The 57,671-nt window shown below is 67.2% G+C and carries 48 protein-coding genes and 1 pseudogene (2 of these 49 running past the window's edge); 24 read left to right on the top strand and 25 right to left on the bottom strand.

Going from position 1 to position 57,671, the window contains the following annotated elements; genetic code table 11:
- From J3R73_RS02040 to J3R73_RS02000, 9 genes are all read right to left on the bottom strand, one after another.
- Positions 1-541, bottom strand: the 5' portion of a protein-coding gene (locus tag J3R73_RS02040; protein ID WP_307421917.1) for a CarD family transcriptional regulator. Its footprint begins 47 nt before the window's first position; the window shows 541 of its 588 coding nt (coding positions 1-541); its start codon is at positions 539-541; its stop codon lies beyond the left edge, outside the window.
- Positions 542-1,039: 498 nt separating this feature from the next.
- Entirely contained in the window at positions 1,040-1,378 is a 339-nt protein-coding gene (gene fdxA, locus J3R73_RS02035; RefSeq protein WP_307421915.1) for a ferredoxin FdxA, read from the bottom strand.
- A 136-nt stretch (positions 1,379-1,514) separates the two neighbouring features.
- The gene (locus J3R73_RS02030) at positions 1,515-3,515 is read right to left on the bottom strand and encodes a CocE/NonD family hydrolase (protein WP_307421913.1); all 2,001 of its coding nucleotides are present in this window, start codon (positions 3,513-3,515) and stop codon (positions 1,515-1,517) included.
- Positions 3,516-3,588: 73 nt separating this feature from the next.
- Positions 3,589-5,262, bottom strand: coding sequence for an ABC transporter ATP-binding protein (locus J3R73_RS02025; RefSeq protein WP_307421912.1), 1,674 nt, complete (start codon positions 5,260-5,262; stop codon positions 3,589-3,591).
- Positions 5,263-5,271: 9 nt separating this feature from the next.
- Entirely contained in the window at positions 5,272-6,126 is an 855-nt protein-coding gene (locus tag J3R73_RS02020; RefSeq protein WP_307421910.1) for an ABC transporter permease, read from the bottom strand.
- A gap of 10 nt (positions 6,127-6,136) precedes the next feature.
- Positions 6,137-7,090 carry an ABC transporter permease gene (locus J3R73_RS02015; protein ID WP_307421908.1) on the bottom strand — a complete coding sequence of 318 codons (954 nt, stop codon included), beginning with the start codon at positions 7,088-7,090 and terminating at the stop codon, positions 6,137-6,139.
- A 127-nt stretch (positions 7,091-7,217) separates the two neighbouring features.
- Positions 7,218-8,783 carry an ABC transporter substrate-binding protein gene (locus J3R73_RS02010; protein WP_307421906.1) on the bottom strand — a complete coding sequence of 522 codons (1,566 nt, stop codon included), beginning with the start codon at positions 8,781-8,783 and terminating at the stop codon, positions 7,218-7,220.
- Between the two features lie 371 nt (positions 8,784-9,154).
- Positions 9,155-10,489: an ammonium transporter gene (locus J3R73_RS02005; RefSeq protein ID WP_307421904.1), complete on the bottom strand. Its 1,335-nt coding sequence runs from the start codon at positions 10,487-10,489 to the stop codon at positions 9,155-9,157.
- Between the two features lie 41 nt (positions 10,490-10,530).
- Positions 10,531-10,869 carry a P-II family nitrogen regulator gene (locus tag J3R73_RS02000; protein WP_307421902.1) on the bottom strand — a complete coding sequence of 113 codons (339 nt, stop codon included), beginning with the start codon at positions 10,867-10,869 and terminating at the stop codon, positions 10,531-10,533.
- Positions 10,870-11,191: 322 nt separating this feature from the next.
- Between J3R73_RS02000 and J3R73_RS01995 the strand changes: the two genes are divergently transcribed.
- Positions 11,192-11,821 (top strand): thermonuclease family protein, encoded by a 630-nt coding sequence (locus tag J3R73_RS01995; RefSeq protein ID WP_307421900.1) that lies wholly within the window; start codon positions 11,192-11,194, stop codon positions 11,819-11,821.
- A gap of 32 nt (positions 11,822-11,853) precedes the next feature.
- Positions 11,854-13,314 carry a M48 family metalloprotease gene (locus tag J3R73_RS01990; protein WP_307421897.1) on the top strand — a complete coding sequence of 487 codons (1,461 nt, stop codon included), beginning with the start codon at positions 11,854-11,856 and terminating at the stop codon, positions 13,312-13,314.
- A gap of 414 nt (positions 13,315-13,728) precedes the next feature.
- Here J3R73_RS01990 and J3R73_RS01985 read toward each other — a convergent pair whose 3' ends face one another.
- Positions 13,729-15,222 carry an HAL/PAL/TAL family ammonia-lyase gene (locus J3R73_RS01985; RefSeq protein ID WP_307421895.1) on the bottom strand — a complete coding sequence of 498 codons (1,494 nt, stop codon included), beginning with the start codon at positions 15,220-15,222 and terminating at the stop codon, positions 13,729-13,731.
- A 98-nt stretch (positions 15,223-15,320) separates the two neighbouring features.
- Between J3R73_RS01985 and gloB the strand changes: the two genes are divergently transcribed.
- From gloB to J3R73_RS01940, 9 genes are all read left to right on the top strand, one after another.
- A complete protein-coding gene (gene gloB, locus J3R73_RS01980; RefSeq protein WP_307421893.1) occupies positions 15,321-16,088 on the top strand; it encodes a hydroxyacylglutathione hydrolase in 768 nt (255 codons plus the stop codon).
- An 84-nt stretch (positions 16,089-16,172) separates the two neighbouring features.
- On the top strand, positions 16,173-16,592 hold the full coding sequence (locus J3R73_RS01975) for a cupin domain-containing protein (protein WP_307421891.1): 420 nt from the start codon (positions 16,173-16,175) through the stop codon (positions 16,590-16,592).
- Between the two features lie 119 nt (positions 16,593-16,711).
- Entirely contained in the window at positions 16,712-16,942 is a 231-nt protein-coding gene (locus tag J3R73_RS01970) for an AbrB/MazE/SpoVT family DNA-binding domain-containing protein (RefSeq protein WP_307421889.1), read from the top strand.
- 240 nt (positions 16,943-17,182) lie between these two features.
- A complete protein-coding gene (gene kdpF / locus J3R73_RS01965) occupies positions 17,183-17,305 on the top strand; it encodes a K(+)-transporting ATPase subunit F (RefSeq protein ID WP_307421888.1) in 123 nt (40 codons plus the stop codon).
- Positions 17,306-17,612: 307 nt separating this feature from the next.
- Complete coding sequence (kdpA, locus tag J3R73_RS01960) at positions 17,613-19,322, top strand: potassium-transporting ATPase subunit KdpA (protein ID WP_307421886.1); 1,710 nt, start codon at positions 17,613-17,615, stop codon at positions 19,320-19,322.
- Positions 19,323-19,335: 13 nt separating this feature from the next.
- On the top strand, positions 19,336-21,387 hold the full coding sequence (gene kdpB, locus J3R73_RS01955) for a potassium-transporting ATPase subunit KdpB (RefSeq protein ID WP_307421884.1): 2,052 nt from the start codon (positions 19,336-19,338) through the stop codon (positions 21,385-21,387).
- A 207-nt stretch (positions 21,388-21,594) separates the two neighbouring features.
- A complete protein-coding gene (gene kdpC / locus J3R73_RS01950) occupies positions 21,595-22,200 on the top strand; it encodes a potassium-transporting ATPase subunit KdpC (RefSeq protein ID WP_307421881.1) in 606 nt (201 codons plus the stop codon).
- A gap of 144 nt (positions 22,201-22,344) precedes the next feature.
- Complete coding sequence (locus tag J3R73_RS01945) at positions 22,345-25,023, top strand: DUF4118 domain-containing protein (RefSeq protein WP_307421879.1); 2,679 nt, start codon at positions 22,345-22,347, stop codon at positions 25,021-25,023.
- A gap of 82 nt (positions 25,024-25,105) precedes the next feature.
- Positions 25,106-25,786, top strand: a complete 681-nt coding sequence (locus tag J3R73_RS01940; protein ID WP_307421876.1) for a response regulator — start codon at positions 25,106-25,108, stop codon at positions 25,784-25,786.
- A 230-nt stretch (positions 25,787-26,016) separates the two neighbouring features.
- Here the strand turns inward: J3R73_RS01940 and J3R73_RS01935 are convergent, their stop codons facing one another.
- Positions 26,017-26,616, bottom strand: a complete 600-nt coding sequence (locus J3R73_RS01935; protein WP_307421874.1) for a LysE/ArgO family amino acid transporter — start codon at positions 26,614-26,616, stop codon at positions 26,017-26,019.
- A 91-nt stretch (positions 26,617-26,707) separates the two neighbouring features.
- Here J3R73_RS01935 and J3R73_RS01930 point away from each other — a divergent pair, with 91 nt between their 5' ends.
- Positions 26,708-27,619, top strand: coding sequence for a LysR family transcriptional regulator ArgP (locus J3R73_RS01930; protein WP_307421872.1), 912 nt, complete (start codon positions 26,708-26,710; stop codon positions 27,617-27,619).
- A gap of 464 nt (positions 27,620-28,083) precedes the next feature.
- On the opposite strand, the gene J3R73_RS01925 is transcribed toward J3R73_RS01930, so the two are convergent.
- The 9 genes from J3R73_RS01925 to J3R73_RS01885 all read right to left on the bottom strand — a co-directional run bounded on the left by J3R73_RS01925 (position 28,084) and on the right by J3R73_RS01885 (position 38,036).
- On the bottom strand, positions 28,084-29,091 hold the full coding sequence (locus tag J3R73_RS01925; RefSeq protein ID WP_307421870.1) for an SIS domain-containing protein: 1,008 nt from the start codon (positions 29,089-29,091) through the stop codon (positions 28,084-28,086).
- Complete coding sequence (locus J3R73_RS01920) at positions 29,088-29,870, bottom strand: ATP-binding cassette domain-containing protein (protein WP_307421868.1); 783 nt, start codon at positions 29,868-29,870, stop codon at positions 29,088-29,090. Before J3R73_RS01920 ends, J3R73_RS01925 begins: the two co-directional genes overlap by 4 nt.
- 9 nt (positions 29,871-29,879) lie before the next feature.
- Positions 29,880-31,076 carry an alanine racemase gene (locus tag J3R73_RS01915; RefSeq protein ID WP_307421866.1) on the bottom strand — a complete coding sequence of 399 codons (1,197 nt, stop codon included), beginning with the start codon at positions 31,074-31,076 and terminating at the stop codon, positions 29,880-29,882.
- 264 nt (positions 31,077-31,340) lie between these two features.
- Positions 31,341-32,285, bottom strand: a complete 945-nt coding sequence (locus J3R73_RS01910) for an ABC transporter permease (protein WP_307421864.1) — start codon at positions 32,283-32,285, stop codon at positions 31,341-31,343.
- 82 nt (positions 32,286-32,367) lie between these two features.
- A complete protein-coding gene (locus J3R73_RS01905) occupies positions 32,368-33,435 on the bottom strand; it encodes a substrate-binding domain-containing protein (RefSeq protein WP_307421861.1) in 1,068 nt (355 codons plus the stop codon).
- Between the two features lie 279 nt (positions 33,436-33,714).
- Complete coding sequence (locus J3R73_RS01900) at positions 33,715-34,779, bottom strand: substrate-binding domain-containing protein (protein ID WP_307421859.1); 1,065 nt, start codon at positions 34,777-34,779, stop codon at positions 33,715-33,717.
- Between the two features lie 32 nt (positions 34,780-34,811).
- Complete coding sequence (locus J3R73_RS01895) at positions 34,812-36,065, bottom strand: M20 family metallopeptidase (RefSeq protein ID WP_307421857.1); 1,254 nt, start codon at positions 36,063-36,065, stop codon at positions 34,812-34,814.
- Positions 36,062-37,273, bottom strand: coding sequence for an ROK family transcriptional regulator (locus J3R73_RS01890; RefSeq protein ID WP_307421854.1), 1,212 nt, complete (start codon positions 37,271-37,273; stop codon positions 36,062-36,064). Before J3R73_RS01890 ends, J3R73_RS01895 begins: the two co-directional genes overlap by 4 nt.
- A 226-nt stretch (positions 37,274-37,499) precedes the next feature.
- Complete coding sequence (locus tag J3R73_RS01885) at positions 37,500-38,036, bottom strand: HNH endonuclease (RefSeq protein WP_307421852.1); 537 nt, start codon at positions 38,034-38,036, stop codon at positions 37,500-37,502.
- A gap of 436 nt (positions 38,037-38,472) precedes the next feature.
- Between J3R73_RS01885 and J3R73_RS01880 the strand changes: the two genes are divergently transcribed.
- The 3 genes from J3R73_RS01880 to J3R73_RS01870 all read left to right on the top strand — a co-directional run bounded on the left by J3R73_RS01880 (position 38,473) and on the right by J3R73_RS01870 (position 42,335).
- Positions 38,473-39,990: a phytoene desaturase family protein gene (locus J3R73_RS01880; protein WP_307421850.1), complete on the top strand. Its 1,518-nt coding sequence runs from the start codon at positions 38,473-38,475 to the stop codon at positions 39,988-39,990.
- Between the two features lie 226 nt (positions 39,991-40,216).
- Positions 40,217-40,540: a carboxymuconolactone decarboxylase family protein gene (locus J3R73_RS01875; RefSeq protein ID WP_307421847.1), complete on the top strand. Its 324-nt coding sequence runs from the start codon at positions 40,217-40,219 to the stop codon at positions 40,538-40,540.
- A gap of 331 nt (positions 40,541-40,871) precedes the next feature.
- Positions 40,872-42,335 (top strand): MFS transporter, encoded by a 1,464-nt coding sequence (locus tag J3R73_RS01870; protein WP_307421845.1) that lies wholly within the window; start codon positions 40,872-40,874, stop codon positions 42,333-42,335.
- 8 nt (positions 42,336-42,343) lie between these two features.
- On the opposite strand, the gene J3R73_RS01865 is transcribed toward J3R73_RS01870, so the two are convergent.
- From J3R73_RS01865 to J3R73_RS01850, 4 genes are all read right to left on the bottom strand, one after another.
- Positions 42,344-43,252: a hypothetical protein gene (locus tag J3R73_RS01865; protein WP_307421843.1), complete on the bottom strand. Its 909-nt coding sequence runs from the start codon at positions 43,250-43,252 to the stop codon at positions 42,344-42,346.
- A 65-nt stretch (positions 43,253-43,317) separates the two neighbouring features.
- Positions 43,318-43,737, bottom strand: coding sequence for a DUF983 domain-containing protein (locus J3R73_RS01860; RefSeq protein WP_307421841.1), 420 nt, complete (start codon positions 43,735-43,737; stop codon positions 43,318-43,320).
- Between the two features lie 319 nt (positions 43,738-44,056).
- Positions 44,057-45,148: a DUF4272 domain-containing protein gene (locus J3R73_RS01855; RefSeq protein ID WP_307421839.1), complete on the bottom strand. Its 1,092-nt coding sequence runs from the start codon at positions 45,146-45,148 to the stop codon at positions 44,057-44,059.
- A gap of 157 nt (positions 45,149-45,305) precedes the next feature.
- Entirely contained in the window at positions 45,306-46,097 is a 792-nt protein-coding gene (locus tag J3R73_RS01850; RefSeq protein WP_307421836.1) for an MBL fold metallo-hydrolase, read from the bottom strand.
- Between the two features lie 175 nt (positions 46,098-46,272).
- Here J3R73_RS01850 and J3R73_RS01845 point away from each other — a divergent pair, with 175 nt between their 5' ends.
- The 5 genes and pseudogenes from J3R73_RS01845 to J3R73_RS01825 all read left to right on the top strand — a co-directional run bounded on the left by J3R73_RS01845 (position 46,273) and on the right by J3R73_RS01825 (position 53,238).
- A complete protein-coding gene (locus J3R73_RS01845; protein ID WP_307421834.1) occupies positions 46,273-46,956 on the top strand; it encodes a cysteine hydrolase family protein in 684 nt (227 codons plus the stop codon).
- Between the two features lie 55 nt (positions 46,957-47,011).
- Positions 47,012-47,908 (top strand): LysR family transcriptional regulator, encoded by an 897-nt coding sequence (locus J3R73_RS01840; RefSeq protein ID WP_307421832.1) that lies wholly within the window; start codon positions 47,012-47,014, stop codon positions 47,906-47,908.
- A 70-nt stretch (positions 47,909-47,978) separates the two neighbouring features.
- Positions 47,979-48,986, top strand: a pseudogene (gene pdxA / locus J3R73_RS01835) (4-hydroxythreonine-4-phosphate dehydrogenase PdxA); the annotation flags it as partial.
- A gap of 2,303 nt (positions 48,987-51,289) precedes the next feature.
- Positions 51,290-51,925, top strand: a complete 636-nt coding sequence (locus J3R73_RS01830) for a TetR/AcrR family transcriptional regulator (protein ID WP_307421830.1) — start codon at positions 51,290-51,292, stop codon at positions 51,923-51,925.
- Positions 51,922-53,238, top strand: a complete 1,317-nt coding sequence (locus tag J3R73_RS01825) for a nucleotide disphospho-sugar-binding domain-containing protein (RefSeq protein WP_307421828.1) — start codon at positions 51,922-51,924, stop codon at positions 53,236-53,238. The genes J3R73_RS01830 and J3R73_RS01825 overlap by 4 nt, the downstream gene beginning before the upstream one ends.
- Before the next feature lie 373 nt (positions 53,239-53,611).
- Here the strand turns inward: J3R73_RS01825 and J3R73_RS01820 are convergent, their stop codons facing one another.
- Positions 53,612-55,861, bottom strand: coding sequence for a caspase family protein (locus tag J3R73_RS01820; RefSeq protein ID WP_307421825.1), 2,250 nt, complete (start codon positions 55,859-55,861; stop codon positions 53,612-53,614).
- A gap of 220 nt (positions 55,862-56,081) precedes the next feature.
- Between J3R73_RS01820 and J3R73_RS01815 the strand changes: the two genes are divergently transcribed.
- The 4 genes from J3R73_RS01815 to J3R73_RS01800 form a co-directional block, all read left to right on the top strand.
- Positions 56,082-56,354 (top strand): hypothetical protein, encoded by a 273-nt coding sequence (locus tag J3R73_RS01815; protein WP_307421824.1) that lies wholly within the window; start codon positions 56,082-56,084, stop codon positions 56,352-56,354.
- A 129-nt stretch (positions 56,355-56,483) separates the two neighbouring features.
- Entirely contained in the window at positions 56,484-56,783 is a 300-nt protein-coding gene (locus J3R73_RS01810; RefSeq protein ID WP_307421823.1) for a hypothetical protein, read from the top strand.
- The gene (locus J3R73_RS01805; RefSeq protein ID WP_307421821.1) at positions 56,780-57,211 is read left to right on the top strand and encodes a PIN domain-containing protein; all 432 of its coding nucleotides are present in this window, start codon (positions 56,780-56,782) and stop codon (positions 57,209-57,211) included. The genes J3R73_RS01810 and J3R73_RS01805 overlap by 4 nt, the downstream gene beginning before the upstream one ends.
- Positions 57,212-57,364: 153 nt before the next feature.
- Positions 57,365-57,671, top strand: the 5' portion of a protein-coding gene (locus J3R73_RS01800) for an AlbA family DNA-binding domain-containing protein (protein WP_307421819.1). It continues 155 nt past the right edge of the window; 307 of the gene's 462 nt are visible here — the first part of the coding sequence; it begins with the start codon at positions 57,365-57,367; the stop codon falls past the right edge of the window.

Here is a 57,671-nt window from a genome sequence, read left to right as displayed (position 1 = left end):
CGGCTTCCTTCGCGCCACCGCGCTTCGGACCCTTGGCGAGGTTGCCCTCGATCACCTTGACCGACTCGGCATCGCTCAGGTCGTCGACGGCGGCGAGTTCGCGCGCCATGCGGTCGAGCGCCGCTTCATAGAGCTGGCGTTCGGAATAGGACTGCTCGGGCTGCGCATCGGAGCGGTAGAGATCGCGCACGACCTCGGCAATCGCGATCAGATCGCCCGAATTGATCTTCGCTTCATATTCCTGGGCCCGGCGCGACCACATCGTCCGCTTGACGCGGGCACGCCCCTTGAGCGTCTCGAGCGCCTTGGCGACAATCGGCGCCTCCGACAATTTGCGCATGCCCACCGATACGATCTTCGTCGTCGGAACGCGCAACGTCATCTTGTCCTTCGCGAAGACGATCACGAACAGCTCGAGTTTGAAACCGGCTACTTCCTGCTCATCGATCGATACGATCTTGCCGACGCCGTGCGAAGGATACACGATGTGTTCGCCAGTCTTGAAGCCTTGCTTTGTGGACGTCTTCTTCGCTGTCGTCATGACGCTTCAACGCTCCTTATATGGTGACCTGACGCGCAATCTCAGGCCATGCCAATTGCGGTCGGACAGGACATCCGTTGCCGCGAACATCATTCGACATTGAAACCAGGCCAAAGCTCAAAAGCCACCGCGAGGATAGTCGAACTGAATGACGGTCAAAAAGTCCAAAGTGCCTGCCAGCGCTGACCACGCCGATAGACAGAGATCCCTTGTAGCTGAGCACAAAAAAATGGCCCCTGTGCGGAGCAGCGGCGGGGGTAACTTGGTCTCTCTCTAACCCATGGGAAAATTATATATATCAAAAACGGATAAAAATCAACGCTTTTGCAGACGCAAAGCCGCATTGCGGCGCGTGCGCACGATGTCGCGGATGACAGCGACAAGGTCGGGACCGGAGGTTCGCCGGCACGTCCCGGAGCCGGCGGCGATGCGTGCCTGCTTCCGGGGAAGACCTTCATGCCGGCCCGCCCGGGGCCGGCATTTCCCGGTGCCTTCAGCTCAGGCGTCGCCCTCGCCGGGCTCCGGCGACAACAGGTCGAGCTTGCCGGGCTTGCCGTCCCATTCCTTCGCATCGGCCGGGCCGTCGCGCTTGATGGTGATGTTCGGCCAGGACTTGGCGTATTGCGCGTTGACTTCGAGCCAGGCGTCCAGCCCCTTCTCGGTGTCCGCCTTGATCGCGTCGGCCGGACATTCCGGTTCGCAGACACCGCAATCGATGCATTCGTCGGGATGGATGACGAGCATGTTCTCGCCCTCGTAGAAGCAGTCCACCGGGCAGACTTCCACGCAGTCCATATATTTGCACTTGATGCAGTTTTCTGTGACCACATAGGTCATGAGCGGCAATTCCTGGCAGATTACGATTTTGCTTGATGTGCGTAGCCGAACTGGGCGGGCGGTTCAAGGCGCCCAAGCACAGTGCTGCCATTCCCCCTCGTATGGATTTCGCGAGGCCTTCTTCCGGAAGATGGGATCACAACAGGTCCCGCGCAAGGCTTTCCTCCCAGCGCCGCTCTGCCGCGAGAATGCCGTTGGCGAAGGCCTTGACTTCGCCCTCCAGGAAGAAAACGTCGGCTGAAGCGCGCATGGAGGTCGATATTTCCAGGCGGATGGCCCAATTCTCCCGTCCCATCTCGTATTCCTGCGTCAGGCGATAGCGCGCGCTGAGCGGATCGCTGCCCTTGACGGTCAATTCACGCCTCAGGCTGTGCGACAGCGTGGTGTCGATGTCGTCGAAGCGCAGCACCCCCTCGCCGAACAGCCCGCCCTCGCCATGGGTGACATAGGTCGCGGTGTCCGTGAGAAGGTCGAGCGTGTGGGTGCGCGTCATCCGGCCCAGGGCGACCTGGGTGACGGGAGCGCGTGCGGCGCTGCGAGGCGGCTCGAAGGTTACGGCGGGCTCGGCGGTGTCCATGGCCCGCACCGGCAGGTGCAGCCGGCCCGGGCAGCGCAGCGTCAGCGTCGCCACCTCCGGCGCCGGCCAGATCAGCGGCCAATAGGCGGTCGAGAACGCCAGGCGGACCTTGTGCCCGGGCGCGAAGGCATAGCCGCAATCGCTGAGCTTGAGCCCGATGTCGTAGAAGCGCCCCGGCACGAGCGCTTCGGGTTCGGCGTGGCTGTCGCGGTGGGTGAGGTTGAGCACCGCATAGGCGACGCGTCGCGACGAGCCGTCCGGGGCGACGTCGCAGAGCCGGACGCAGAGCTGGGCGAGCGGCTTGTCCGAGGAAAGCGCCACTTCGAGTTCGGCGCCGCCGAGCAGTTCGAGCCGCTCCGTGAGGGCGTCGCTGTCGAACACGCAGGAGAATGCGTCATCATGCCGCTGGTCGGCCGGCTCCTCGCCGGGAACCCCCGTCCCCATCCATTCGCCCGCCGCCGAGCCGGTCCAGGCCGGCGAGGAGAAGGCGATTTCTTCCGAGGATCCCGACTGCGCCAGCAGGGCGCCGGGCCCCAGATGGAAGGTCCGCGGACCGATCCGCGGCGAGGGCCAGACAGCCTCGCCGACGAAGCGGCCCGGCACGGGATCGCGATGGCCGGGCGGCGTCCACTCCTCGACGAAGGCGCGCAGCATCGGCTCGGCCATGATGCCGCGATCCTCGCCCTTCAGCCAATGGTCCCACCAGCGCACCGCCTCCTGCAGGAAGCCGATCGCGGGGCCGGGCACGCCGTCCTGCGGATAGATATGGGCCCAGGGTCCGATCAGGCCGAGCCGCGGCACGCCGAGCCCTTCGAGCATGCGCGGTATCGCATTGGTATAGGCGTCGCCCCAGCCGCCGACGGCGAACACCGGGCAGGCGATGGCCGAGAAATCCTCGCAGATCGAGCCATGGCGCCAATAGGCGTCCCGGCGCTGATGCGCCAGCCACAGAGCGGGAAAGAACGGCAGGTGTTCGAGGCGCCGGAGCCATTGCTCGTACCAGCCCTCTCCCACCAAGGCGGGATCGGCCGACCGCCCCTGATAGGCGAGCATGATGGCGCCCCACCACAGATTGTCGTTGAGGAGCGTGCCGCCCATGAAATGGATGTCGTCGGCGTAGCGGTCGTCGGTGGAGCAGACCGTGATGATCGCCTTCAGGGCCGGCGGGCGGAGGGCGGCGACCTGCAGGCAGTTGAAGCCGCCCCAGCTCTTGCCCATCATGCCGACCGACCCGGAGCACCAGGGCTGCGCCGCCAGCCAGGCGATCACCTCGCAGGCGTCGTCCAGCTCCCGCGGCAGATATTCGTCGTCCATCAGCCCGTCGGATTCGCCGCTGCCGCGCATGTCGACGCGGATGGCGGCATAGCCGTTCTCGGCGAACCAGCCATGCATCGGCTCGTCGCGGCCGCGGGTGCCGTCGCGCTTGCGGTAGGGGATATATTCCAGGATCGCCGGCACCGGACGGGCCTCGGCGTCGGCGGGAAGCCAGAGCCGCGCCGCCAGCCGCGTGCCGTCCGCGAGGGGAATGAAGAAATGCTCGAGGGTGCGCACGGCGCTCATGGTCAAATCCGGGAACGATGCAATGAATAGGTGATCGAACGGTGCGCGGGGCCGGCTCCAGGCGGCTCCGCCGTCAGAGGATCTTGCGCTCCTCGAGAATATGGTCGAGCCAATGCGTGTCCATCTCCGGCACGGAGCTGATCAGCTTCTCCGTATAGGGGTGGAAGGGCGGCGAGAAGATGTCGGCGGTGGCGCCCTGCGCGATGATCTCGCCCTTCAGCATCACGGCCGTGCGGTGGGCGATGCGACGCACCGTGCCGAGATCGTGGGTGATGAAGATATAGGCGAGGCCGAGCTCGTCCTGCAGCTTCTTGAGCAGCTTGAGCACCCCTTCGGCCACCAGCGGATCGAGCGCCGAGGTCGGTTCGTCGCAGATGATCACCTCCGGCTCGGCCGCGAGCGCCCGCGCGATGCATACGCGCTGCTTCTGGCCGCCGGAAAGCTGGCCGGGTCGGCGGTCGGCGAAATCCTCCGGCAGGCCGACGAGGCGCAGCAGTTCCAGCACCCGCTTGCGGATGTCCGCGCCCGAGCGGTTGAAGTAGAATTTCACCGGCCTGCCGATGATCTGCGCCAGGGTCTGGCGCGGATTGAGCGCCACGTCCGGCATCTGGTGCACCATCTGCAGCCGGCGCAGGATGTCCTTGCTGCGGCGGCCGAGAGCCGGCGCGAGGCTCTTGCCGTCCAGCGTGATGTCGCCTTCCCAGCGCGGCAGCAGCCCGACGATGATGCGGGCGATCGTGCTCTTGCCCGAGCCGGATTCGCCGACCACCGCCAGCGTCTCGCCCTTGGCGAGCACGAAGGATGCATCCTTGACCACCGCCACCGGCCCGTAACCGGCTGTGACCTTGGTCAGGCTGAGGACGGGACGGGCATCCCGCACCGGCTCGGTCAGCTGCAGATGCTCGGCGTCGCGCCGCTCGTTGACGAGGGCGCGGGCATAGTCGGTCCTGGGCTGTTCCAGGATCTGGCGGGCCTCGCCCACCTCCACCATCTTGCCGTGGCGCAGCACCATGATGCGATGGGCGATCTGCGCCACGACGGCGAGGTCGTGGGTGATGTAGAGGCCGGCCGTCCCGAATTCGCGGATGAGCTCGCGCAGCAGGGCGAGGACCTCGATCTGCGTGGTCACGTCGAGCGCCGTCGTCGGCTCGTCGAGCACGATGACGTCCGGCCGGCAGCTCATCGCCATCGCCGCCATCGCGCGCTGGAGCTGGCCGCCCGACACCTGATGCGGGTAGCGGCTGCCGATCGTATCGGGATTGGGCAGCTGCAGCGTGCGGAACAGCTTGCGCGCATAGGCTTCCGCTTCCGTCCGCGTCATCACGCCGTGGATCACCGGCGCCTCGCAGACCTGGTCCATCAGGGTCATCGACGGGTTGAACGACGCGGCGGCGCTCTGGGCGATATAGGCGATGCTCTTGCCGCGGATCACCCGGCGCTGCGCCGCGGTCGAGGCGCGCAGCTCCTTGCCGTCGAGCATGATGGTGCCGCCGGTGATGCGCATGCCGGCACGGGCATAGGCCATCGACGCCAGGCCGATGGTGGACTTGCCCGCCCCGGACTCGCCGATCAGCCCCAGAATCTCGCCTGGCCGCAGGGTGACGTCGACATTGTCGACGAGAACGCGGCCGGTGATGGTTTCGACCCGCAGCTGTTCGAGCTGGAGGATGAAATCGTCCTTGCCCGCCCCGCTTGGCCCCGGAGCCTTCGGAGAGGGGTGGTTCTGGTCCGTATTTGTCTGGTCCATGTCAGCTCCCTACAGTTCGGCCTGCGCGCCGGAGGGGCGGGCATCGATGGACAGGAACCAGTCGACCACGAGATTGATGCCGACGGTCAGAAGGGCGATCGCAGCGGCGGGATAGAGTGCCGAAGCCGAGAACATCGACGGAACCGACTGATGCAGCGCCAGGCTCTGCATGTCGTCGCGCACCATGCCGCCCCAATCGGACAAAGGCAGCGGCACGCCGAGGCCGAGGAAGCTCAGGGCCGCGATGAGCAGGAAGTTGAAGCAGAAGCGCAGCCCGAATTCCGACAGCAGGGGCGCCATGGCGTTGGGCAGGATTTCGCGCCGCACCACCCACCAGAGCCCCTCGCCGCGCAGCCGCGCCACCTCCACGAAATCGAGTGCGGCCAGGTTCATGCCCAGCGCACGGGCCAGGCGGAACACGCGCGTCGAATCGAGGAAGGCCAGGGTCAGGACCAGCGACGTGAGCGACTGGCCGAAAATACCGAGGATGATCAGCGCCCAGATCAGCGAGGGAATGGAGAGGACGATGTCGACCAGGCGGGAAAGGACGACGTCGATCCACCGGCCCGTCACCGCGGCGATCAGGCCCAGCGTGATGCCGATGGCGAAGGACAGGAGAGTGGTGACGAGGGCGATGCCGATCGTCAGGCGTGCGCCGTAGACCAGCCGGGTCAGGATGTCCCGGCCGATCCTGTCCGTGCCCAGCCAACTCGTCGCCGAGATGCCCTGGAACATCTTGCCGACGATCTGGGTGTCGGAATAACGCATCAGCGACGGGCCGATGAGCGCCACCAGGATGTTGAGCAGGATGATGCCGAGGCCGATGACGGCCGTGGGGGGCGCTTTGTGTCCGAAGATTCTCATGCCGCCCTCATTACCGTGGATGCCGCAGGCGCGGGTTGAGGATGATCGCCAAGACGTCGGCGATGGTGTTCAGGATGATGAAGATCGCGGCGAAGAGCAGGCCGCAGGCCAGGATGACCGGGATGTCGCGCTTGCTGACCGCGTCGATCATGTATTGGCCGACGCCCGGATAGGTGAACACCTTCTCGACGAGCACGACGCCCACCACCAGATAGGCGATGTTCAGCGCCACCACCGAAATGATCGGGGAAGCGGCGTTCGGCAGGGCATGGCGGGCGACGACGCGGCTGCGCTTCACGCCCTTCAGGAAGGCCATTTCGATATAGGGCGTCGACATGATCGACAGCACGGAGTTGCGCGTCATGCGCATCATATGCGCGCAGACCAGGCACGTCATGGCGACGGCGGGCAGGAACGTCGCGAACACCCGTGCCCAGAAGCCCATGTCCGCGGTGACGTTGCTGGCGGTCGGGGGGAACCACATGCCCTTGCCGGTGAAGAGCAGGATGAGCACGCCGCCGACGAAGAATTCCGGCATGGAGATGGCGATGAGCGCGCCGATATTCGCGGCCCGGTCGGACAGGCGCCCCTCGGTGATCGCGCAGGTGACGCCGGTGACGATCGCCAGCGGAACGGAAAGCAGCGTGGCGAAGGAGGCCAGCCACATCGTATTCTTGAAGCGCGGCCACAGGTCGTCGACGATGACGCGCTGGTTGGTATAGGACTTGCCGAAGTCGAAATGGACCAGCACGTTCCACAGCCAGGACAGGTAGCGCGTCAGGGGCGGCAGGTCGAGGCCGACGTCGTGCCGATAGGCAGCCACCGTCGCCGGCGTGGCCGACTGGCCGAGCACCGCCGTCGCCGCGTCGCCCGGCAGCGCCAGTGTCAGCAGGAATATGATCACGGAAATGGCGAAGAGCGTCACCACTCCCTGGAAGATGCGCCAAGCAATGAGACGTGCCACGACGGCGTCCTTTCCAACGGAAATTAAGGAGGCGCACGCACGGCGCAGCCCCCCGCGCGTGCCTCGGCCTTCGGCGTCTTGAAAGGAAGAAGGGGCGAGCCCGATGCGGCTCGCCCCTTCTGGTCCGTCAGGCGAACCAGCCCTTTTCCGCGATGCGCTGATCGCACATGTCGTAGCGGGCGTGGGGCGCGGTACCCATCACCTTCTTGGAATAGCCGTCGAGATAGTCGCCGACCGCGTAGCAGACCATGCCGCCGTCGTCGTGGATCATCTTCTGGCACTCGGCATACATCTGCATGCGCTTGGGCTCGTCGGCCTCGACGCGGGCGGCCGTCAGCACCTTGTCGAACTCCGGACGCTTCCAATGCGTGTCGTTCCAGTTGGCGGTCGACAGGAAGGTCTGCGACAGCTGGAGATCGACGTTCGGCCGGCCGCCCCAGTAGACGGCGCAGAAGGGCTCCTTCAGCCAGATGTTGGACCAGTAGCCGTCGCCGGACACGCGGGTGACGGTGAGGTCGATGCCGGCCTGCTTCATGGCTTCCTGGTAGAGAACGCCGGCATCGGTCGCGCCGCTATAGGCGCCTTCCGACACTTTCAGCTCCAGCTTCGGGCTGCCGGCCTTCTTGTAGTAGGACAGCGCCTTGTCCGGGTCGTACAGCGTCTGCGGCACGTCCTTGGCATAGTATTTGTTGGACGGCGAGATGGTGGTGTCGTTGCCGATGGTGGCGTAGCCCTGATAGATGGTGTCGACGATCTTCTTGCGGTCGATGCCGTATTTCAGCGCCCAGCGCAGGTCGGCGTTGGTGTAGGGGTCGGTGTCGCACAGCGCCACGAAGGCGAAGCGGTTGCCGGTGCCCTTGCTCTGCACGACGCTGGTATCGGCGGAGGCCGTGAGGATCTCGACGGTCTTGGGATCGAGGCGGTTGATGGCGTCGACCTGGCCCGCCAGCAGCGCCTGGAGACGCGCCGTCGCATCCGGAATGTATTGAAGTTCGATCGAGTCGAAATTGCCGCGGCCGGGCTTCCAGTAATTGCCCGTGTTCTTGGTCAGCACGCGCACGCCGGGCTCGAAGCTCACCAGCTTGAAAGCGCCGGTGCCGTCGGGCTTGGAGAAGTCGGTGAAGCCGTTCGGCACGCACAGGACGTGATAGTCGGAGAGATTGTAGGGAAGGTCGATATTGCCGTCGCTCAGCGTGATCTGGATCTGCGTCGGGCTGAGCTTCTTGACGTCGGTGATGGAGCTGAGGAGATCCTTCGCCGCCGATTTGGTGTCGCCGCGGTGGAGATTGATCGAATAGATCACGTCGTCGGCGTCGAGCGTCTTGCCGGAATGGAAGGTCACGCCCTTGCGGACATTGAAGATCCACTCCTTGGCGCCGGGCTTGGCTTCCCAGCTTTCCAGCAGCTCGCCGGTCGCATTGCCCGCCGCATCGATTTCGACGAGACCGTTCCAGATCTGGTAGCCGAAGGAGATCGGGACGGAATCGGCATAGGTGCGCGGATCGAGGCTGTCCGAAGCCGAGCCGCCTTCCATGCCCAGGCGCAGCGTGCCGCCCTTCTTGGGCGCGTCCGCTGCCGATGCCACTCCTCCCAGAGCGCCGAAGCTCAACCCGAGCGCCGCGGCGCCCAACATCAATTCGCGCCGGTCGAGGATCAGCCCCGAACCACGCTCCGTAAAGCTCTTACCCTTCATAGTCACTTTTCCCTGCGGCTCGCCTGAATGAAAATCCGCGCCCGTTACCCGGGCGTTCAACGTGCGCACTATCGTGTCTTGCATTGGGGCGTGCAAGAGACTTGCAAACGACATCAAATGACAGCAGGGCGACGTCCCCTCGTTTTCATCGTCCGGAAACGCCGCGCGACCCGTCGCTTTGACTGGCCGGTAAAGCTTTTTCCGTTGAAATTCACCATCTTGCCGGTCTTTCCGCCGGGCAAGCCGGCATCCCGCGCTTGATGTGTTGCGACACCCGGAGGCGTATCCCGCCCGCCGCCTCGGTGGCATTTCCAAAAAGAAGAGGGCGCTTCGCTCCGAAGCGCCCTCTCGTTGTTTCAAGCGTGCAGCCTTCAGCCGTGGACGGTCTCACCGTGAAGGTTGATGTCGAGACCTTCGACTTCCACTTCCTTGCTCACCCGCAGGCCGATGGTGAAGTCGATGGCCTTGAGGATGATGAAGGTGACGATGGCGCAATAGACGAAGGTGTAGACGACGCCGATCGCCTGGATGCCGATCTGCCCGAAATTGCCGTCCATCAGCCAGCCCTTGCCGGCGGAATTGATCGCGTTGGACGCGAACACGCCCGTCAGGATGGCACCGAGCGCACCGCCGACGCCATGGACGCCCCAGGCGTCGAGCGCGTCGTCATAGCCGAAGCCGCGCTTCATCCACACTGCCGAGAAGTAGCAGACGATGCCGGCCAGGACGCCGATGCAGAGCGCGCCGGTCGGGTCGACGAAGCCGGAAGCCGGCGTGATCGCCACGAGGCCGGCGACGGCGCCCGAGATCATGCCGAGGATCGAGGGCTTCTTGGCCACGATCCATTCGATGAACATCCAGGCGAGCGACGCGGCGGCGGTGGCGATCTGGGTCGCGGCCATGGCCATGCCGGCATTGACGTTCGAGGTAACGGCGGAGCCGGCGTTGAAGCCGAACCAGCCCACCCACAGCAGCGAAGCGCCGATGAGGCTGAGGACGAGGTTGTGCGGCGCCATGTTCTCGGTGCCGTAGCCGACGCGCTTGCCGATGACGAGGCAGCTCACGAGGGCCGCCGTACCGGCGTTCAGATGCACGACGGTGCCGCCGGCATAGTCGAGCACGCCGTCGCCGCCGAGCAGGCCGCCGCCCCAGACCCAATGCGCGATCGGGCAGTAGACGAAGATCAGCCACAGGCCCATGAACCACAGGAAGGCGGAGAACTTCATGCGATCGGCGAAGGCGCCTGCGATCAGGGCCGGCGTGATGATCGCGAAGGTCATCTGGAAGCACATATAGACCGATTCAGGAATCGTCGGCGCCAGCGCGCTGGTGACGTTCACACCCATCGGGCGCAGCAGGGCGTAGCTGAAGCCGCCGAAATAGGCCTGGTGCGAACCGCCGTCCGTGAAGGCGAGGCTGTAGCCGATGACCATCCACAGCACGGTGATCAGGGCCGTGCAGGCGAAGCTCTGGCCCAGCGTCGCCAGGACGTTCTTCCCACGGACCATGCCGCCATAGAAGAGCGCGAGGCCGGGAATCGTCATCATCAGGACGAGCGCGGTGGAAGTCAGCATCCAGGCGGTGTCGCCAGTATCGATCTTCGGCGCAGCCGGCGCGGCCGCTGTCTGGGCGAGAGCCGGCATCGCCAGCAATGCAGCAGCGATGAAGGCGGGCACCGCATATTTGAGGGAACGGGAAAGGGCCATTGAGCGAAGTTCCTGTTTCGTAATTATTATCTGGAATCTGTTCAGAGCGCGTCGCCGTCGCGCTCGCCGGTGCGGATGCGGACAGCCGTCTCGATCGGCGTGACGAAGATCTTTCCGTCGCCGATCTGGCCGGTCTTGGCGGCGGCGGTGATCGCGTCGATCACCTTGCTCACCAGTTCGCTGGCGACCGCGACTTCGATCTTCAGTTTCGGCAGGAAGCTCACGGCATATTCGGCGCCGCGATAGATCTCGGTATGTCCCTTCTGCCGGCCATAACCCTTCACCTCGGTCACTGTCAGGCCATGCACGCCCAAGGCGGTGAGCGCGTCGCGCACTTCCTCGAGCTTGAACGGCTTGATGACGGCCATCACTATCTTCATGCTGTATTTCCCCCATCGGGCCCGACGAACCGGCCCCGGACACTGGCTTTACCGCAACAGGCGCTTCTCGAGAGAGGGCGTTCCTGCGGCCTGCTCCTCTCCTTTCAAGGGGCGTGCCAATCTCGAGCCCATAGGCTAAGATTATGATGAGCAAGGAAAAAATCGCCGTTTGCCACTTTCGGAATCATCGATGCGCGCTCGTTCTGCCAAAAAAATAGGCATCCAGGCCATTGTTACAGCACTCGCGCTCTCGAGTTGCCGGGCTCTGGCGGATCCTTGTGCAGTTACGGCGGGGATGGGCGAGAGTGTGACGATTTCAGGCATGAGGGACGACAATCGCCTCACGCTCGCCGATGGCCGCGTGGTCCAGATCGCCGGTCTCGATCTGGCGTCCCTGCGCCTGCCGGCGCTCGCCGGCCGAGACGCCATCCTGCTGTCGGCCGCCCCGCCCGATCGGCACGGGGCCCTGCATGCGGGCCTTTATGTGGAGGGAGAGGATCTCGCCCTCGTCCTGGCCTCGCAGGGAAGGGCCCGCATCCGGCCGATTCCGGGCGAAGAGGCCTGTTACGGACAATTAATGACTGCGGAAGAAAATGCACGAAAAGCCCGTCTTGGCCTCTGGGCCGATCCGGGCTATGCAATCGCAGATGCGAACGCTTCCGAATCTGTTGCTCGCCAAGCGGATGGCTTCGCCATTTTGAGAGGTCGCATTCAGCATATCGGTATGACCAAGACGACGGTATGGATCGATTTTGGAAGGGTGTGGCGCGAGGATGTGACGCTTGCGGTGCCCCGCAAGCAATGGTCGCGCTTCGAGGCAGCCGGGCTTGGCCAGGCTGCGCTGACGGGAAGCGTCGTCCGCGCGCGGGGCGTCGTCACCATGCGTGACGGGCCGCGCATCGATATTACCGAGCCGGCGGCGATCGAACGCATTGCGCCGGGAAGCGATTGAGTGGGCGAGGCGCAAGCAGGATGCGGGTCCGTATGTCGAAAGGTGGGGTCTGGCTGAGGCTCGGCGTGCTGATGGTCGGGCTCGGCCTGTCGTCCTGCGCCTCGGTCGGCGACAACGACCCTCTTCCGTCTCCGTCCGTCAAGGCCACGCCGGTCTCCCTGCCGGTGGGAGCGCCGCGCGTCATCGCGCCGCCCACGGCGGACGACCGCGAAAGCGACCGGCTGCTGGCCGCCTATGGCGGGGCTTATCGCAACGCCGGCCTCGACCGCTATCTCGACGACCTCGTCCAGCGCCTTGCGGCCCAGTCCGACAGGCCGGACATCCCCTATCGCCTCACCGTGCTGAACGCCTCCTCGATCAATGCTTTCGCCCTGCCGTCGGGGCGGCTCTACGTCACCCGCGGCCTTCTGGCGCTCGCCAATGACGACGCCGAGATCGCGGCCGTCGTCGCCCATGAGATGGCGCATGTCTCGGCCCGGCACGCCCTCGCCCGCGCCAATCTCGAGCGTAAGTCGCAGCTCGTCTCCAGCGTGATGACCGACGTGCTGCACAATACGGCGGGCGCCTCGGCCAGCGAGCAGCGCGCGCAGATCAGCCTCGCGAGCTTCTCGCGCCAGCAGGAACTCGACGCCGACCAGATCGGCATCCGCACCATCGCCAAGGCCGGCTTCGATCCCTACGGCGCGGTCCGCTTCCTGACGTCCATGCGCCGGCAGGTGGAAGCGCGCACTCGTCCGGCCACGCCCGACTTCCTCAGCACCCATCCTTCGACGCCCGAGCGCATCGACAAGGCGAACCAGGAGGCGCAGGCCTTCGGGCCGCCCGGGGCGGGCGAGCACGACAGATACCGCTATTTGTCGGTCATCGACGGCCTGACCTATGGCGAGGATCCGGGCCAGGGCTATACGCAGGGGCGCATCTTCTGGCAGCCCCGCCTGGGCTTCACCTTCACCGCGCCGGCCAACTTCACGCTCGACAACACGCCCCAGGCGATTCTCGGCATAGACGGCAACGGCCGGGCCCTGCGCCTCGACACGGTCAAGCCCAAGGAGGGCCAGTCGCTTTCGGCCTATCTGGGCTCGGGCTGGATCACCGGCGTCGACACCGGCTCCATCACCACCGTGACCATCAACGGCAGCGAGGCGGCCACCGGCCTGGCCCGCGGCCAGGACTGGAGCTTCCGCCTCTACGCCATCCGCTTCGACGGCGACGTCTATCGCCTCATCCTCGCGGCGAGGACCCTCGATGCCCCCACGGACGCGCTGTTCCAGGAGACGGCGAACTCTTTCCGGCGCATGACGGCGGAGGAGCAGCGCAACGTCCACCCCGAACATATCGACATCGTCACCGTGCGGGCGGGCGACACGCTGCAGTCGCTCTCGTCCCGCATGGTCGAGCCGCAGGACCAGCTCGACCATTTCCTCGTGCTCAACGGCCTCGACGCCGGGGCGCAGCTCAAGCCGGGCGACCGGGTGAAGATCGTCTCGCAATAGGAAGGCGGCCGGCGCGCCCGTCCGGCCCGCGGCCGGCGGTGCTCAGGCCTCGATCCTGCGGCTGATCTTGTGCCCGAGAACGTCGAGCGCATAGGACTTGGCCACCATGTCCATGCCCGGACCGAGAAGGCCCGTCCTGCTGTCGGCGCCGGCGTGCCGGCCAGTCCGGCAGGAGCCTGCCGGCCCCCCGCCGCGTCCAGCATCGCCTCCAGCGGCACGAGGACCGAGGCCTGCAGCCGCAGGAATTCGCGATAAGGCCCGCGCCGGCCAAGGTCGCAGGCCGAGTATCGCGCGTCGACGCGCGTCATGCGCCTGCGCCGTGCGTGCACGCAGTTCAGATCGAATTGCCATGCGCTCGCGTCCGTCGCCTTTCCGCCTGGCTGCGTTCCGCCGCATCCTGCAGCGGAACGGCCGTCATCGCCATCCCCCGGCCCGGATCGCCTCCGCGAGGCGCGAGACGTCCGGTCCGCTCGGACGATCCTCCTCCAGCCTGTCGACATGGCGGCGCACGAAGCCGTGGATCCCGGCCGTGCCATGCCCGAGGGAGGACGGCTCGCCGCGCAGGTCGATGGCCTGGGCCGCCACCACCATCTCGCAGGCCGCCAGCACGCGCAGCCTCTCGGCGCTCTCGGCGAGCTTGGTGATCGCGGCCGGCGCATTGGCAGAATGATCCTCGACCCCGTCGGCCGTGTGCAGCAAGGCCAGGGTTGCGGGCTGGGCGCGCGAACGGATCTCGGCCTCCAGCGCGCCGATCGCCTTCTGCAGCGTGCCGAAGCCGGTCCGGCTTTGCCCCATCGGGGTGAGAAAGCGCGGCTGGTCGGAATAATGGGGCGACATCAGCTTCAGGGCGCGCTGCGCCGAGATCGTCGCGGCGTGGGACAGGGCCTGCGCCAGCGCCTCGAAGCGCAGGGTGAAGGCGGTCATGTCGAAATTGCCGTTGGAAACCAGCTGTCCGTCGACGATGACCGGATTGTCGCCGGAATGGTTGAGCTCCAGCGCCACCATCGCCTCGGCTTCGGCGAACACCGTCCGCGCCGCGCCGTGCACCGGCGCCACGCAGCGATAGGAAAGCGGATCCTGCACCCGCTTGCCGGGTCCGCCGCCCGCGAGCCTTCCCCCGACGAGCAGCGCCAGGATGGCCGCGGCCGCCGCCATCTGCCCCGGCCCGGGCCGTGCCGCGTTCACCGCTTCCGCCAGGGGCGAGACATTGGCGCCGAAGGCTTCCATCGACAGGGCGGCGGAGCGGTCCAGCGTATCGAGCGCCAGCCGCGCATCGACGAGCGCCAGCGCGCCGCGCCCGGTCGAGGCGGCGTTGGCGACGACCAGCGCGTGTCCGTCCTTGGGGCCGATCGGCACCGGCCCGAGGCCGGCCCGTTCCAGCGCCCGGCCGCCGGCAAAGCGCTCTCCGCCGACCTCCGCCTCGCCTTCGCCGAGAAGCGCCAGGGCCATATGCGCCAGCGGCGCCAGGTCGGCGGCGCCGACCGAGCCGATCGAGGGCACGATCGGGTGGAGCCCGGCATTCAGCGCATCCGCCAGAGCGAGCGGCACCGCCAGGGACACGCCGGTCCGCCCGACCGTCATGCCGGCGATGCGCGCGAACATCATGGCGCGGACCTCGTCCGTCGGCATCGCATCGCCCACGCCGACGGCACGCGCGAAGGCGACGCGGCGCTGGAACGCCGCCAGGTCGTCCGGCGAAAGCCGGGTGTCGACGCCGGCGCCGAGGCCGGTGGTGAGGCCATAGACCGGCTTGTCGTCGGCGATCGCCTTCTCGATCACGGCACGGGCGGCCGCGATCCGCGCCTTCGCGGCATCGGAAAGGGTGATGGCCCTGCGCTCGCGCGCGACCGCCGCCACGTCGTCGATCGTCAGGGGCGCGTCGCCGATCACCATGAACTCGCCTGCCATCGCCTCTCTCTCGCTGCGGCATCCCGGGTCGCGACACGCCGCGTGACCTGCCGCGCCCGATCGCTTAGAAGGAATCACGTTTGAAATCGAGGGTGACCATGAGCGCGCTGACCGAACTCTTCTTGTGCCGCACCGACAATTTTGGCGTCCTGATCCACGATCCGTCGACCGGGCGCACCGCCGCCATCGACGCCCCGGAAGCGGAGGCGATCGAAGCCGCCCTCGCCCGGCGGCAATGGCGCCTGACCGACATCCTGGTCACGCATCACCATGCCGACCACGTCGAGGGCATCGAGGCGCTGAAGGCCTCGCATGGCTGCCGCGTCGTCGCGGCGAAGGCCGACGCCCACCGCATTCCCGCCGTCGACGAGACGGTGAGCGAGGGCGACATCGTCTCGGTGGGATCGCTGGAGGCGAAGGTCATCGACACGCCCGGCCACACCGTCGGCCACATCGTCTACTGGTTCGAGGGCGAGAAGATCCTGTTCGCGGCCGATACGCTGTTCTCGCTCGGCTGCGGCCGCCTGCTCGAGGGCACGCCCGCCGACATGTGGGGCTCGCTGCAGAAGCTGCGCGCGCTTCCGGACGATACGGTGCTCTATTGCGGGCATGAATACACGCTCGCCAATGCGCGCTTCGCCCTCACGGTCGATCCCGGCAACGAGGCGCTGAAGAAGCGGGCGGCCGAGGTCGAGACCCTGCGCTCCCAGCACCGCTTCACCCTGCCGGTGACGCTGTGGTCGGAAAAGCGCGAGAATCCCTTCCTGCGTGCCGACGATCCCGCCATCGCCAGCGCGGTCGGCCTCGACGGCGCCGATGCGCTCACGGTGTTCACCGAGATCCGCGAACGCAAGAACCGGTTCTGACCGGGAGCGCGGACGTGCGGTCCGCTCTTCCTCGCCGCCCATGATCTCAACAGCGGACAGGATGTCCGCGCTCCGGAGAGCGCCATGTCTCCCGCCGACATCATCGCCCGTCTCGGCATGACGCCGCATCCGGAAGGCGGCCATTACGTCGAGACCTTCCGCGACACGGTGAGCGCGGAGGGCCGCGCGGCATCGACGGCGATCTATTACCTGCTGCAGGCCGGCGAACGCTCGCACTGGCATCGGGTCGACGCCGCCGAGATCTGGCATTTCCATGCCGGCGCGCCGCTCGCCCTCGAGCTTTCGGCCGACGGCACGAATCGGACGCTGCTGCGGCTCGGGGTCGACCTCGCAGCCGGCGAACGCCCGCAGGGCGTCGTGCCGGCCGGCACCTGGCAGGCGGCGGCGAGCCTCGGCGACTGGACGCTGGTCGGCTGCACCGTGGCGCCGGGCTTTCGCTTCGAAGGCTTCGAGATGGCCGCGCCCGAATGGGAGCCTCGTTAGGGCGGCCGTCCACACCGGGGCAAGGGTGGGTGAAATCCTGCCGCGACCCGCATCGTCGGCGCTTGGACACTGCCGGGCATGGATATACATTGCTCCAGTGTATATCCACGGAGGCGCATATGCTGGTCGCGAAGTGGGGAAACAGCCTGGCGGTCCGCCTTCCCGCCAGCGTCGTCGAGGCTCTCGACTTGAAGGAAGGCGACGACATCGTGATCAACATCGCCGATCGGCGCGAGCTGGAAATCGCCCGCAAGCCGGGACGCGAAGAATTTTTGAAGCGGCTGCAGGCCTTGCGCGGCCTTCTCCCGGCGGATTTCACCTTCGTCCGGGACGAGGCGAATGCCCCGTAGCTTCTTCGACGCCAATGTTATGATCTTCCTGCCGCAATATGGCTTCGAGAGTGGGCCGAAGTCCGCCCTTCGGCCGCCGATCTTTATGCGTCCCTTATATCCCTCCCCCACAATCGCAATCGAACCCTGACGCCGCCTAGTGAGATAGTCCCGCCTGCACCCAATGGGGGTGGAGGTTCGTCATGCTTGATATCGCTTATCTGCTGCTGGGCGTCCTGGGCCTGCTGGTCCTGGCCTTCTATGCCCGCGCGCTCGACAGGATCTGAGGGAAAACCGATGTTCGATCCCATCCTCGGCCTCGTCGTCGCCCTCGCGCTCGCCGCCTATCTCGTCGCAACGCTGCTGAAGCCCGAGCGCTTCTAGCGCCGCGACGGCTTCGGATCGGGCCACGCCTCGTCATGGCGGGGTACCGCGATCCGAACCCGTCACGTTCAACGCCTTGCCGCCGGGCCCGAGCCCCTCGTCCCGACGCGTCCGTCCGTGCCGGAAACCCTTTCCTTTCGCGCCATGCCACCGGCCTCCCCCGCGCCGCGTGACGCCGCGAAGGGGGCGGGACCGCTTCGCCCCGAACGATCCCGCTTCCCCGCTTTCGCAATCGCATGGAGCCCCTTCGTTCTGCCGGCCTTCAGGCCCGCAGAACGAAGGCGCCATGCCCTTTTGGAGAAATTCCATGTCCCTGAACGGATGGCTCCAGATCATCCTTCTGTTCGCGGCGGTCCTGCTGGCGGTCAAGCCGCTGGGCGCCTTCATGGCCCACGTCTTCGAGGGCCGCAGAACCTTCCTGTCGCCGATCCTGTCTCCGGTCGAGACGGGCTTCTACCGCCTGTCGGGCATCGATCCCGACAGGGAGCAGAACTGGCTCACCTACACGCTGGCCATGCTGATGTTCAGCGCCGCCGGCTTCATCGTCATGTACGCGATCTTCCGCCTGCAGGCCTATCTGCCGCTCAATCCGCAGGGCTTCGACAATCTGACGCCGGATCTCGCGTTCAACACCTCGGTGAGCTTCCTCACCAACACGAACTGGCAGTCCTATGCCGGCGAACAGACGATGAGCAATTTCAGCCAGATGTTCGCGCTGACGGTGCACAACTTCATGTCGGCCGCGACCGGCATCGCCCTCGCCATCGCCGTCACCCGGGCCTTCGCCCGCTCGGGCGCCAAGACGGTCGGCAATTTCTGGGTCGATCTCACGCGCTGCACGCTCTATGTGCTGCTGCCCCTCGCCATCATCGTCGCCATCGCCTTCATCGCCGCCGGCATCCCGCAGACCCTGCTCGGCGCGGTCGACGCCACCACGCTGGAGGGAGCCAAGCAGACCATCGCTCTCGGACCGATCGCCAGCCAGGAAGCCATCAAGCAGCTGGGCACCAATGGCGGCGGCTTCCTCAACGCCAATTCGGCCCATCCCTTCGAGAATCCGTCGGCGCTCGCCAATTATCTCTCGATCTTCTCGATGCTCGCGATCTCCTCGGCGCTGGTCTACACCTTCGGCCGGATGGTCGGAAACCTGCGCCAGGGCTGGGCGCTGCTGGCCGCCATGGCCATCATCCTGATCGCCGGCGTCGGCATCGTCTACTGGGCCGAGACCTATGGCAATCCGATCCTCGCCCATCTCGGCGTCGATCCGGCTCTCGGCAATATGGAAGGCAAGGAGATCCGCTTCGGCCAGGCGATGACCGCGCTGTTCGTCGCCGCGACGACGGGCCTCTCCTGCGGCGCCGTCAACGCCATGCACGCCTCGCTCACGCCGCTCGGCGGCATGGTCCCGCTCTTCCTGATCCAGCTCGGCGAAGTGCTGCCGGGCGGCGTCGGATCCGGTCTCTACGGCATGATCGTCTTCGCCGTGCTCACCGTGTTCATCGCCGGCCTGATGGTGGGGCGCACCCCCGAATTCCTCGGCAAGAAGATCGAGGCGCGCGAGATGAAATTCGCCATGCTGGCGATCCTCATCCTGCCGACCGCCATCCTCGGCTTCACCGGCGTCTCGGCCATGCTGCCCTTCGCCGTCTCGCAGATCGCCAATGGCGGCCCGCACGGGCTGACCGAGATCCTCTACGCCTATTCCTCCGCCGTCGGCAACAACGGCTCGGCCTTCGCCGGCCTGTCGGCCAATACGCCCTGGTTCAACACCACCCTGGGCATCGCCATGGTCGCCGGACGCTTCGGCTATGTCGTGCCGGTGATGGCCATCGCCGGCTCGCTCGCCGCCAAGACCAAGGTGCCCGCCTCGGCCGGCACCTTCCCGACCCATACGCCGCTGTTCGTCGGCCTTCTCGTCGGCATCATCCTGATCGTCGGCGGCCTGCAGTTCTTCCCCGCGCTCGCGCTGGGGCCCATCGTCGAGCACTTCCTGATGCTCGCCGGCAAAACCTTCTGAGGGAATGGCAATCATGTCTTCCAAACCGAATTCGCCGTCGATGTTCGATGCCTCCATCCTGCTGCCGGCCATCCGGGACGCCTTCGTCAAGCTTGATCCGCGGCTGCTCGTCCGCAACCCCGTGATCTTCGTCACCGAAGTCGTCGCCGCCCTGGTGACCGTGCTGTGCCTGCGGGACCTCGTGCACGGCGACGGCGTGACCTTCCCCGCCCAGATCGCGGCCTGGCTGTGGTTCACCGTGCTGTTCGCCACCTTCGCCGAAGCCGTCGCCGAAGGGCGCGGCAAGGCGCAGGCCGAAAGCCTCCGGCGCACCAAGTCCGACCTCAAGGCCAAGCGCCTGCCGTCCGCCACCGCTCCGCGCGACCGGTACGAGTCGGTCGTGGCCGACAAGCTCAATGTCGGGGATATCGTCATCGTCGAGGCGGGCGACCTCGTTCCCGGCGACGGCGAGGTGGTCGAGGGCGTCGCCTCGGTCAACGAAAGTGCGATCACCGGCGAATCCGCGCCGGTGATCCGCGAATCCGGCGGCGACCGCTCGGCCGTCACCGGCGGCACGCAGGTCCTGTCCGACTGGATCAAGGTGCGCATCACCACCCAGCCGGGCTCCTCCTTCATCGACCGCATGATCGCGCTCGTCGAAGGAGCCGAACGCCAGAAGACGCCGAACGAGATCGCCCTCTCGATCCTGCTCTCGGGCATGACGCTGATCTTCCTGATCGCCGTCGCCACGCTGTGGGGCCTGGCCGGCTATTCCGGCACGATCGTCAGCGTCACCGTGCTGGTGGCGCTGCTGGTGACGCTGATCCCGACCACGATCGGCGGCCTCCTCTCCGCCATCGGCATCGCTGGCATGGACCGCCTGATCCGCTTCAATGTGGTGGCGACCTCGGGCCGTGCCGTCGAGGCGGCGGGCGACGTCGACACGCTGCTGCTCGACAAGACCGGCACCATCACCTTCGGCAACCGCATGGCCACCGAATTCCTGCCGGTGCCGGGCGTGACCGAGGAGCAGCTCGCCGCGGTGGTCGTGCTGGCGAGCCTCGCCGACGAGACGCCGGAAGGCCGCTCGATCATCGCGCTCGCCAAAGGCGATTACGGCGTCGAGGAGCCCGATCTCGCCGGCCGGCCCTCGACCGTCATCCCCTTCGCCGCGCAGACGCGCCTGTCCGGCATCGACTTCGACGGCCGCTCGATCCGCAAAGGCGCGGTGGATGCCGTCCTGAAGTTCGCCGGCGTCGCCGCCGACGCCGCGCCGCCCGCCTTCAGGCAGGCGGTCGACCGGGTCGCCCGCACCGGCGGCACGCCGCTGGGCGTCGCCGAGGGCGGCCGCATCCTCGGCGTCGTCCATCTCAAGGACGTGGTCAAGCCCGACATCAAGGAGCGCTTCGCCGAGCTGCGGGCCATGGGCATCCGCACCGTGATGGTCACGGGCGACAATCCGGTCACCGCCGCGGCCATCGCCTCGGAGGCCGGGGTCGACGACTTCCTCGCCGAAGCGACGCCGGAGGACAAGCTCGCCTATATCCGCAGGGAGCAGACCGGCGGCCGGCTGATCGCCATGTGCGGCGACGGCACCAACGACGCCCCCGCCCTCGCCCAGGCCGATGTCGGCGTCGCCATGCAGACCGGCACGCAGGCCGCGCGCGAGGCGGGCAACATGGTCGACCTCGACTCGAACCCGACCAAGCTGATCGAGATCGTCGGCATCGGCAAGCAGCTCCTGATGACGCGCGGCGCCCTCACCACCTTCTCGATCGCCAACGACGTGGCGAAATATTTCGCCATCATCCCGGCGCTGTTCATCGCGACCTATCCGGAACTGGGGGCGCTCAACGTGATGCACCTCGCTTCGCCGCAATCGGCCATCCTGTCGGCCGTGATCTTCAACGCGCTGATCATCGTCGCGCTGATCCCGCTGGCCCTGAAGGGCGTCACCTATCGTCCGGTCGGGGCGGCGGCGCTGCTCAGGCGCAACCTGGTGGTCTACGGGCTCGGCGGCATCCTCGTGCCGTTCGTCGGCATCAAGGCCGTCGATCTTCTCGTCGCGGCCCTGCACCTCGTGTGAGGCGATCGCATCTTCACCCTCCCCTGGAAGGGGAGGGTCGGCCTGAAAGGCCGGGGCGGGGTGGGAAACGTGCCACCACGAAGGTTCATGTGGAGATTGCTTTTACGAAGAAGGCACCCCCACCCCGACGCTCCGCATCGACCCTCCCCCTCCAGGGGAGGGGGGCCACACCGCAGTCATCCAACCTTCCGCTCCAAGGAGCACGCCATGCTTATCCATCTGCGCCCGGCCATCGTGATGATGGTCCTGTTCACCATCCTGACCGGCGGCATCTATCCTCTCCTCATCACCGGCATCGGCCAATATGTCTTTCCGTCCGCCGCGAATGGCAGCCTGGTCCTCGACGGCGGCAAGGTGGTGGGATCCGCCCTGATCGGCCAGAACTTCACCACCGACCGCTATTTCCAGGGGCGCCCCTCCGCGACCTCGGCGGCCGATCCCAACGACGCCACCAAGACGGTCGCCGCGCCCTATAACGCCGACAACTCGACCGGCTCCAATCTCGGTCCGACCTCCAAGCCCCTGGTCGACCGCATCACCGCCGGCATCGCCGATCTGCGCAAGCAGGGCGTGGCGGGCGAGGTTCCCGCCGACGCCGTCACGACCTCCGGCTCCGGCCTCGATCCGGACATCTCGCCGGCCTTCGCCGCCCTCCAGGTCTCTCGCATCGCCAAGGCCCGCAACCTGCCGGAGGATCAGGTGAAGGCGCTGGTCGATGCGCAGACGCAGGGCCGCCTCGCCGGCCTTGTCGGCGAGGCGCACGTCAACGTGCTGGCGCTCAACCTCGCCCTTGATGCCGTCAAGGCGAAATGAGACAAACAGGCGGGACGCGGAGCGGCACCAAGCGCCGCCTCGCGGCCTCCGAACGCCTGACGAGCCGGCCTTCAATCGATCCCGCATGCGTGCCGAGGCGCTTCGCGCCGCTTGCGGGATGACGCTTTCGTCTTGCAGGACCGCATGCCCCTTCCCGCGCGCGACACCGATGCCCGTCCCGATCCGAATGCGTTGCTGGCGCTCGCAGGCCGGGAGGGCCGCGGGCGCCTCACCGTCTTTCTCGGGGCCGCCCCCGGCGTCGGCAAGACCTATGCGATGCTGTCGCGGGCGCGCCGCGAGCGCGATGCGGGCGTCGACGTCGTCATCGGTATCGCCGAGACCCACGGCCGCGCCGAGACGGCGGCCCTGATCGAGGGACTCGAAGTGCTGCCCCGCCGCCGGATCGACTATCGCGGCCGGGCGCTCGAGGAGTTCGACATCGATGCGGCGCTCGCCCGCCGTCCCAGGCTCATCGTCGTCGACGAACTCGCCCACAGCAATGCGCCTGACAGCCGCCATCCCAAACGCTACCAGGACGTCGAGGAACTGATCGGCGCCGGCATCGACGTCTGGACGGCCGTCAACATCCAGCATCTCGAAAGCCTGGTCGACGTCGTCTCGCGCATCACCGGCGTCACCGTGCGCGAGAGCGTGCCGGACAGCGTGCTCAAGAAGGCCGACGAGGTCATCGTCGTCGACATCACGCCGACCGAGCTGATCCAGCGCCTGGAAGCCGGCAAGGTCTATCTGCCCGAGAACGCCCGGCGGGCCACCGAAGGCTTCTTCAAGCCCGGCAATCTCACCGCGCTGCGCGAACTGGCGCTCCGCCGCACCACCGACCGGGTGGACGATCAGATGATCGACTATCTGCGCCAGAACGCCATCGAGGGACCGTGGGAGACGGCGGACCGCCTGCTGGTCTGCATCGGCACCGACGCGCTGTCGGAAAAGGTGGTGCGCACCGCCGGCCGGCTCGCCAACGGCCTCAACGCCCATTGGCTGGTGGTGACGATCGAGCGTCCGGGCCAGGACATCGCCGACCCCGTCGCCATGCATCGGCTCGACCAGACCTTCCTGCTCGCCGAGCGGCTCGGCGCCGAGACGCGGCGCGTCAGCGGGCACGACTATGTCGGCGAGATCCTGCGCCTGGCCCGCCGCGAGAATGCCACCCAGATCGTGCTCGGCCGCGGCGAAGCCGGCTGGTGGCGGCGCATCGCCGGCCGCTCCCTGCCCGACGCCCTGCTGCGCCGCTCCAGCGACATCGGCATCTATGTGGTGACGAGCGAGGATACCGAGCCCCCGCCGACCCCCGGCAGGCGGCCGCGCCTGGCGCTGCTGCCCATGGCCAAGGCCGGCGCGCTCGCCGTCGGCTCCGTCGCCGCCGCCGTCGCCATCGGGTTGGGCCTGCAGCACTTCGTGCCCCTGCCCAACGTCTCCATGCTGTTCCTGATGGCGGTGCTGCTCTGCGCGCTGACGATCGGACGCACCGCCGCGATTGCCGCCGCCATCCTCTCCTTCTTCACCTATAATTTCTTCTTCATCGCGCCGGTCTACACCTTCACCATCGCCGAGCCGCACGAGCTGTTCGCGCTCGTCATCTTCCTCATCGTCGCCGTCACCACCGGCGATCTCGCCGGTCGCGTGCGCGACCGGGCGGAGGGAGCCGGCCGGCGGGCCGCCAGCACCCAGGCGCTCTACGAGTTCTCCCGCAAGCTCTCCGGCATCACCAGCGTGGACGACGTGCTGTGGGCCGCCGCGGCCCATGCCCAGGCGACGCTCGGCGGACGCGTGATCCTCGCCGTGCCGATCGAGGACGAACTCACCGTGACCGCGGCATGGCCGCCCGACATCGCGCTCGACACCACCGACATGACCGCCCTGCGCTGGGCCTTCGAGAAGAGGGAGAATGCCGGCAGGGGCACGGGCACGCTGCCCAACCTCGCTTTCCAGTACCGCCCCCTCCTCACGCCGCACGGCGCCGTCGGCGTCTTCGGCTTCGAGCGGCCGGAAGGTGGGCCCGGCCTGACGCCGACCGAGGACCGCATTCTCGTCGCCATCCTCGACCAGACGGCCATCGCCGTCGACCGCGCCCGCCTCGCCCGCGACAGCGCCCGCACCGCTGCCCTCGAGGAGAGCGAGAAATTGCGCAGCGCGCTGTTCTCCTCGATCTCGCACGATTTGCGCACGCCGCTCGCCTCGATCACCGGCGCGGTCACCAGCCTGCGGCAATTGGGCGAGCGCATGAGCGCGGCGAGCCGCGACGACCTCCTGGCCTCCATCGAGGAGGAGGCGGCGCGGCTGTCGCGCTTCGTCTCGAATCTCTTGGACATGACGCGCATCGAGGCGGGGGCGCTCAACGCGCGGCGGGACTGGGTCGACATCGCCGACGTCGTCCGCGCGGCGGCCGACCGCGCGCGCAAGGCCTTTCCCGACCGTGCCATCGACGTCAGCATCGCACCGGACCTGCCGCCCGTGCGCGGCGACAGCGCCCTGCTCGGACAGGTGCTGTTCAACCTGATCGACAATGCGCATAAATATGGCGCCGCCGACACGCCGACCGCGATCTATGCGCGGCGCGAAGGCGGCGAGGTGCTGATCTCGGTCATCGACCAGGGCAAGGGCATCCCGCCGGCCGATCTAGAACGCATCTTCGACAAATTCTACCGCCGCGGCAAGGTGGACGGACGCGCCGCCGGCACCGGGCTCGGCCTGTCGATCTGCCGCGGCTTCGTCGAGGCGATGGGCGGCACCATCGTCGCGGAAAGCCCGGCCGTCCGCAAGCGCGGGACGCGCATCGTCATCCGCCTGCCCATCGCCGCGTAAGACGCTTCGGGAGAGCGGTATCTTGCTGTATGCGTCGGCTACGAGGCATCGCCTCTCCTCTTTCAAAGCCGATCCCGACCCGATGCGCATCCTGGTTGTCGACGACGAGCCGCAGATCCAACGCTTCCTCAAGCCGGCCCTCACCGCCGCGGGCTACGAGGTCGCCGACGCCGCCAACGGCGCCGATGCCATGCGCCTGATCGCCACGGCGGCGCCCGATGTCGTCATCCTCGATCTCGGCCTTCCGGACATGGACGGCAAGGAGATCATCGCCAAGGTGCGGGAATGGTCGAAGGTGCCGATCATCGTGCTGTCGGCGCGCGACCGCGAGACGGAGAAGATCGCCGCGCTCGACCTCGGCGCGGACGACTATGTCGAGAAGCCCTTCGGCATCGGCGAGCTCATCGCCCGCATCCGCAACGCCTTGCGCCACAAGGCGCAGGACGCCGGGGCCTCGACGCGCTTCGAAACCGACGGCCTCGTCATCGACACGCTGAAGCGCCTGGTCACCCGCGACGGCGAGCCGATCCGGGTGACCCCGAAGGAATACGACCTCCTCGCCATGTTGGTGCGCCATGCCGGCCGCGTCGTCACCCATCGCCATCTGCTGACCTCGGTATGGGGCACGGCGCATGGCGACGACCTGCATTACCTCCGGGTCTTCATCGGCCAGTTGCGGGCCAAGATCGAACGCGACCCCGCCAACCCCAGGATCATCCAGACGGAGCCCGGCATCGGCTACAGGATCCGGGACGAGGCGTAACGCTCTTCGGAAGGCATGGTCTTCCCGGGACAGCAGGTTTCGAACTCCCATGCGCTGGCTCTGCCAGGCAAGGCGTGACTTTGGAGGGGCGATCACCCGATCGCCCTTCTTGGCAACACCGAGCTTGCAGGAAAGGAAGAGGTCGATCGGTGATCGACCCTCCAGTCGGGGCCTGGGTTGGCGTATGGGGCAAGAAGCAGCCTGAAAGCCTGCGGTCCCGGGGAAGGGTTCTACACCACCAGCTTCAGCGCCAGCCCGCACATCGTCATGCCGACGGAGGCGTCGAGCACGCGCCAGGAACCGGGCCGGGCGAAAAGCGGCCGCAGGAGCCGCGCGCCGTAGCCGAGCGAAAAGAAGAACAGGAAGGAGGCCATGCCGGCTCCGATGCCGAAGGCCGCCTTGTCGCCCTCATATTGCGTCGAGATCGACCCGAGCAGCATGACGGTGTCGAGATAGACATGCGGATTGAGCCAGGTGAAGGCGAGGCAGGTGGTCAGCGTCCGCGCCAGGCCCGGGCTGTCGATGGCCGAGGGGGCGAGCGTCCCGGTGTCGAGCAGCGCCGCGCGGAAGCTGCGCAGCCCGTAGGCGATGAGGAAGACCGCCCCGCCATAGCGCATCGCCGGTTCGAGCCAGGGCAATTCGGCACCGACGACGCTGAAGCCCGCTACGCCCGCGGTGATCAGGACGGCATCCGACAGGGCGCAGGCGAGGCAGACGGCGAAGACGTGTTCGCGCCGCAGCCCCTGGCGCAGAACGAAAGCGTTCTGCGCGCCGATCGCCACGATGAGGCTGAGACCGAGCAGAAATCCGGAGAGCAGAGCCGTGGTCATGGCGACATCCCTGTGGAGAGCGATTTGACTAGCCGCATCCCAACAATTAGAAAATTGATATAATTTAATCGTGATTTAGAAAAACTAATCCATGCTCGACTATGCCCTCATGGACGCCATGGCCCGCGTCGTGCGCACCGGCAGCTTCGACAAGGCGGCGCGGGAAATCGGCGTGACGCCGTCCGCGATCTCGCAGCGGGTGAAGCTGCTCGAGGAGCGGCTCGGCACCAGCCTGATCGTGCGCGGCCAGCCCTGCACGGCGACCGCCGCCGGCAAGCGCCTGTGCCGGCATGTCGAGGAGATCGGGTTGATGGAACTCAGCCTGCGCGCCGATCTCGGCCCGGTGATCCCGGCCGGGCGGGCGCCGACCATCCGCATCGCCGTCAACGCCGACAGCCTCGCCACCTGGTTCGTCCCGGCCCTCGCCGGCATCGAGGAACGGCTGTTCGACCTCGTCATCGACGACGAGAGCAACACGGCCGAATGGCTGCGGCGCGGCGAGGTCAGCGCGGCCGTCAGCACTGCGCCCGGACCCGTCCGCGGCTGCGGCAGCCGGTCCCTGGGCGCGCAGACCTACATCGCCACGGCGAGCCCGGCCTTCATGCGGCGCTGGTTCGCCGGCGGCGTCGGCGAAGACGCCCTGCGGGCCGCCCCAAGCATCACCTTCAACACCAGCGACGAATTGCAGGACCGCTGGCTCGCCGAGACCTTCGGGCAGTCTTTGCCCCGGCCCAGCCACTGGATCCCGTCCTCGCACGGCTTCGTCGACGCGGCGCTCGCCGGCATCGGCTGGGGCATGAACCCCGCCTCGCTGGTCGAACCGCATCTGGCGGCGGGCCGGCTGGTCGCGCTGGTGCCGGGCCGGCCCCTGCTGGTCCCGCTGTTCTGGCATTGGAGCCGGGCGGTGGAAGGCGCGCTGAAAGACATCACCGCCTCGATCGTACGGACGGCACGGACCCGGCTGGCCGCCCCTCCCTCCCCTGGAGGGGGAGGGTCGGCCTGAAAGGCCGGGGTGGGGTGCGAAACGCAGGTCGTGCTTGAAAACAATCCTTTCCAGCGAGGCGGGGTCACCCCACCCCGACGCTGCGCGTCGACCCCCCCTCCAGGGGAGGGTGGGCGCCTCATATGGGCTTTCGGTCGACGGTCACTGCCCAGATCCAAGATTTGGATCCCAGAAGCGTGGCTTTCCGGCACCACTCCACCCTCCCCTGGAGGGGGAGGGTCGGCCTGAAGGGCCGGGGCGGAGTGGAATACGCAGGTCATGCTTGAAAACAATCCTTTCCAGCGAGGCGGGGTCACCCCACCCCGACGCTGCGCGTCGACCCTCCCCCTCCAGGGGAGGGTGGGATGCGCCTCATAATGGCTTTCGGTCGGCCGTTACCGCACGGCTCCACGATCTGGATCGTAGAAGCGTGGATTTCTGGCGCCACGTCACCCTCCCCTCCCGGACAGGGTGCTGTGCCGGCCCTACCGCGTCTCCGTCACCTTCTGCAAAAGCCGCGGCTTGTCGGGATTGCGGCCACGCCGGCGGGCGATGCGCTCGGCGCTGCCGTAGAAGGTCTGGATCATGCTGAGCGGATCGAGCGCCGGATGGCCGGCGGGCCGGAAGTCGGGCTGGAGGATATGGGCCCCGGCCCGGCTGAGCCGCTCGACGCTCTCGGCCGTCGTGGCAGCCGCCGCGTCGCGCGCCGCGAAGACGAGGACGGGAAAGCCCTCCTCGACCAGTTCCATCGGCCCGTGCATGACTTCGGCGGCCGAAAAGGCTTCGGCATGCAGGCCGCTGGTCTCCTTCAGCTTCAGCGCCGCTTCCTGGGCCATCGGCAGCGAGGGGCCGCGCCCGAGCACATAGAGCGATCGCGCCTGCGGCACCCTGTCCTCGACGGCGGTCCAGCGCAGGGCCTGCGCCGCGGCGAGATCCTCCGGCAGGCGGGCCAGGGCCTCGCTGAAGCCCGCATCGCTGCCGCAGGCGCCGACCAGCGCCGCGGCCATCGCGGCGGAGGTGATGAAGGTCTTGGTCGCCGCGACGCTCAATTCCGGCCCCGCCATCAGCGGCAGGCAGACATCGGCGTCGGCCGCCAGCGGCGAGGCGGCGTCGTTGGTGATCGCCACCGTCGGCACGCCCGCCCGCCTGGCCTCGGCTTGGAAGGCGAGGATGTCCGGGCTCCGGCCGGATTGCGAAATCGTCACCAGCAGCGTGTCGCGCAGATGCAGCCTCGCGCCGTAGATCGAGACCACGGACGCACCGACCGAGCAGCAGGGCACGCCGAGCATGATCTCGGCCAGATATTTGAAGTAGGACGCCGCATGGTCGGAGGAGCCGCGGGCGCAGGTGACGAAATGCGAGGGCCGGCGCTCGCGGAACAGCCGCCCGAATTCGGCGAGCGCCGCGCGATTGGCGTCCAGCATGCGCGCCACGGCCTGCGGCGCCTCCGCCGTCTCCAGCGCCATCAGGGTGGTTTCGGTGCCCGCGCTCATGTGCTCAACCCCGTGATCATGGAGACGATCTCGTTCTTGTCGGTGCTGCGGGTGTCGCGGACGCCGATCTGCCTGCCCCGCCGGAGCACGCAGATGCGATCGGACAGGCGGAAGACCTGGTCGAGGCTGTGGCTGACGATCAGGATCGGCAGATTGCGCGCCTTGAGGCCGGCGATGATCTTCTCGACCTTGGCGGTTTCCGCAACGCCGAGCGCCGCCGTCGGCTCGTCCATCAGTACCAGCTTGGTCGCCCAATGGGTGGCGCGGGCGATGGCGATGCCCTGGCGCTGGCCGCCCGAGAGGTCGCGGATCGTCGCCCTTGCCGAGGGAATGCGGACGTCGAGTTCCTTCACCAGGCTTTCCGTCTCGGTGATCATGCGCTTGCGGTCGAGGCGGCGCAGCGGCCCGGTGACGAGTTCCTTGCCGAGGAACATGTTCATGTAGACGGGCTGGGCGTCGGCGAGGGCGAGGTCCTGGTAGACGACCTGGATGCCGAGAGCCTGGGAGTCGCTGGGATCGGTCATCGCCACCTCGGCGCCGTCGATCAGGATGCGGCCCTGCGTGGCGGGCTGCACCCCGGCGATGATCTTGACCAGCGTCGACTTGCCGGCGCCGTTGTCGCCGACCAGCGCCACGACCTCGCCGGCATGGATGTCGAGGTCGACCCGCTCCAGCGCGATGATGCCGCCGAAGGCCTTGTGGATGTTCTGCAGCGACAGGACCGGGACATCGGCACCGGGCGCCTTGCTCTGGCCTTGAGACTGGGACTGGGCTTGCATGGCGGCTCCTTACAAAGGCCAGTCGGCAGGACGGCCGAAGGCGTCATGGATGGTTTCGACCACGGGCGTGCCGCTGGAAAGGCCGGCGATTCCGGCGGTGTAGGCGCGCGTCACGAAGGCCTGCGGACGGAAGCCGAAGACGACGCTGTCGCCGACGCGCGGCCGCACCGCGCCGCTCGCATCGACCATGCCGTAATAGTCGATCGAGGCGGGCACGGGGATCTCGACGCCGGCCAGCGCCGCATCCGACACCGTCGGCTCCCGGGCGACGATGGCCTTCACTGGATAGTCGGGGAAGACCGGATCGATATAGAGGCCGCCGCCGAAGCAGAAGGCCTCGCCGCCGATCAGGTGTGAGACCTCGCTGAGATAGACCACCGCCGGGGTTTCGGGGAGGTCCCTGACCACATGCAGCGGCGTGGTGCCGGTGAGGCCGTGGCCGGGCTCGACCTGCGTCGCGCCGGCCGCCGCCAGCATCGGCAGGATCTCGGCCGAGGTGGTGCCGGGGGTGTTGATCTCGATGCCGCGGCGGCCCGCTCTGGCGAGCGCCTCGGCGGCCCGCTCGAGCGTGGCGAGGTTGGCGGTCGGCTTCACGCTGGCGCTCGCCCCGTCGAAGAGCTGGGTGGGAAAGCTGGTGATGCCCGCAAAGCGCGCGCCCTCGATGGCGTCGACGGCCTCGGCGAGCAAGGCCACCTCGGCAGCCGGAAGGCCGCCCTCATGGCCGCGATAGAAGCGATCGCCCTCGGCGACGATGCGCAGGAGGATGTCCTGCCGGCGGCCGAGCCGATGCGCCGCGGCGGCTGCCTCCCTCGCCTTCTCCAGGCTGAACACCGTCCAGTGGTCGGGCACCAGCGAGGCGGCGGCATCGGCCTCGGCGCGGGGCACCTGGACGAGGTGGCCGAGATGGCCGAGCCCCATGCCGGCGCGATGCGTCGCCCGTGCACATTCCATGTCGACCGCCACCGCCTTGCCGATGCCGCCGCGCATCGCCGCCCGGCAGAACGAAGCGTTGCGGCCCATCTGCTTGGTCATGGCATAGGTCTTGAGGCCGTGGCGCCCGGCGACGCCCGCGATGTGCCGGGCGTTGGCCTCCACGGCGTCGAGGTCGATGACATAGGTGTTCGCCGGCAGCTTTCCGGCCTGGTGCAGCGCGATCACCTGCTCGACGAGGGCGGGATTGCGGCGGCGGATGAGATCGAGAAACATCGGGATATCCCAGTCTGAAGGTTCAGGATGCGTGGGGGTCGAGGCACGCCCGCCGGCGGCGGCGCAGCCCCTCACCTCTATCCTCTCCCCGCGATGCGGGGCGAGGGGACCTCGGCGTCGGGATCGTCCCGCACCGTCTCCGTCTCGCCCGACCGGTTCGAGACGCGACGCGGCCGCTCCCTTCTCCCCGTCCTTACGGGGAGAAGGTAAGGATGAGGGGCGGCACTCCCATCGACAAGCCGTGCGTGACACTGTGGCATCGGCCTACCGGTTCGGCTCGCGCAGGGTCAGCGCCACTGCGATCAGGATGATGAGGCCCCGGGCGATCATCTGGTCCGAGGGCTGGTAGCCCATCAGGATCAGCCCGTTGTTCAGCATGCTCATCAAGAGCGAGCCGATCAGCGCCCCGACGATCGAGCCGGCGCCGCCGTTGAGCCGCGTGCCGCCGACGATGACGGCGGCGATCACGGTGAGCAGGTCGGATTCCCCCAGCGTGTAGCGCGCGCCGTGCAGCCGCCCGGCATAGAGGAGGCCGGCGAGCGCGGCGAGCATCCCGCTCAGCACCAGCACGCTGAAGCGCAGCCGCAGCACCTTGATGCCGGTGGCCCGCGCCGCGCGCGGATTGTCGCCGGTCGCGTGGACATGGGCGCCGTAGCGGGTCTGCCGGAAGAAGAAATAGCCGACAGCGATGGCCACCACCGTCCACAGGATCAGCGAGGGGATGCCGAACAGCGCGCCCGAACCGAACAGGGCGTTGAACATGTCGTTTTCGATCGGCACGGACTGAAGGGCGGTCATCCGGCGCGCGACCCCGGCGAAGACGCCCATCGTCGCCAGCGTCACCAGGAAGGAGGGCAGCCTGCCATAGGCGACCAAAGCGCCGTTGAGGGCGCCGATCGCCGCGCCCGCCGCGAGGCCGGCGGCGGCGCCGAGCGGCCAGGGCCATTCGCGCAGCACCACCGCGGCGAGCAGCGCCGACACCGCGACGATGGACCCGATCGACAGGTCGATCTCGCCCGAGGTCAGCACGAACACCGCTCCCACCGCCATCACCGTGATCGGTGCGGATTGCTGCACGATGTTGAACAGGTTGAAGGTCGTGAGGAAGCCGTCGTCGCGCAGGACGATGGAGAAGACGACGAAGATCAGGAGGAAGCCGACATAGATGACATATCGGCTCGGATTGATCTGGCGCAGAGTGGCGAGCATGGTTCTATCCCGGCAGGACGCGAGACCGCTCCCGTGAGGGGCGGACGGGAGACGGAAGACGTTCCGCCTCCCCGAGGGGGCATTATTGGCCCGGCATCGAAGCCGGCAGGCCGCGATGCAGCGATTCCTGGTAGCCCTGCTTCACCGTGTCCTTGGTCACGGTCAGCGCGTCGACGGCGTAATAGGGCGCCGCCTTGTCGTGGATGAGGCCGAGCGCCACGGCGCGGGCGCCGGTCTGGCCGATCTGGTAGGCCTGGTCAACGACGATGCCGGCGACGTTGCCGCCCTTGACCATGTCGAGGGCCAGCGGCTCCGACAGGTCGAAGGTCACGATCTTCGTATGGGTGTTGCCGGCATTGCGGAGCGCCGCCAGCACGCTTTCGGCCGGCGTCGACCATGTCGCATAGATGCCGTCGAGATCGGGATGCTTGGTCACCAGCGCGTTGAGGATGTCTTCGGCGCGCGTCGGATCGGCGAGGCCCTGCTCGGCGACGATCTGGACGCCCTTGTAGTCGTCGAGGATGGTCTGCCTGAAGGCGCCGTCGCGCTGGTTGGTCACGAAGAAGTTCGCGTCATGGTAGACATAGGCGATCTTGCCCTTGCCGCCGAGGGCGGCGCCCATGGCATCGCCGGCATGCTTGCCCATCGCGGCGAAATCGTCGGAGACCACGCAGACATAGTCCTTGCCGGCGACGAAGTCCTTGGGCGGCTGGTCGACGAAGACGAGGACCATGCCCGCATCCCTCGCCGGCTTGAAGGCTTCCGGCGCGGTGTCGGGGTCGACCAGCTCGGAGAAGATCGCGCTCGGCCGCTTGGCCATCACCGTTTCCACGTCGCTCTTCTGCTTGGCGGCATCGAAATTGGCGTCGGTCTGGGCGACCACCGTGATCCCCAGACGCGTGAACTCGTCGCTCGCGCCCTGGATGACCGCCTTCGACCAGTCCGAGGATTCGTGCCAGACGACGGCGACGGTGAACTTGCCGGCCTTGGCCTTGGCTTCCTGGTCGGGGGTCAGCACCAGACTCCTGGCCGAGGTGGCGGCCTCGCCATTGGGGCCGGTGCTCGCCTTGAGCGCGGCATGCAGCGGTCCGGCGAAGGCGACCATCGCCGCCAGGCTCGCCGAGAGGAGGAAGACGCGTCGGTTCAACATGGGATCTCCTGGGATGGCTGGTCTTTTCTTGTCCCGGGCCGCGAACGGGCGGGCATGGGCTTGGGTTCGAGGCGCGACATTTGCCGCTTCCCTCCCCCTTGTGGGGAGGGATTAGAGGGTGGGGGTCGAGACAGCAGTCTCGGTCCGAGCCAGGTTACGACGACCCCCATCCCTACCCTTCCCCACAAGGGGGAAGGGATACCCAGCGTCGCGTCCTCGGGACTCTCCGGCATCTCGACAGACAGGATCGCCCCTCCATCCGCGCCCTTGCCGGCCGCCTCACTTCAGCGCGTCGAGGATCGATTGCGGCGCCGCGCGGTGGAGCGACTCCTGCCAGCCCTCGGCGACATTGGCCTTGGTGACCGTGAGCACCGGCGCGACGACGAAGGCCGGCGCCTGCTTGCCGAGAAGGCCGTAGCCCGCCGCTTCCGCCATGGCGCGGCCGAGTTCATAGGCCTTGTCCGCGGCGATGGCCGCGACGTTGCCGCCCTTGACCATGTCGAGGCCGACCGGCTCGGACAGATCGAGCGTGACGACCTTGGTCCGGGTGTTGCCCGCCGCCCGCAGGGCCGAGAGCACGCCCTCGGCGGGTTCGGACCAGGTGACGTAGATGCCGTCGAGGTCGGGATGCTGCAGCAGGATCGCCTGGGCGATGTCCTCGGCGCGCGCCGGATCGGAAATGCCCTGGCTGGCGACGATCTTGATGTCGGGATAATCGGCTTCGATCGTCGCCTTGAAGGCGTTGTCGCGCTGGTTGGTCACGTAATACTGGGCGTCGTGGTAGATCCAGGCGACCTTGCCCTTCTTGCCGATGGCGGCGGCGAGGGCATCGGCGGCTTGCTTGCCCATCTGGAACAGGTCGTCGGTGACGATGGTGACGTAGTCCTTGCCCTGGACGAAATCCTTGGGCTTGTTCGACAGGAGGACGACCTTGACGCCGGCCTCGACGGCCGGCCGGAGGGCGGCGGCCGAGGTGACCGGATCGAGCGGCAGCGTCAGGATCGCGCTCGGCTTCCTGGCCATCGCCGTTTCGACATCGCTCTTCTGCTTGGCGGCGTCGAAGCCCGCATCGGCCTCGGCCACCACGGTGATGCCGAGGCGGGCGAACTCGTCCTTGGCACCGGCCGTGACGGCGTTCACGAAGTCCGAGGAGGTGTGCCAGAGCAGGGCCGCGGTGAACTTGCCCTCGCGCAGCTTGGCGGCTTCCGCGTCCGTCAGCGCCAGCGTCGAGGCGGGCGTCGCCTTCTCCCCGCCGGGGCCGACCGTCTCGCCGGCGAAGGCCACGGGCGCCAGCGCCAGGACGGCGCCGATGGCCAGCGCCGCGATACTCTTCCTCATCCCCATCTGACTTCTCCCTCTATGGCCGTCATGGCCCGTTATGGCTTCCCGTAGGTGGCGAGAAACGCGGCGAAGGCGACGACGCCGTCGAGATAGTCCTCGATCACGACATGCTCTTCGAGCGTGTGGCAGTTGCGGATGTCGCCCGGCGCGCAATAGACGGCGGGAATGCCGAGCCGGTTGACGAGGAAGGGCGCCTCCGACCAGTAGGACGCGCCTTCGATGGCGCCCCGGTCCGGACGCACCGCCTTCACCGCTTCGACCAGGAGGCGCACGGCCGGCAGGTCCGGCGCCGTCTCGCTCGGCGTGCCGCCCAAGCGGTGGTCGCGTCCGGCGGGATAGGCGAAGGCGAGGCGGATGCCGGGATCGAGCGGCGCGCTCCCCACCGCCGCCTCCAGTTCGGCGACCGCCTGATCGAGGCTCTCGCCGGGCAGCAGCTTGAGGATCAGGCTGATGCGGCACTCGCCGGGCACGGCGATATAGCCGCCGCCCTCGATGGTCGTCACCAGCAGGAAGGGATGGCCGACGAGGCCGTGCGGCGCCCGTGCCTCCAGCCTCGCGGAATGGGCGAACAGCGCGCCCAGGATCGCATGCGAGGCCTTGAGCGCGTCGATGCCGAGCTCGGGCACGCCGAAATAGGCCGAGCGGCCGGTCACGGTGATATCGCAGATCAGGAAGCCCATCTGCGCGGCGTAGACATTGAGCTGCGTCGGCTCGACATAGACGGCGAAGTCGGGCCGCGGCACGGCGCCGGCCTCGATCTGCGCCACGAAGGCCTTCATGCCGGCGCTGACGCCGGTTTCCGGCTCGCCGCTCTCCTCGTCGCCGATGAAGGCGAACTGGAGATCGGCCGGCGCGCGCAGGCCGGCGGCGGCGAGGAGGCGGGCGGCCGCGAGCGTCGTGCAGATGCCGGCCTTGAGGTCGCCGCTGCCCCGGCCCCACAGGGCGCCGTCGACGACGGCGCCGCCGAACGGGTCCTCGCGCTCGGTGCCGGCCCATTTTTCGCGCCAGCCGCGCACATGCACCGTGTCGGTATGGCCGGTGAGGAGGAGGGTCGGGCCGCCGCCCGCACCCGGGAGCCGGCCGCGCACATTGGGCCGGTCCGGCGCGAAGGCGTCGAGCTGCACATCGGCGGCGCCGAGCGCCGAGAGCTCTTCGGCCAGCAGACGGGCGAAAGCCGCCTCCGTGCCGGTGACGCTCGGCGTGCGGACCGCACGCCGGAGGAGGCCGACGGCCTCATCCCGGTCGAGAGCGGCCCTGAGGCGGGGGATGAGTGCGGTGTCGATGGTCATTCGGCGGCCCTCGCCAGGCTCGATCCGGGGATGGTGAAGTCGCCGGGCATGTCGGGGATGCCGAAACGCTGGTTGTGCAGGCGGTGCACGGCCGACGACACCGCGCCGACCAGGCCGGCGGCGCTGCCGAGCGCGCTCGGCCGGATATCGACCGGCCGCGCGAATACCGAAGGCATCGCCCGCTGCACGCGCTCGACCAGTTCCGGCTGCACGCCGATACTGCCGCCGAGGACGATGCGTTCGAGATCGACCGTCGCCTGCAGCGCGGCGATGGCGAGGGCGACGATATGGGCGGTGTCGTCGAGAACGGCGGCCGCCTGCGGCTCGCCCTGGGCAAGCCGGGCGAAGATGTCGCGCACCGTATCGGCTCCCTCGCCGCCGCAGGCGCGATAGCGCCGGAGGATGCCGGCCGAGCCGACCTCCAGCTCGAAGGAGCCGACGCTCCTCGCTTCGGGCGAGGTGGTGTCGGCGCCGAGCGGCAGATAGGCGACCTCGCCGGCCGCGCCGGTGGCGCCGCGCACCAGCTCGCCATTGACGACGAGGCCGAGACCGACGCCGGTGCCGAGCGCCAGGAAGGCGGCGTTGCGGCAGCCCTGCGCCCCGCCCCGCCAGGCCTCGCCGAGCATGGCGAGGTTGACGTCGTTCTCCAGATGGACCGCCCGGCCGAAGAGGCTGCCGAGCACCTGCGGGACATCGAGCTCGGACAGGCCCCTGATGTTGGGAATGAGGCCGATGCGGCCCGAACGCGGATCGACGACGCCGGGCGTCCCGATGACGATGCTCTCGATGCGTGCGGCGTCGATGGCGGCCGAGGCGGCGAGCTTCGCCGCGAGGCCGTGGATCTGGTCGAGCACATGGCGGCCGCCGCGCGGATCGGTCGGCTCGGTCAGGTCGCCGACCACCTTGCCGACGAGGTCGGCCACCGCCGCCGTCACCTTGGTGCCGCCGAGATCGACGCCGAGGGAGTAGGCGGCGTCCTCGGCGATCTCATAGGTCACGGCCGTGCGGCCGACGCCGCCGCGGCTCGTCCCGGCCGACTTGACCCAGCCGCCGGCCTCCAGTTCGCCGATGACCTGCGACATCGTCTGCTTCGACAGGCCGGTGACGCGGGCAAGGTCGGCCCTCGATATCGGCGCCTGGTGCAGAAGCGCTTCCGCGACGATGCGGCGCGAAAACTGCCTGGCCAGAGAGGGATGGTCCTGACTCACGATCCGCCCATTAGTTCGTTCCCATGACGAACAAATAGACTATAAAAAATGGATCCGTCAAGGCCGGTCGGCGGAGATCGCCCTCTTTTTGAAGCACGCGGCGGACGGCCCGATTTCCGGCGACGGCGCAAGTGGAGCGGCGATCACCGATCGCCCTTCTTGGAAACGCCAGCCTGCAGGCGAGGAAGAGGTCGATCGGGGATCGCCTCTCCAATCTCGCCCGCCGTCACCCCACGAGTTCGCTGTCCCAGTAGAGATAGTCCACCCAGCTCTCGTGCAGGTAGTTGTGCGGATAGCGCCGGCTGGTTTCCAGGAGGTTCCAGGGAGACGGCCGCGCCGGCTTCCTGAACGGGCGCATGTCCAGGCGGTCGGCCTTCAGGGCGTTGCACGGGCCGCATGCCGCGACGATGTTCTCCCATGACGTCGCCCCGCCCCTGGAGCGCGGGATCACGTGCTCGAACTGCAGATCCCTCGCCGCGAAGCCCTGCCCGCAATATTGGCAGGTGAAGGCGTCGCGCAGGAACAGGTTGAAGCGGGTGAAAGGCACGGTGCGGTCGACCTTCTGGTAATCGCGCAGCGCGACGACCGAAGGCAGGCGGACCTTCGTCGACGGGCTGCGCGCGAAGGCGTCATATTCGGCGACCACGCTGACGCGGTCGAGGAACACGGCGCGCAGGGCGTCCTGCCAGGACAGGAGAGATAGCGGAAAATACCGCAGGGGCCTGAAATCGGCATTCAATATCAGCGCGGGATGAGACGACATGCTTACCTCGAACACAGTTCTCCCGGATCGAGCGGCGAGCGGGCCGCGGGAGGCCGGAAGCCCGCCTTCGACGGCCGCCCGGCGGACGCGAATGTCCGGCAAGGAAAAGACACTATCACGACAGGGGGCGGCACGGGGCAGGCCGACGGGTTCTTGCCGGCGGGACGGCGGATCCCGTCGCCCGCCTCGTCGTAGCGGAACTGCATCGGCCGGACGTGCCCGCTGTTCATCGCCCCTCGCATTGGTCCTCGCCGGCAACGAGCGCGGTAGGGCGACGAGAGTCGCCGGCATTGATGCCGGTCAACCTCCAGATCGCATCGCCATGCGATACCGCACGATGCTGGAAACCCGTCCGCCCGGAATGGAAAGGACGTTTTCCTCCCGAGGTTGCTGATGGCGCTTTTTCGGTGCGAGCGAGCCCAAAGGACGGCGGACCATGACAGGAGCGGCAGGCAGGATCATTATCGTCGGCGGCGGAATCGCCGGACTGTGCGCGGCCGTCTACGCGCAAGGAAGCGGCTACCGGGTTGAAATTCTCGAACAGCATCACAGCCCGGGAGGCCTGGCCACGAGCTGGCGTCGAGGCGATTACACCTTCGAGACCTGCCTGCACTGGCTCGCCGGTTCCAATCCGAGCGGCACCCTGCACGCCGAATGGCGGGAGGTATGCGACATCGACAGCCTTCATTTCGTCGACCATGACGAGTTCGTCCGCCTCGAGGACCAGCATGGCGGGCGCCTGCGGATCTACACCGATGTCGATCGCCTGGAGGCGGAGCTGTTGAGCGTCGCGCCGGAGGACGAGGTCGAAATCCGGCATTTTGCCGGCGCCATCCGCCAGCTGGCGGACTTGCCGATGCCCCGGCTGGACGAACCGTGGCCGGCGCGGGTCGCGAGCATGCTGAAGATGCTGCCCGACCTGCCGTTGCTCTGGCGTCTTTCGCATCTGAGCGTCGAGGATTACGGACGGCGCTTCAGCCCCCCCTTGCTGCGTGCCTTCTTCTTTGGGGGCGGAGGCGCGGAAAAGCTGTCGGTGCTGGCTCTCGTCATCTCGCTCGCCTGGATGGGCAATCGAAACGCCGGCTACGCCATCGGCGGCTCCCAGGCGATCATTCGGCTGATCCTCGAGCGCTTCCTCGCGCTCGGCGGGCATATCCGCTGCGAGGCCCGCGTCAGCAGGATCCTGACCGAAGGCGATGTCGCCACCGGCGTCCAATTGGAAGACGGCGAGACAATCGCCGCCGACTGGGTCATCTCGGCTGCCGACGGTCATGCCACCCTGCATGATCTGCTCGGCGGCGCCTATACCGACAGGGCTTTTGAAACGGCATTCGCCCGGTACGAGACCTTTCCATCCTATCTGCAGGTCTCGCTCGGCGTGGCGCGCGACCTGTCGCAGGAGCCGGGTTACCTGACGCTTGTCCTCGACGACGCCGTCGAGGTCGATCCCGAGACGCGCCTGCAGACATTGTCCTACCGCATCTTCCACTACGATCCGACTTTCGCGCCGCCCGGCAAGACCGCCGTGACCTGTTTCCTGCCGACCCGCAATTTCGCCTTCTGGGCGGATCTGCGCCGCGACGACCTCCAGCGATACCAGGCGGAGAAGGATCGCGTGGCCCAGGCCGTCATCGCCGTCCTCGAACGCCGGTTGCCCGATATCGCGACCGTCATCGAGACGGTCGACGTGTCGACGCCCGCGACGGTGGTCCGCTGCACCGGCAATTGGAAGGGCAGCATGGAGGGCTGGCTGATGACGTCCGACACGGGCTTCGGCTCGCTGCCTCGGACCCTGCCGGGGCTCGAACGCTTCATGATGGTCGGACAATGGGTTCAGCCGGGAGGCGGCCTTCCGAGCGGCCTCCTCACCGCCCGCGCGGCCGTCCGGGCGATCTGCCGCGAGGATCACGCGCCGTTCCTGCCCGAGGGATCGGAGCGAGAGGTCGCCGAATAATGAAGGGGGCAAGTGCCGATAGGAACCGACGCAGTCGGGCCCGCAGACGTGGCGGCAGCCGGCTACGGCGCCTTCCAGGCCGGTTCGATAGCTGAGTACGCCGCCTCACACTCCCATTCTCGCCGCTCCTTGATCCGCGTCAAGGAGAGCATGAAGATTTTCCGGTGAGCTGCTCTGCGGGGAACAGCCGGTGGCGTCTTTCCGGTTGCCGGCCCAGGAGGATTGCATGGTGGATCAGGCCTCTCTGACGAGCCGGGCGTTTCAGACATTCACCGGGGAGGCGCCGGCGCACGCCGAAGCCTGGATGACTGCGGTCTCGGCCTTGGGCGCAGCCAGCGCCCTGGCGTCCAAGACCGGGCATCTGGCCTATCTGGCGGTCCTGGCTGCCGCGCGGCTGCACGATGGCCTGCCCTTTCACGTCACGCTCGCCAAGCAGGCTGGAGCGAGCCGCGCAGAGATCGCCAGCGCCATCCTGGTGGGGTTGCCGGCCGTCGGCAACGCCGTCGTGTCCGCCCTGCCTGTCGCCCTCCAGGCCTTCGACGCGGCCTGAACTGTCGCGCGGACGGCGAGGCCCCGGCGCCGACGAAGCCGACGTCTTGGCCGCCTCGCCCGCCGCCGTGCCGCGAGACGTCCCGCAGCGCCTGTCTGCCCGGCCTGGGAAGCCCTTCGGCACGCCGCCGGGGACGAGCCACCCGCCAGGATCATGGCTGGGCTGCATTCTCGATTATTGCGGCCGGCAACCTATTTTTGCCATTTCCGCCGGGCAGAAGCATCCTTATAACGATTTGCTGCCTTGATGACCGGCCGAAGTCGACGTGCTTTCGCCGGCGATTTTTAGTGGTCCGCGCGAGCGGGTCCTTTGTCATGAATTGCCCTTTTCCATGTCGGACGTAACAGCCGGTCCGGTGCCTCAGCTCGCCAGGCCCAATTTCAGGACTATCGCCCTCATCATCGCCAGCGCCATGTTCATGGAGCAGCTCGACGCCACGGTGCTGGCGACGGCGCTGCCGACCATGGCGCACTCCTTCGACGTCTCGCCCGCCCATATGAGCATCGCGCTGACGTCCTATCTGCTGAGCCTGGCGGTGCTCATTCCGGCCAGCGGCAAGGTGGCGGACCGCTTCGGCGCGCGGACGGTGTTCACCTGCGCGATCATCGTCTTCGTGCTCGGCTCCGTCCTGTGCGCGCAGGCGCCGACCCTGCCCTTCCTGGTCGGCGCGAGGCTGCTCCAGGGCGCCGGCGGCGCAATGATGATGCCGGTCGGCCGGCTCGTCCTGCTGCGCACGGTCGAGAAGAAGGACATGGTCTCCGCCATGAGCTGGCTGCTGGTGCCGGCGCTGATCGGGCCCATCCTCGGCCCGCCGGTGGGCGGCCTGATCGTGACCTATCTCGACTGGCGCTGGATCTTCTACATCAACGTGCCCATCAGCGTCCTCGGCATCGTGCTGACGCAGATCTTCATTCCCAACATGCGCGAGCACAAGCGCGAGCCCTTCGACCTCATGGGCTTCGTCCTCTCCGGCATTTCGCTGTCCTTCCTGCTGTTCGGCTTCGAGATGACCAGCCGCGGCGCGCTCGAAGAGGCGCCGCTCGCCTTCGCGCTCATTGTCCTCGGCATCGCCAGCGGCGCGGCCTATGTGGTCCATGCCCGGCGCCCGCGCGATTTCGCCCCCATCCTCGATCTCTCGCTGATGCGGGTGCGCACCTTCCGCATTTCGGTGATCGCCGGCTCGCTGTCGCGCATCACCCAGGGCGCCCAGCCCTTCCTGCTGCCGCTGATGATGCAGATCGGCTTCGGCATGTCCGCCGCCGAGAGCGGCCTGCTCACCCTCGCCACCGCCGGGGGCTCGATGCTGATGAAGGCCGCCGCCAAGCCGGTGCTGCGGCGTTTCGGCTTCCGCACGACGCTGGTCTGGAACGGCGTGCTGTCGAGCCTCCTCTACGCGGCCTGCGCGACCTTCCGGCCCGACTGGCCGCAATGGGCGATCTTCCTGGTGCTCATGGTCTGCGGCTTCTCGATGTCGCTGCAGTTCACCGCCTACAACACCGTGGCCTATGACGACATCCCGCCGACACGGACCTCCTCGGCGAACAGTTTCTACACCACCTTCCAGCAATTGATGCTGTCCTTCGGCATCTGCGCCGGCGCCATGGCGCTGACCGCCTCGCGCCTGGTCAGCGGGCATCTCCACCCGGCGCTCGGCGATTTCTCGGTGGCCTTCATCGTCGTCACCGCGATCTCGCTGCTGGCCGCGCCCGTCTGCGCCAAGCTGCCCGCCAATGCCGGCGACGCCATGAGCGGGCGCCGGAACAAGCAGCGGCGCGCCGCCGAAGTCGCCATCTGAGGCGGCGCCTATTCCGGCGGGGGAACGCCGCGATAGGGCTCGATCGCCTCGACGCCGAGCAGAGCGGTGAGTTTCTCGCCATCGCTGACGCGCCGGAACCAGCCCGGCGCCGCCCACGGCGCCGCTCCGTCGAGGTTCGGCGCGCCGCGCCCGTCGCGGACATCGTCGATCCACAGCGTCCGCGTCTCCAGCGAGATCCGCGTCAGGCCGGTGGCATTGGGCACGCCGGCATGGGCGTGGGCGCCGGAGAAGGCGATCACCTCGCCGGGATCGATGACGACGGGGACGATGGTGCCGACATCGACCTCGCCGGAAAGATGCGGAATGGCGTCGTCGGCGCTCATGGCGTGGCGCCCGGCCGTCCTGGTGCGGGCCAGCACGGCTTCGAGGTCGAAGGCCGCGCTGGTGTTGGGCACCGGCCGCGACCACAGGTCCGGAAAGATCGCGAAGGTCCGCCCCGCCGTGATCGGATAGACCGGCGCCCACCAATTGACCTGCGCATAGAGATTGGATCCCCAGGTGTCGCGGTGGAAGGCGATGGTGGCGGTCGAGCGCGTGCGCGGCAGTCCGGCGCCGGGATCCTGATGCGGCTGGAAGCGCAGATGCAGCTTGTCGCGGGCGATCCGTCCGGGATCGAGCCCGGCGCCGGCGAAGACGCCGGCCCACAGGCGCTGCACCTCGGCCGACTGCGCGAAGGCCTTTTCCAGGCCGGAGAACGTCTCCACCTGCCCGCCATGGTCGAGATGGCGGTGGATCTCCGCCGGGGCGTGCGGCGCCAGCCCCTCTTCGAGGAACGCCCGCGTGAAGGCGATCAGCCCCGCCATCGGCGCGAGGTCCCCGAACCGGATCACTGCGCCGTCATAGAGGCTGTCGTGGAACGCGCGCGGAGAGACGGGCACGTCGGCGGGAGAATACATGGCGGCGCGCCCTTCGCGGGTCTATCGATCCGCAATCCTTACAATCGCAGCGAGGCCTTCGTCCATCATGTCGGCCGCACGGCCTGGCCGGCATGGGAGGCAGCGGCATCTGCGGTCACCAGGCGCCCCTCCTCGGCCTTGTTGATGTATTGGCTCGCCACCAGCACGCCCTTGATCGGCCTGAGGATGGGAATGCAGCACAGCAGCAGGAAGGGCAGCGTGGTGACGAAATGCACCCAGACGGGCGGATTGTAGGTCAGCTCCATCCACAGGCCGAAGCCGGTGGCGGGAAAGGCCATCGTCATCATCACGAAGAAGGCCGGGCCGTCGGCCGGATCGGCGAAGGAGAAGTCGAGGCCGCAGGCATTGCATTTCGGCGCCAGCCTGAGGAAGCCGTTGAAGAGGTGGCCCTCGCCGCAGCGCGGACACCGCCCGCGCAGGCCGACGCGCCAGATCGATTGGGATGCCGCCGAATGTTCTTCCATCACCCTGTCTCCCTGTCGGGCTCGCCCGCTCCGCAGACAATGTATGCATCATAGATCCATACATTGAGCGTCCGCTCCGCCGGCCCGCATAGATTTCGGCTACTTTTGCCGAAGCGCAGCCCGAAATGCCGCCGTAGAAGCGCGCGGCGCCCTGCGCCGCGCATTTGATCTAATATTGTATGCATACAAAATCAAGACAATGAAGGTGCGACATACAGACAGGCGGGATCCGCCTTCCGGGCGCCTCCGCTGGCCCGAGGCGCCAACCGGCTGGCCGTCGCGGGCTCGTCGTCCCCTCCTGCTGTCGCCCTCGAAAACCTCAGGTCGGGGTGTCGACATCGTCCCAGGGCTCATCCACGTTCTGGAAGCCGGTCAGCCAGTTCAGCGCGCGATGGCGTTCGAACACGATGGAGGCGTCGATGCCGGGAAGGATGCGGTTGTCGAGAGAGGCCTGCCGGACCGACCAATGCAGCCGGTAATGATAGTCGAGCACGTCGAGGATCTCGTCCGTCGGACGCAGGCTCGCCTGGTCGAGCGTCTGCGGCAGCATGCACATCCTCTCCACCGTTGCGGCGAGCTCGGCGGCATCGGCGATGGTCCGCGGCTCCGACAATTCGCGGTGGTGGCCCAACGCCCAGAGAAGCAGGTTCAGGTCTTCATAGCGGGCGTCCATATCCGCGAGAAGGCCGGGATCGGGGGAGCGTTCGGCGAGAAAGAGGAGCTCTTCCCCGGTGAGGAAGGCCTTGCCCTTGGCAAAGCGGGCATGCATGCCGGGGATCGCCTCCGGCATGCCGCGCATCCACGCCTCCGCTTGCGCGGCGACGATCATCAGGGCCATGGCCCGGCCGGCGACCTCGCGCGCCGGACGCAGGACCACCTCGTCCATGCCGATGACGGGCGGGAGGCGGCCCAGGGTCTTGACGTTCGCGGCGGCGAGCACGCGCAGCGTCCTCTGCTTGCGTTCATGCGCATCGGGCGGATAGGGCAGCGCGGCATCGTCGTCCGTCCGCCCCTCGATGTCGATGAGGACGGCGCCGGCCGGATCGTGCACCGAACTGACCGGCAGGAAATGAATCGTGTTCGCCCGCCGTGCCCAGGCGGCGAACGCCACCAGATGCCGCGGTTCGACGGTGAGGGCGAACTGAACCCTGGTCCTGTCGATATGACGCAGCAGGTGATAGCGTATCGACGTCATCTCGCCGTCGCCGCGCCCCTCCACATAGCGGCGGAAGCCCCACAACTGCCGGACCATCTCCGGATGGCTTCGATCGCGCCGATTGTGCAATTCATGGGGAAAGTCCGGCTCGGGCGGCGCGCGCAAGGTCGAATAGCTGTTGATGAGGAGGGGATCACCGTCCTGGACATAGGGCGAATCGAACCACCGAAGGGACCCGACCTGCACAACCGACATGGATCCCCCGCTTGTTTGCCCGCACAGCGACGACGCCGTGAAACGGTTTCCCGAATCGGTCAAAACGTCTTTGCTTGAAGCTGATGTATAGAAAGTTTTCTTGAAGTCTACCGCACCGGCCGGCAAGCAACAAGTCTGCCCCGCAGAAATTCTGGGATCAGGCCGCGCCGCGGCTTTCGAGATAGCCCCTGACGATCTCGGCGAGGCGTTCGCGCCCGAAGCTGTCCCGGTGCCCGCCATGCACGACGCGCACCGGCAGGCCGGCGAGCCGGCGCATGGTCTCGACATAGGCGGCGACGTCGCCGCCGGGCAGGTCGTCGATCAGGATGCCGTCATAGATGGCGTCGCCGCCGATCAGGGTGCCCGTCTCCGCTTCCCAGACGGCGATGCTGCCGGGCGAATGGCCGGGCAGATGCAGCACGGTGAAGCGGCGGGAGCCGATGTCGACGACGTCGCCCTCGCCGACGAGCCGGGTCGGCTCCGCGCCTTCGAGCCGGTAGCCGTCGAGATCGTAGCCCCGCCAGGGCACGGCGTCGACGAGCCAGCCTTGCGTGTCGAAGCCGGCCGCCGCCAGCCGGGCGCGCTGGTCCGGCGCGAATTGCGCGAAGCTCAGTCCTTTTTGCGCGTCGGGTGCGCGGAGGTCGCCGGCCTCGGCGGGATGGACCAGGATCTCGGCGTCCGGAAACTCCCAATGCCCGCCCCTGTGGTCGAGATGGGCATGGGTCGAAAACAGGATCAGCGGCTTGTCGAGCAGCGGCGCGAGCGCCGGCCGCAGCCGGCCGACCCCCATGCCGCTGTCGACCAGCAGATCATGCGTCGTGCCCTTGACGAGGAAGCAATTGGCGCGGACCAGCCTGACGCAATGCGGCTCGGTGATGCGATGAAGGCCCGGCTCGACCTCGGTGATCGCGAACCACGGATCGGCGACCGGCAGCTGATCGTTCGTCATGTCCCTGTCCGTTCCGTCGCGGAGGCGCCTGCTCCGGCCTGTCGACAAGCCGGAATTCGGCTATATCATGCCGGTCCCGCCACAGGAACGGGCGCGTGGAACGGCCGGGCTGCGGCGCGGCCGGGCAGGCCCTCCGTCCGCCGCCGCCGGACGCCCGATACCGAAGAGAATACCGATGCCTTCGCCGACCGCCATTGCCGCCCGCCCCTTCGACTATCCCTATGACGGCAGGCTCCTGCCGGCGTGCACGGCGCTGCTGGTGATCGACCTCCAGGTCGATTTCCTCTCGCCCGACGGCTATTTCGCCCGCAAGGGCTATGATCCCGCACCGCTGCGCGCCATCCTGCCGGCGGTCAATGCCGTCATCGCCGCCGCCCGCTCGGCCGGCTGCCTGATCGTCCATACCCGCCAGGGCTACCGCGCCGACCTCGCCGACATGACGCCCTACGAGCATTGGCGGCGCAAGCGCGCCGGGCTCGACGGCACCGATATCCTCGTGCGCTCCTCGCCGGGCTTCGAGATCGTGCCGGAGATCGACGTCGCGCCGGGCGACGTCATCGTCGACAAGACCGCCAACGGCGCCTTCACCCATACCGACCTGGAGCATGTGCTGCGGGCCAGGGGCATCACCCATCTGCTCTTCACCGGCTGCACCACCGATGTCTGCGTGCACACCACCCTGCGCGAGGCGGCCGACCGCAACTTCCAATGCCTGCTGATCGAGGACGCCTGCGCCAGCGGCGACGCCTACGCCCACGCCGCCGCCGTCCATATGGTGACGGTCGAGGACGGCATCTTCGGCGTCGTCGCCACCGCGCAGGACGTGATCGGCGGCCTGAAACGCGCCGCGCCGCGCTGACCCAGGGACCGCGGGCGGGGCCCGGCTCTCCCGGCGAATGTGATACCCTGCGGGTATGGACATCACGCTGAACCAGATCCGCTATTTCTGCACCCTGGCCGCTGCCGGCAATTTCGGGCGGGCGGCCGAGCGGCTCAACATGTCGCAGCCGCCGTTGAGCCGGCAGATCGCGGCGCTCGAACGCGATCTCGGCACCGTGCTGTTCGAGCGCACCCCCAAGGGGGTCGAGCTCACCGCGGCCGGCCGCCAGTTCCTCGGCGACGCCGCCGGCATCCTGCGCCTGGTCTCGCAGGCGCGGCGCAACGCTTCCGCCGCCGGGCGCGGGGAGGTCGGCGAGCTGACCATGGGCTTCACCATGTGCGCGGCCTACAGCGTGGTGCCCGCCCTCGCCAAGCGCTACCGCAAGGCGTTCCCCGCAGTGGCGCTGCATGTGCGGGAGCTGATGCCGAGCGCGCTGGAGCGCGATCTCAGGGATGGCGCGGTGGACATCGCCATCAGCTTTCCCGGCGCCGAGACGGCCCGCTTCGCCACGCGCACGCTGCTGAGCGAACCGCTCAGCCTGGTGCTGCCGGAGCGCCACCGGCTGGCGCGGGCAAGGCGGGTGAAGATGGAGGACCTCGCCGAGGAGCGCTTCCTGATCGTGCCGCGCCAGCAGGCGCCGAGCCTGCACGACACCATCGTCGGGCGCTGCCGGGAAGCCGGCTTCACCCCGATCATCGGCCTCGAGGTCTATCTGCAGCAGACCATCGTCAATTTCGTCGCCGAGGGCCTCGGCATCGCGCTGGTTCCCGCCTCGATGCGGCGCTCCCAGATCGAGGGCGCGGTGTTCAGGCCGGTGGAGCGGCCGCCTGCCATCGAGCAGATCCTGTTCTGGTCGCCGGAAAACAGCAATCCCTGCATCGCCGGCTTCCTGTCGTGCTGCGACGGGCTCGACCGGCAGGCCGCGGGTTGAGCGATCGGCCCGCTTGCACCATGATGGCCGCAGTGCCGCGCCCCTCGCCGCCCCAGGTTGAACAGATCCGATGAACGCTCCCGTCCCCGCCTCCCGGCCTCCGCTCGCCATCACCATGGGCGATCCCGCCGGCATCGGCCCCGAAATCGTCGCTAGGCTCGCGGCGGACGGCGATCGGCCGGCCGATCCCTTCATCGTCGTCGGCGATGCCGGCATGCTGCGGCGGGCCGCAGCGATCGTCGCCCCCGGCCTCGCCGTCGAGGCCGTCGACGACAGCTTCGCGGGCCTCGACGAGATCTGGCGGCGCGGCGCCCTTCCCGTCCTGCAAACCGGCGAGCCCCTGCCGCCGGACCTCGCCTTCGGCCGGGTCGACGCCCGCGCGGGCGCCGCCTCCTACGCCTATATCCTGCGCGCCATCGACCTCGCGCTCGCCGGCCGGATCGCCGGCATCGTCACCGCGCCGATCACCAAGGAGGCGATGCGCGCCGCCGGCATCGCCTATCCCGGCCACACCGAGATCCTGGCCGACCGCTCGGGCACGCGCGACTTCGCGATGATGCTGGCCAATGACGAGCTGCGGGTGCTGCTCGTCTCCATCCATGTCCCGCTCGCCGAGGCGATCCGCGCGGTAACGGTCGAGAGCGAATTGCGCGCCATCCGCCTTGCCCGCGATGCCTGCCGCGCCTTCGGCATCGACCGGCCGCGCGTCGCCGTCGCCGGCCTCAATCCGCATGCCGGCGAGAATGGCTTGTTCGGCCGCGAGGACCTCGACATCATCGCCCCGGCCATCGCGGCGGCGCGGGCCGAAGGCATCGACGCCTCCGGCCCCTGGCCCGGCGATACCGTGTTCATGCGGGCGCGGCGCGGCGCCTTCGACATCGTCGTGGCGCAATATCACGACCAGGGGCTCATCCCGGTCAAATATCTCGGCGTCGACCACGGCGTGAACGTCACCGTCGGCCTGCCCTTCATCCGCACCTCCGTCGACCACGGCACGGCCTATGACATCGCCGGCACCGGCCGCGCCTCCCATGCGAGCCTGGCTTATGCGCTGAAGCAGGCGGTGGCGATGGCGGCCGCCGCGCCGGCTCCGCGCGGCGGCGTGCCCGACTTCATCTTCATGCTCACCCGGCAGGACCGCACCGTCCCCGACGCGCAGGAGAGGCTGGCCGAGGCGCTCGGCGCCGGCGTCCGCCATATCGGCTTCAAGGATGTCGGCCTGCCGCTCGAGGCCCTGCACCGCCTCGCCGACGCGATCCGGGCCGGCGGCGCGCGGACCTATCTCGAAGTGGTCAGCCTCGACGAAGAGAGCGAGGCCGCTTCGGCCCGCGCCGCCCTCGCCCTCGGCGTCGACGTGCTGATGGGCGGCACGCGGCCGGCGGTCGTCCTACCGATCATCCGCGGCAGCGCCATCCGCTATTATCCCTTCCCCGGCCGGATCGCCGGCCATCCGAGCCGGCTCGAAGGCACGGCCGAGGAGATCGTCGCCAGAGCGCGGAACCTCGCCGCGCTCGACGGCGTGCACGGCCTCGATCTCCTGGCCTACCGTTTCCAGGGCGATGCGCCGGCGCTGATCGCGCAAATATGCGCCGCCATCGGCAAGCCCGTCATCGTCGCCGGCTCGATCGACCGCGCCGAGCGCATCGGCGCCGCAGCGGCCGGCGGGGCGGCCGCCTTCACCGTCGGCACCGCCGCGCTCGACGGCGCCTTCCCGGCCGACGGCCCGGGGCTCGCGGCGCAATTGCGGGCGATCGAGGCGCTGCGGGGGAACGGAAGGGCGGCAGGCGGCCTGCCCGGATAGGAAGCCTCGCGCCTCGTGCCTCCCGGGTGCGCGGGCGTCCCGTCCGCCCCGGAAACGCGGCGCTCGAAGATCGAGACGTTGCGCTTGCGGGTCGGCATCTCTCCTGGGACCGCGGGCGTCTCGCCCGCTCTGGAAACGCCGCGCTCGAAGGTTGAGACGTTGCGCTTGGGGGTTGGCAAGAGCGGGCGAGACGCCCGCGGTCCCAGGGAGGAACGCCAAACCGGCGGCGATAGTGCGGCTGGTCATCCCGGACGCGGTGCGGCACGTGAGTGACGCATCGCAGATCCGGGATCGCGCGCAGAAGGAACCTCATCCTGCACGCGGTCCCGTGTCTGCACCGCACCCCTGCGGGGTGCCGTGCGCACGGGATGACGATGGCTCTGCGGGCATGCGTCTTCGTCGCCGCGCCCTGAGCGGGCCGGATTGTGCTGGGGAAGATCGGGGCGGCGACGGCTGTTCTCGTGTCAGCCGTGGTGCGGTGTAGTATCGTGGTCGTGAGGAATCGTGGCCTGGCATGTTGTGCAAGGCCGCCGTCGCCCCTTTCCCGCCAGGCCGGGGCGCGCCAACAGGCAACGCGCCGAGGCCCGGCTTCTTTCCCATCGATCCGGATCAAGCCTTCGGCCTGACCCGGATTGCCTGACGGGAGGCATGAGCCGGCGCCGGAGGGCACGGTTCCCTCCCTCACCAGCCGTGCCGGACAGGCCACGCACCCCGACACGGCTTCCGGGCCAGGAAAGCCAATCGGGACGCAAGCCTCACCCACGGAACGGGCGGGACAGGGGCCTTGGCGGACGGCTTATGTCTTCGCCGCACCCCGCCGGCCGGGCAGCCGGGTCCCCGTGCTGCTGCGGCCGCGGACGCTGCGGGCCGGGTTTGCCGGCCGCCGGCGTCCGACAAGGCGATCCGGCCTGGAAGGCCCGCCCTCCCGTCCTTGCGGACGATACGGCAGGCGGCCGGCGCCTCTCCTGTCTCGCGCGGGATCGAGGGCAGGCCCGAAGGCGGCCCGATCCCGGCACGTTCCTCATCGAGCCCCGTGTGCAGACCTGACGGCCGGGTGATCGCACACCCGGCGCTACCGGATGTCGGCGGTCCCGGCATTGCTCGCAAGAGCAATGGGGCGGTCTGCAGCGATCCCTCTCGGCGCCGGCCCCGTCCTGGTTTCCAAGCCAGGACGAAACGGACAAGCGCCTTGATGCGGCTGGCGCGCCGCAGGCATAAACCGGGATCGGCCGGAGTGGGTGGAAGGCACGGGGCGGTATCGCGAACCTTGGCCCCGCCGCGCTTCGTTCCGGAACAAAGTAGGCCATGGGGAAGGGCGGATGTCAAGATTTGTTCGCATTTTGTTCCTGCGGAGAGCACTGGCACGAAATTCGTAAACTGGCTGCATCGCTTGCTGGTCGCGGCATTCCAAAGGTCGTGCAGATACATTCCTGCTGCCGAGCCGGCCGCTCGCACCCAATGCGGCAAATCCCATCGCACCCATCACTCGGATCCACGCCGCCCTGACCGTTCCGGATTTCATGTCAATCCGGGTGACATGATTATTGCACCGCCCTCCATTTCGTGTCACTGATATTGACATGAAAATAGCCCCCTCCCCGCCATCCCGCCTCTACCGCCAGACCGGGCGCGCGCAGGCTGCCGAGGAAACGGCGCGGCAGATCCTCGACGCGTTCAGCGACTGCATGCGCAGCCGATGGTTCGACGAGGTGACGCTGGAGGAGGTCGCCGATCGCGCCGGCGTGAACGTCAGGACGGTCATTCGCCGGTTTGGCGGCAGGGAGGGGCTGCTCGAAGCCTTCGTCGACGCCTTCATTCCGTCCGTCGCCATCGACCGCGGCACGCCGCCCGGCGACGTCGCGGCCGCCATCGACCGGCTGGCCGACATCTATGAGGTCTGGGGCGACAGCGTCATCCGCAACCTCGCGCAGGAGCCGCGCCACCCTGCCCTGAAACGGCTCCTCGACCTCGGCCGCGAACGGCATCGTTCCATCACGGCAGCCACCTATGCGCCCTGGCTCGATCGCCTCGCGCCGGCGGAGCGCATGCGGACGCTCGACGCGCTCGTCGCCGCCACCGACGTCTACATCTGGAAGCTGGCCCGGCGCGACATGCAGCGCTCGCGGAACGAGGCCGCCGGGATCATGCGCATGCTCGTCGACGCCGTTCTCGAACGGGCCTCGCCACGCCTATCGGGAGAGAATTCGTCATCATGACCGCGTGCAGATCCCTGAGCTTCCTGTTCGCCACGGCCCATCTCGGCGGCAATGTCTCGCCGGTCATGCCGATCGTGCGCCGGCTGGCCGGCGCCGGACACAAGGTGCGGGTGATGAGCGACGGCGTGAACCGCCTGGATGCGGAAGCCGCGGGCGCGCAGTTCAGGCCCTGGCGCCGCGCGCCCAATCGCACCGACCGTGGGCGCGAGGGCGATCCGCCAGACTGGAGCGTGAGCGACAAGGAGGGCATCGGCATGGTCGCCCGGTTCCTGGCCGGCACGGCCCTCGCCTATGCGGAGGACACCATCGAGGAGCTGAGGCGCGAGCCGGCGGATCTCCTGATCTGCTACGACATGCTGCTCGGTCCCATGCTCGGCGCGGAAGCCATCGGCCAAAGGCTTGCGCTTCTCGGCACGATGATCAGCTTCTTCCCGCTGCCGGGGATCGCGCCGCTCGGCTCCGGCCTCGGCATGGCGCGCACGGAAAAGGAAAAGGCGGCGCAGGACGCCGCCCGCCTCGAAATGTCGGCGATCTTCGATGCCGCCCTGCCGGAACTGAACGCGGCACGCGCCCGGCTGGGTCTTGCCCCGCTCGATCATCTGGCGGACCAATGCCATGCGGCCTCCGTGCATTGGCTCGGCACGGCGCGGGCCTTCGATTTCGAGGCCGCCGTGCTGCGGCCCACCATGCGCTATGCCGGCCCGCTCATCGGCGACCCCGCCTGGGCCGAACCATGGCATTCGCCGTGGGACAAGGGCGATGCGCGCCCGCTCGTGCTCGTGGGCTTCTCGACCAGCTTCCAGAACCACGCCGCCGTCCTGCAGCGCGTGATCGATGCGGCATCCTCCCTGCCCGTGCGCCTGCTGGTCACCCTCGGCGGCCCGATCGAGGCAGACGAACTGGTGCCGGCCGGCAATACGGCGGTGGTCCGCAGCGCGCCGCATCTCGAGATCATGAAAGAGGCCTTGCTGGTGATCACCCATGGCGGCCATGGCACTGTCATGGCCGCCCTCATGCACGGGCTGCCGCTCCTGATCATCCCGCACGGCCGCGACCAGGCCGACAATGCCGCCCGCGTCGTCGGGCGCGGCGCAGGCCTGTCGGTCCCGCGCACGGCCTCGACGGAGGAGATCCGCGCCGCCCTCGCCCGCCTGATCGCCGAGCCGACCTTCAGGGCCGCAGCCGGCAGGCTCGGCGAGGCCGTCAACAAGGAAGCGCGGGAGAGCACGCTGGTGGCGGAGATTGAAGCGCTTGCGGGGGATGGCGGTGGCGGTCCTTATGGTCCCGGCCCTCAGGAGAAGGCCCTCGCGTGACGGCCGGGTGAAGGGAGCGTGGCCCGCCGGAGGCAGCTGCGGAGGGGCCAATCGACAATATCCGGCTGGAACCTACCTTCATCGATAAAACGCGCCTCCATCAACCGTTCGGCGGCAAGTGATATTGTCTCGCGCAGAATATCGGCATCCGGGGTCATTTCCACCCAGGAGCCGCGTGTGCATGGTGTGGTCGTCGCAGCTCCTTCCGTCAGATTTGCGCTTTGCAACCCAAACCTATCTGAAATCACGGTGACCACCGCAACTGCCTGCCAACGCCCTCGGGCGTCGGCTTTCTGGCGGGCATCGACCAATAAGGGAAAGCGACCGGGTCCTCTCATCAGCAGCAACGGTGTTGAAGTCGGCCTTTAAATTTCTAAGGCGAAATTGCAGCCTCCGTCGACAATTTCCACTGAATTCGAGCAGCGTCCGGAGTCGTCAACATGCTCTTGGCATTGTCAGTCGACTTTATCGTGTTTCCTTCAATAACGGCAAAGTCCTTCGATCCTAAACCGACCAAGCGGCTCACCAAGGCGGCTTTTACAACATCCACCAAATCGACAATTGCAGAATTACCGTGCCCAACCGCGACAAGCGTAGCGTCGCGAAATTCCGCTGAAATGACAGGCGAGTTCTTCCCGGAGACGTGAGCGGGTAAATCGATACGAGAGCGCTCCTCTCCAGTTTGGGCGTTCACCAATATCAATGCTGCATGGTCGCCCGACGACGAAAGGGCCAGCAAGGTACCGTCAGGCGAAAATGCCAACGGAACTCCGGCATCGGCTGGTAGTTTTGCGACAATCGCACCCGTGCGGGGGTCGATAATCGCCGGTTGTTTTCCTGCAACCGCCAATTCTTTGCCATCGGGAGAAAATTTGAGTGCCGACACGTCCTCATCTGGCATATTCAAAATTACTTTACGTTTTTTGACATCAAATACGGTCAACCCATGAAGGTCGGCCGCAGCCAGCGAACCGTCCTGGGTCTGCGTGCTCGACCGCAATTCTTCATTTTTGATTCCAAATTCCCAAATCAGCTTGCCTGTATCGACATTCCATAGCCTCAGACTGCTTACAGGAAAGCTAGCAGCGGTGCTTGATGTCAACAAAGTACCATTATCCGCCGGAGTAGCATAATTTATACTGTTACCGTGTACTTGAAATGACTTAATTCTCTTAATTTTTTTAAAATCCCAAACATGTATGTATACATAATTACTGACGACAAGCTTGTTACCACCATCAGCAAACGATTCCAACTGAAAGCGATCATCGTCTGATTTGCTCACGAGGCTGCGGCTGCTCACAAGGGTGCCAGTTTTGAGATCCCATACTCGAAGGTTGGCTTTCCACCCTCCCGCCAACAGCCGATTTCCATTGTCCATAAAATGAAGTGCGCTCGTGCTTTCACCGAGTCCCCAACTTATATCTTCCGCACTATCCAACGAGCGAAAACTAGTGGCTAGGGCGAGACTGCCGTCGACAGGCACCGGCCCAAGTGCATCCTTCTCGATGATTGTTACTGAAGGGGGGACAGGACCAACAGAAGCTACTCTTTCCGGAGAGTCGGCAGGCTGATCTGGAGTGGATACGGCGATCTGCGAGCCTGCATTCTTTGGGATATTCGCCGGCAGAGATGGAGGCGCGCTCAGGGCTATGATGCGGTGTGCGGCCATATCTTCAAAAATAGTTCCAGCGTAGCGCTGCCTGAAAGCTGCGAGCAAGGAAATGTCATCGGAATGAGCCAGCGTCGGCCACACGATGGCGGCTTCGGAGACACGAGGATCGAGACCGAAAGCTTCATGCGGAGGGCTAGACGCGGAGGTTGCGATTCCTTCATTTGCCGCATTTGCTTGGAGTGCGGACAAAGCAATCGTACCCCCTCCGAGCGAGCCGTTGACGAAGGGCTCCTGCGTGTTGCCAGTGCTTGCCATCACGTCGTCGCGCACTTCGCCCAGTGCAATACGGATATCGACCCCCGGCTCTACGATGTGTTTGACCAGAGCGGTCGTAAAAGGACTGTTGGGGCCATCGCCATCCTGCGCAACCTCACCCGCCTTCGCGGAGAACGCGATCAATGTATTAACCGTGGAAGGTTCAATCCGAGCGAAGCCCCTCGACACCGAGCGTGTAGACGTCGTCTTTGCCATCTTCGGCAAGAAGGGGTTGTCTCGGCAAGCATCAAGGATTACCAATTTCAGCCGCTTGGCGCCCTCGATGGCTCGCAGAGCGCGATCCAGCGTGATCGTCTCATCTTCGACATCCCTATCAGATATTAATTTCGCATCGATAGGCACCAGATAATCTGTGCCATTCATCTCCATGCCATGCCCGGAGTAGTATATCATCGCTATATCGGCATTCGCCGCTTCGTCTTCGAAAGAGCGCAATGCTTTGATCATGCCATCGCGACTGAGATCGGTAGCGGCGTGCACCGTTGTGAAACCGGACTTCTGTAGAGCATTGGCCATTGCGGCAACGTCATTTGCAGGGTTGTTCAGGGTACTGACTGCCGCGTAATGGGCATTGCCGATGAGGAGGGCGACGCGCTTATCGGCTAAGGCCGGTTCAGCAAAGCAGATCGACCCAACAAAAGCTGCCACAGCCAGCAGCGCACGCCTCTGCATCGATCTTCTCCACCCTTCGCCAGCATTAGATTACCATGGCGCAACGGCGTGTAAAGCGCCCGAGAAAACATACTCTCAGCGAACCTTTGCATGTTATGGCGCAGGGAAACAGAAAGTGCTGAACTCGGAGACCTGCTCCGGTGTAAACTGCCGATGCTTAGCCTTCTAAACGTTAAGTGCCGCCACAAACTTTCTGCGTTCGAATAGCGGTACATTTTATTTGAGTAGACATTCTTGTAGTAGAATAAAATGCAGTGTCACCGTTCTTCGGGCAGGCCTGTCGGTCCTGCGCACGGCTTCGACGGAGGCGATCCGCGCCGCGCTCGCCCGCCTGATCGCCGAGCCGACCTTCAGGGCCGCGGCCGGCAGGCTCGGCGACGCCGTCAACAAGGAAGCGCGCGAGAGCACGCTGGTGGCGGAGATTGAAGGGCTTGCGGGGGATAATGATGGCCTTCCGTCCGGTGCGGCGCCTCTTCGCATCTTGCTCAGATAGGCACTTCTTCACTGTTTCGAGGCCTCGTCGCGGGTGTAGATTGCCCCTCTGATCCACCGTTGCCGCAGCCCCGCGCCTTGCCGGCGGGAAGCCCTCTGGCTATATTACTGGAAATAAGCAGGAGTCCCCATGGGAAGTTCACAGAAGCGCGCCATCCGGAATTACCGTTCCCGTCTTGGCGAGCGCGGCTTGGCGCGCTTCGAAGTGCTCGGCCGGGACGCCGATCGCAACCTGATCCGATCGCTCGCCCGGCGTCTGTCGGAAGATACGCCCGAGGCCTCGGAGCTCCGCGCTGCCGTGAGCAGGTCGCTCGCACGCGAGCCGGCCGAGCCTGGCGGAATCCTTGCCGCCTTGCGTCGTTCGCCGCTGGTGGGCGCCGATCTCGATCTCTCCCGCCCCCGTGAAGAGGGACGCAAGATCGACCTGTGACGCGCTACCTCCTCGATACCAACATCATCAGCAACGTCGTCAAACCGCAGCCGTCGGCATCGCTCCTGGCTTGGATGTCGGCGCGGCGCGACGAGGATCTGTTCATTGCCTCTCTGACCGTCGCGGAAATCCTGCGCGGCGTTCTGGAAAAGCCGCGCGGCAAGAAGCGCGACGCCCTCAAGGCTTGGTTTTCCGGGCCGGACGGACCGCAAGCGCTGTTCGCCGGCCGCATCCTGCCGTTCGACGACAGAGCGGGCCTGATCTGGGCGCGGCTGATGGCGGAAGGAAAAGCGGCGGGCAAGCCGCGCAGCGGACTCGACATGATCATCGCCGCCATCGCGGGAGCGAACGCGTGCGTGCTGGTGACCGATAACGAAAAAGACTTTGCCGGGCTCCAGGTCCTCAACCCGATACGCGGGGCAGTCTGATGCAGCCGGAATTTCAGAGTCACTGCACTTTATTTGAGTAGGTGTCCTATCGCAAAATAAAGTGTGGTGCCGCAGGGAATTGATCATATGCGGCAAGAAGTACTCGTGATAGCTGTCGAGCATGGGAGAGGTTGAATTTCTAACGAGAGATCCATGATCCCCGAAACGCTTGATGGTTGGACATTCGACGTCGTTCGGACGCTCTGCGAGCAGTTGCAGCCTGAGGGAGAACGGCACGATTTCAAGTTCGAATTTCAAGAACCTTGCAAGACGACTAAGATCTGCTGCGCTTTCGCAAACGCATACGGTGGTTTTTTGGTCGTTGGGGTACGAGACGGCGGGCCGCCAGCCGCAAGACCAGAAGGAATCCGCAGAAGTCTGGAGATTTTGAAGGTGCTTCGCGACAAGGTCAAAGCTGAACCAGAGATCGAGATCCGAGGTCCCAGGCCGATACCTGTGC

The organism is Labrys monachus, from assembly GCF_030814655.1.
GTDB classification, from domain to species: domain Bacteria; phylum Pseudomonadota; class Alphaproteobacteria; order Rhizobiales; family Labraceae; genus Labrys; species Labrys monacha.
Note: the sequence above shows the minus strand (reverse complement) of the source record. Positions and strands in the feature narration are given on the sequence as shown.

Coding starts and splice junctions, on each gene's coding strand:
- fdxA (WP_307421915.1), bottom strand. CDS start 1,378: ATGACCTATGTGGTCACAGAAAACTGCATCAAGTGCAAATATATGGAC.
- J3R73_RS02030 (WP_307421913.1), bottom strand. CDS start 3,515: ATGAGCGCCGTGCGCACCCTCGAGCATTTCTTCATTCCCCTCGCGGAC.
- J3R73_RS02025 (WP_307421912.1), bottom strand. CDS start 5,262: ATGGACCAGACAAATACGGACCAGAACCACCCCTCTCCGAAGGCTCCG.
- J3R73_RS02020 (WP_307421910.1), bottom strand. CDS start 6,126: ATGAGAATCTTCGGACACAAAGCGCCCCCCACGGCCGTCATCGGCCTC.
- J3R73_RS02010 (WP_307421906.1), bottom strand. CDS start 8,783: ATGAAGGGTAAGAGCTTTACGGAGCGTGGTTCGGGGCTGATCCTCGAC.
- J3R73_RS02005 (WP_307421904.1), bottom strand. CDS start 10,489: ATGGCCCTTTCCCGTTCCCTCAAATATGCGGTGCCCGCCTTCATCGCT.
- J3R73_RS02000 (WP_307421902.1), bottom strand. CDS start 10,869: ATGAAGATAGTGATGGCCGTCATCAAGCCGTTCAAGCTCGAGGAAGTG.
- J3R73_RS01995 (WP_307421900.1), top strand. CDS start 11,192: ATGAGGGACGACAATCGCCTCACGCTCGCCGATGGCCGCGTGGTCCAG.
- J3R73_RS01990 (WP_307421897.1), top strand. CDS start 11,854: ATGTCGAAAGGTGGGGTCTGGCTGAGGCTCGGCGTGCTGATGGTCGGG.
- J3R73_RS01985 (WP_307421895.1), bottom strand. CDS start 15,222: ATGGCAGGCGAGTTCATGGTGATCGGCGACGCGCCCCTGACGATCGAC.
- gloB (WP_307421893.1), top strand. CDS start 15,321: ATGAGCGCGCTGACCGAACTCTTCTTGTGCCGCACCGACAATTTTGGC.
- J3R73_RS01975 (WP_307421891.1), top strand. CDS start 16,173: ATGTCTCCCGCCGACATCATCGCCCGTCTCGGCATGACGCCGCATCCG.
- J3R73_RS01970 (WP_307421889.1), top strand. CDS start 16,712: ATGCTGGTCGCGAAGTGGGGAAACAGCCTGGCGGTCCGCCTTCCCGCC.
- kdpF (WP_307421888.1), top strand. CDS start 17,183: ATGCCCGCGCGCTCGACAGGATCTGAGGGAAAACCGATGTTCGATCCC.
- kdpA (WP_307421886.1), top strand. CDS start 17,613: ATGTCCCTGAACGGATGGCTCCAGATCATCCTTCTGTTCGCGGCGGTC.
- kdpB (WP_307421884.1), top strand. CDS start 19,336: ATGTCTTCCAAACCGAATTCGCCGTCGATGTTCGATGCCTCCATCCTG.
- kdpC (WP_307421881.1), top strand. CDS start 21,595: ATGCTTATCCATCTGCGCCCGGCCATCGTGATGATGGTCCTGTTCACC.
- J3R73_RS01945 (WP_307421879.1), top strand. CDS start 22,345: ATGCCCCTTCCCGCGCGCGACACCGATGCCCGTCCCGATCCGAATGCG.
- J3R73_RS01940 (WP_307421876.1), top strand. CDS start 25,106: ATGCGCATCCTGGTTGTCGACGACGAGCCGCAGATCCAACGCTTCCTC.
- J3R73_RS01935 (WP_307421874.1), bottom strand. CDS start 26,616: ATGACCACGGCTCTGCTCTCCGGATTTCTGCTCGGTCTCAGCCTCATC.
- J3R73_RS01930 (WP_307421872.1), top strand. CDS start 26,708: ATGCTCGACTATGCCCTCATGGACGCCATGGCCCGCGTCGTGCGCACC.
- J3R73_RS01925 (WP_307421870.1), bottom strand. CDS start 29,091: ATGAGCGCGGGCACCGAAACCACCCTGATGGCGCTGGAGACGGCGGAG.
- J3R73_RS01920 (WP_307421868.1), bottom strand. CDS start 29,870: ATGCAAGCCCAGTCCCAGTCTCAAGGCCAGAGCAAGGCGCCCGGTGCC.
- J3R73_RS01915 (WP_307421866.1), bottom strand. CDS start 31,076: ATGTTTCTCGATCTCATCCGCCGCCGCAATCCCGCCCTCGTCGAGCAG.
- J3R73_RS01910 (WP_307421864.1), bottom strand. CDS start 32,285: ATGCTCGCCACTCTGCGCCAGATCAATCCGAGCCGATATGTCATCTAT.
- J3R73_RS01905 (WP_307421861.1), bottom strand. CDS start 33,435: ATGTTGAACCGACGCGTCTTCCTCCTCTCGGCGAGCCTGGCGGCGATG.
- J3R73_RS01900 (WP_307421859.1), bottom strand. CDS start 34,779: ATGGGGATGAGGAAGAGTATCGCGGCGCTGGCCATCGGCGCCGTCCTG.
- J3R73_RS01895 (WP_307421857.1), bottom strand. CDS start 36,065: ATGACCATCGACACCGCACTCATCCCCCGCCTCAGGGCCGCTCTCGAC.
- J3R73_RS01885 (WP_307421852.1), bottom strand. CDS start 38,036: ATGTCGTCTCATCCCGCGCTGATATTGAATGCCGATTTCAGGCCCCTG.
- J3R73_RS01880 (WP_307421850.1), top strand. CDS start 38,473: ATGACAGGAGCGGCAGGCAGGATCATTATCGTCGGCGGCGGAATCGCC.
- J3R73_RS01875 (WP_307421847.1), top strand. CDS start 40,217: ATGGTGGATCAGGCCTCTCTGACGAGCCGGGCGTTTCAGACATTCACC.
- J3R73_RS01870 (WP_307421845.1), top strand. CDS start 40,872: ATGTCGGACGTAACAGCCGGTCCGGTGCCTCAGCTCGCCAGGCCCAAT.
- J3R73_RS01865 (WP_307421843.1), bottom strand. CDS start 43,252: ATGTATTCTCCCGCCGACGTGCCCGTCTCTCCGCGCGCGTTCCACGAC.
- J3R73_RS01860 (WP_307421841.1), bottom strand. CDS start 43,737: ATGGAAGAACATTCGGCGGCATCCCAATCGATCTGGCGCGTCGGCCTG.
- J3R73_RS01855 (WP_307421839.1), bottom strand. CDS start 45,148: ATGTCGGTTGTGCAGGTCGGGTCCCTTCGGTGGTTCGATTCGCCCTAT.
- J3R73_RS01850 (WP_307421836.1), bottom strand. CDS start 46,097: ATGACGAACGATCAGCTGCCGGTCGCCGATCCGTGGTTCGCGATCACC.
- J3R73_RS01845 (WP_307421834.1), top strand. CDS start 46,273: ATGCCTTCGCCGACCGCCATTGCCGCCCGCCCCTTCGACTATCCCTAT.
- J3R73_RS01840 (WP_307421832.1), top strand. CDS start 47,012: ATGGACATCACGCTGAACCAGATCCGCTATTTCTGCACCCTGGCCGCT.
- J3R73_RS01830 (WP_307421830.1), top strand. CDS start 51,290: ATGAAAATAGCCCCCTCCCCGCCATCCCGCCTCTACCGCCAGACCGGG.
- J3R73_RS01825 (WP_307421828.1), top strand. CDS start 51,922: ATGACCGCGTGCAGATCCCTGAGCTTCCTGTTCGCCACGGCCCATCTC.
- J3R73_RS01820 (WP_307421825.1), bottom strand. CDS start 55,861: ATGCAGAGGCGTGCGCTGCTGGCTGTGGCAGCTTTTGTTGGGTCGATC.
- J3R73_RS01810 (WP_307421823.1), top strand. CDS start 56,484: ATGGGAAGTTCACAGAAGCGCGCCATCCGGAATTACCGTTCCCGTCTT.